General features: G+C 46.4%; 46 protein-coding genes and 1 pseudogene (1 of these 47 cut by a window edge). 36 read left to right on the forward strand and 11 right to left on the reverse strand.

The features are described from left to right. On the reverse strand, positions 1 to 195 hold the 5' portion of the coding sequence (locus M2137_RS01455) for an XRE family transcriptional regulator (protein ID WP_280764680.1). The gene continues 360 nt to the left of window position 1, outside the view; only the first 195 of its 555 coding nucleotides appear in the window; the start codon lies at positions 193 to 195; its stop codon lies beyond the left edge, outside the window. Between the two features lie 481 nt (positions 196 to 676). Between M2137_RS01455 and M2137_RS01460 the strand changes: the two genes are divergently transcribed. From M2137_RS01460 to M2137_RS01475, 4 genes are read left to right on the forward strand one after another with little or no spacing between them, the layout of a single operon-like run. Next, positions 677 to 1390, forward strand: a complete 714-nt coding sequence (locus tag M2137_RS01460; protein ID WP_280764681.1) for a tRNA threonylcarbamoyladenosine dehydratase — start codon at positions 677 to 679, stop codon at positions 1388 to 1390. A gap of 46 nt (positions 1391 to 1436) precedes the next feature. Next, positions 1437 to 2096 (forward strand): ABC transporter ATP-binding protein, encoded by a 660-nt coding sequence (locus tag M2137_RS01465; protein WP_280764682.1) that lies wholly within the window; start codon positions 1437 to 1439, stop codon positions 2094 to 2096. Positions 2097 to 2127: 31 nt separating this feature from the next. Further along, positions 2128 to 3498 carry a sodium-dependent transporter gene (locus tag M2137_RS01470; RefSeq protein WP_280764683.1) on the forward strand — a complete coding sequence of 457 codons (1371 nt, stop codon included), beginning with the start codon at positions 2128 to 2130 and terminating at the stop codon, positions 3496 to 3498. Positions 3499 to 3509: 11 nt separating this feature from the next. Beyond that, positions 3510 to 5765: an inorganic phosphate transporter gene (locus tag M2137_RS01475; RefSeq protein ID WP_280764684.1), complete on the forward strand. Its 2256-nt coding sequence runs from the start codon at positions 3510 to 3512 to the stop codon at positions 5763 to 5765. On the opposite strand, the gene M2137_RS01480 is transcribed toward M2137_RS01475, so the two are convergent. From M2137_RS01480 to dapB, 4 genes are read right to left on the reverse strand one after another with little or no spacing between them, the layout of a single operon-like run. After that, positions 5740 to 6390, reverse strand: coding sequence for a WbqC family protein (locus M2137_RS01480; protein WP_280764685.1), 651 nt, complete (start codon positions 6388 to 6390; stop codon positions 5740 to 5742). The two genes, M2137_RS01475 and M2137_RS01480, sit on opposite strands and share 26 nt — an antisense overlap. Further along, positions 6390 to 7229: a signal peptidase I gene (lepB, locus tag M2137_RS01485; RefSeq protein WP_280764686.1), complete on the reverse strand. Its 840-nt coding sequence runs from the start codon at positions 7227 to 7229 to the stop codon at positions 6390 to 6392. The genes M2137_RS01480 and lepB overlap by 1 nt, the downstream gene beginning before the upstream one ends. An 8-nt stretch (positions 7230 to 7237) precedes the next feature. Then, positions 7238 to 8641 carry a S26 family signal peptidase gene (locus M2137_RS01490; protein ID WP_280764687.1) on the reverse strand — a complete coding sequence of 468 codons (1404 nt, stop codon included), beginning with the start codon at positions 8639 to 8641 and terminating at the stop codon, positions 7238 to 7240. A gap of 18 nt (positions 8642 to 8659) precedes the next feature. After that, a complete protein-coding gene (dapB, locus tag M2137_RS01495) occupies positions 8660 to 9376 on the reverse strand; it encodes a 4-hydroxy-tetrahydrodipicolinate reductase (protein ID WP_280764688.1) in 717 nt (238 codons plus the stop codon). A gap of 112 nt (positions 9377 to 9488) precedes the next feature. Here dapB and M2137_RS01500 point away from each other — a divergent pair, with 112 nt between their 5' ends. Continuing rightward, positions 9489 to 10769: a DUF2851 family protein gene (locus M2137_RS01500; RefSeq protein ID WP_280764690.1), complete on the forward strand. Its 1281-nt coding sequence runs from the start codon at positions 9489 to 9491 to the stop codon at positions 10767 to 10769. Between the two features lie 23 nt (positions 10770 to 10792). Here M2137_RS01500 and M2137_RS01505 read toward each other — a convergent pair whose 3' ends face one another. Next, positions 10793 to 11980, reverse strand: a complete 1188-nt coding sequence (locus M2137_RS01505) for an SAM-dependent methyltransferase (RefSeq protein ID WP_280764691.1) — start codon at positions 11978 to 11980, stop codon at positions 10793 to 10795. Between the two features lie 172 nt (positions 11981 to 12152). Between M2137_RS01505 and M2137_RS01510 the strand changes: the two genes are divergently transcribed. The 13 genes from M2137_RS01510 to M2137_RS01570 all read left to right on the forward strand — a co-directional run bounded on the left by M2137_RS01510 (position 12153) and on the right by M2137_RS01570 (position 30744). After that, a complete protein-coding gene (locus M2137_RS01510) occupies positions 12153 to 12653 on the forward strand; it encodes an RNA polymerase sigma-70 factor (protein WP_280764762.1) in 501 nt (166 codons plus the stop codon). 66 nt (positions 12654 to 12719) lie between these two features. Further along, positions 12720 to 13730: a FecR family protein gene (locus tag M2137_RS01515; protein WP_280764692.1), complete on the forward strand. Its 1011-nt coding sequence runs from the start codon at positions 12720 to 12722 to the stop codon at positions 13728 to 13730. A 184-nt stretch (positions 13731 to 13914) separates the two neighbouring features. Further along, on the forward strand, positions 13915 to 17361 hold the full coding sequence (locus M2137_RS01520) for a TonB-dependent receptor (RefSeq protein ID WP_280764694.1): 3447 nt from the start codon (positions 13915 to 13917) through the stop codon (positions 17359 to 17361). A gap of 18 nt (positions 17362 to 17379) precedes the next feature. Continuing rightward, entirely contained in the window at positions 17380 to 19116 is a 1737-nt protein-coding gene (locus M2137_RS01525) for a RagB/SusD family nutrient uptake outer membrane protein (RefSeq protein ID WP_280764695.1), read from the forward strand. A gap of 23 nt (positions 19117 to 19139) precedes the next feature. Beyond that, on the forward strand, positions 19140 to 19988 hold the full coding sequence (locus M2137_RS01530; RefSeq protein ID WP_280764696.1) for a hypothetical protein: 849 nt from the start codon (positions 19140 to 19142) through the stop codon (positions 19986 to 19988). A gap of 77 nt (positions 19989 to 20065) precedes the next feature. Further along, on the forward strand, positions 20066 to 22564 hold the full coding sequence (locus M2137_RS01535) for a prolyl oligopeptidase family serine peptidase (protein WP_280764697.1): 2499 nt from the start codon (positions 20066 to 20068) through the stop codon (positions 22562 to 22564). Positions 22565 to 22718: 154 nt separating this feature from the next. Next, positions 22719 to 24347, forward strand: a complete 1629-nt coding sequence (locus tag M2137_RS01540) for a tetratricopeptide repeat protein (RefSeq protein WP_280764698.1) — start codon at positions 22719 to 22721, stop codon at positions 24345 to 24347. Positions 24348 to 24476: 129 nt separating this feature from the next. Then, positions 24477 to 25610 (forward strand): hypothetical protein, encoded by a 1134-nt coding sequence (locus M2137_RS01545; RefSeq protein WP_280764699.1) that lies wholly within the window; start codon positions 24477 to 24479, stop codon positions 25608 to 25610. A gap of 42 nt (positions 25611 to 25652) precedes the next feature. Continuing rightward, a complete protein-coding gene (locus M2137_RS01550; protein WP_280764700.1) occupies positions 25653 to 27515 on the forward strand; it encodes a DNA topoisomerase IV subunit B in 1863 nt (620 codons plus the stop codon). Further along, positions 27512 to 27970 carry a pantetheine-phosphate adenylyltransferase gene (gene coaD / locus M2137_RS01555; protein WP_280764701.1) on the forward strand — a complete coding sequence of 153 codons (459 nt, stop codon included), beginning with the start codon at positions 27512 to 27514 and terminating at the stop codon, positions 27968 to 27970. Before M2137_RS01550 ends, coaD begins: the two co-directional genes overlap by 4 nt. A 19-nt stretch (positions 27971 to 27989) precedes the next feature. After that, a complete protein-coding gene (locus M2137_RS01560; RefSeq protein WP_280764702.1) occupies positions 27990 to 29588 on the forward strand; it encodes a S41 family peptidase in 1599 nt (532 codons plus the stop codon). Between the two features lie 60 nt (positions 29589 to 29648). Next, positions 29649 to 30191, forward strand: coding sequence for a chromate transporter (locus M2137_RS01565; protein ID WP_280764763.1), 543 nt, complete (start codon positions 29649 to 29651; stop codon positions 30189 to 30191). 1 nt (position 30192) lies between these two features. Beyond that, a complete protein-coding gene (locus M2137_RS01570; protein WP_280764703.1) occupies positions 30193 to 30744 on the forward strand; it encodes a chromate transporter in 552 nt (183 codons plus the stop codon). Between the two features lie 128 nt (positions 30745 to 30872). On the opposite strand, the gene glmS is transcribed toward M2137_RS01570, so the two are convergent. From glmS to M2137_RS01585, 3 genes are all read right to left on the reverse strand, one after another. Further along, positions 30873 to 32717: a glutamine--fructose-6-phosphate transaminase (isomerizing) gene (glmS, locus tag M2137_RS01575; RefSeq protein WP_280764704.1), complete on the reverse strand. Its 1845-nt coding sequence runs from the start codon at positions 32715 to 32717 to the stop codon at positions 30873 to 30875. Positions 32718 to 32845: 128 nt separating this feature from the next. Then, entirely contained in the window at positions 32846 to 33385 is a 540-nt protein-coding gene (locus tag M2137_RS01580; protein WP_280764705.1) for a DUF4833 domain-containing protein, read from the reverse strand. A gap of 107 nt (positions 33386 to 33492) precedes the next feature. Continuing rightward, complete coding sequence (locus M2137_RS01585) at positions 33493 to 33669, reverse strand: LytTR family transcriptional regulator DNA-binding domain-containing protein (protein WP_280764764.1); 177 nt, start codon at positions 33667 to 33669, stop codon at positions 33493 to 33495. 50 nt (positions 33670 to 33719) lie between these two features. On the opposite strand from M2137_RS01585, the gene M2137_RS14810 reads away from it, so the two are divergent. From M2137_RS14810 to M2137_RS01610, 6 genes and pseudogenes are all read left to right on the forward strand, one after another. Then, positions 33720 to 33884 carry a hypothetical protein gene (locus M2137_RS14810; RefSeq protein WP_348538022.1) on the forward strand — a complete coding sequence of 55 codons (165 nt, stop codon included), beginning with the start codon at positions 33720 to 33722 and terminating at the stop codon, positions 33882 to 33884. A 38-nt stretch (positions 33885 to 33922) separates the two neighbouring features. Next, a pseudogene (locus M2137_RS01590) lies at positions 33923 to 34020 on the forward strand (transposase); the annotation flags it as partial. A 110-nt stretch (positions 34021 to 34130) separates the two neighbouring features. Beyond that, the gene (locus M2137_RS01595; protein ID WP_280764706.1) at positions 34131 to 34877 is read left to right on the forward strand and encodes a NigD-like protein; all 747 of its coding nucleotides are present in this window, start codon (positions 34131 to 34133) and stop codon (positions 34875 to 34877) included. A 196-nt stretch (positions 34878 to 35073) separates the two neighbouring features. Then, positions 35074 to 35610 (forward strand): sigma-70 family RNA polymerase sigma factor, encoded by a 537-nt coding sequence (locus tag M2137_RS01600; protein ID WP_280764707.1) that lies wholly within the window; start codon positions 35074 to 35076, stop codon positions 35608 to 35610. 2 nt (positions 35611 to 35612) lie between these two features. After that, positions 35613 to 36116 (forward strand): hypothetical protein, encoded by a 504-nt coding sequence (locus M2137_RS01605; RefSeq protein ID WP_280764708.1) that lies wholly within the window; start codon positions 35613 to 35615, stop codon positions 36114 to 36116. A gap of 12 nt (positions 36117 to 36128) precedes the next feature. After that, positions 36129 to 37202: a hypothetical protein gene (locus M2137_RS01610; RefSeq protein WP_280764709.1), complete on the forward strand. Its 1074-nt coding sequence runs from the start codon at positions 36129 to 36131 to the stop codon at positions 37200 to 37202. Between the two features lie 82 nt (positions 37203 to 37284). Here the strand turns inward: M2137_RS01610 and M2137_RS01615 are convergent, their stop codons facing one another. Beyond that, positions 37285 to 38109 (reverse strand): DUF1080 domain-containing protein, encoded by an 825-nt coding sequence (locus M2137_RS01615; RefSeq protein WP_280764710.1) that lies wholly within the window; start codon positions 38107 to 38109, stop codon positions 37285 to 37287. Positions 38110 to 38134: 25 nt separating this feature from the next. After that, positions 38135 to 39616 (reverse strand): Gfo/Idh/MocA family oxidoreductase, encoded by a 1482-nt coding sequence (locus tag M2137_RS01620; protein WP_280764711.1) that lies wholly within the window; start codon positions 39614 to 39616, stop codon positions 38135 to 38137. A gap of 319 nt (positions 39617 to 39935) precedes the next feature. Here M2137_RS01620 and M2137_RS01625 point away from each other — a divergent pair, with 319 nt between their 5' ends. From M2137_RS01625 to M2137_RS01680, 12 genes are all read left to right on the forward strand, one after another. Then, on the forward strand, positions 39936 to 40160 hold the full coding sequence (locus tag M2137_RS01625) for a DUF4492 domain-containing protein (protein WP_280764712.1): 225 nt from the start codon (positions 39936 to 39938) through the stop codon (positions 40158 to 40160). An 11-nt stretch (positions 40161 to 40171) separates the two neighbouring features. Then, positions 40172 to 41734 carry a cytochrome ubiquinol oxidase subunit I gene (locus tag M2137_RS01630; RefSeq protein WP_280764713.1) on the forward strand — a complete coding sequence of 521 codons (1563 nt, stop codon included), beginning with the start codon at positions 40172 to 40174 and terminating at the stop codon, positions 41732 to 41734. A gap of 30 nt (positions 41735 to 41764) precedes the next feature. Then, on the forward strand, positions 41765 to 42913 hold the full coding sequence (locus tag M2137_RS01635) for a cytochrome d ubiquinol oxidase subunit II (protein WP_280764714.1): 1149 nt from the start codon (positions 41765 to 41767) through the stop codon (positions 42911 to 42913). Positions 42914 to 43267: 354 nt separating this feature from the next. After that, positions 43268 to 44482, forward strand: coding sequence for a 6-bladed beta-propeller (locus M2137_RS01640; RefSeq protein WP_280764715.1), 1215 nt, complete (start codon positions 43268 to 43270; stop codon positions 44480 to 44482). Between the two features lie 253 nt (positions 44483 to 44735). Then, positions 44736 to 46640, forward strand: coding sequence for a thiol protease/hemagglutinin PrtT (locus M2137_RS01645; RefSeq protein ID WP_280764716.1), 1905 nt, complete (start codon positions 44736 to 44738; stop codon positions 46638 to 46640). 98 nt (positions 46641 to 46738) lie between these two features. Beyond that, positions 46739 to 47104: a BlaI/MecI/CopY family transcriptional regulator gene (locus M2137_RS01650; protein ID WP_280751947.1), complete on the forward strand. Its 366-nt coding sequence runs from the start codon at positions 46739 to 46741 to the stop codon at positions 47102 to 47104. A gap of 20 nt (positions 47105 to 47124) precedes the next feature. Next, positions 47125 to 48744, forward strand: a complete 1620-nt coding sequence (locus M2137_RS01655; protein WP_280764717.1) for a M56 family metallopeptidase — start codon at positions 47125 to 47127, stop codon at positions 48742 to 48744. Between the two features lie 14 nt (positions 48745 to 48758). Then, positions 48759 to 50234: a tetratricopeptide repeat protein gene (locus M2137_RS01660; RefSeq protein WP_280764718.1), complete on the forward strand. Its 1476-nt coding sequence runs from the start codon at positions 48759 to 48761 to the stop codon at positions 50232 to 50234. 145 nt (positions 50235 to 50379) lie between these two features. Further along, positions 50380 to 50955: a sigma-70 family RNA polymerase sigma factor gene (locus M2137_RS01665; protein WP_280764719.1), complete on the forward strand. Its 576-nt coding sequence runs from the start codon at positions 50380 to 50382 to the stop codon at positions 50953 to 50955. 116 nt (positions 50956 to 51071) lie between these two features. After that, positions 51072 to 52286 (forward strand): FecR family protein, encoded by a 1215-nt coding sequence (locus M2137_RS01670; protein WP_280764720.1) that lies wholly within the window; start codon positions 51072 to 51074, stop codon positions 52284 to 52286. 185 nt (positions 52287 to 52471) lie between these two features. Then, entirely contained in the window at positions 52472 to 55795 is a 3324-nt protein-coding gene (locus M2137_RS01675) for a TonB-dependent receptor (RefSeq protein ID WP_280764721.1), read from the forward strand. Positions 55796 to 55807: 12 nt separating this feature from the next. Continuing rightward, positions 55808 to 57658, forward strand: a complete 1851-nt coding sequence (locus M2137_RS01680) for a RagB/SusD family nutrient uptake outer membrane protein (RefSeq protein ID WP_280764722.1) — start codon at positions 55808 to 55810, stop codon at positions 57656 to 57658. The last annotated feature ends 13 nt before the right edge of the window (positions 57659 to 57671 follow it).

Below are 57671 nucleotides of genomic sequence, written 5' to 3' on the forward strand. Positions count from 1 at the left end.
GGTAGTCAACTCAACGCCAAAGGCCTGCGAGATCTGATGCAGTATACTAACGGAAATATCAACCGATCCGCTTTCCAGACGAAGATATTCTTCGACAGAAAGATTGGCGGCATGCGCCATCTCTTCGGGCGTCAGTTCCAATGCCTCCCGAAGCCCGGCCAGACGTTCTGCTATCTGTTTAATCTGTTCATTCATACGTGAAGTGGATTTGTAAAATTAAAATGTAACCGCAAAGATATAAATAAAAACAATGTGTTAGTAATACGGCATGTTTAGGTTACAGTTTTTTTGAAAAAGGGGGAAATTACAAGATTTGTGAACCAATTGTGACTGTTCCATTATGGAACGATTCAACCATTGTACAAATAGTGTAAACAAACGTTAATTTGTCCGTTTCCGTTAGAATCTCCAATTTACGATTTGTAATTTTCGCAGGACTTTGCGCGCAAAAAAGAGGGAGTATTTTGACAAACTCCCGGGAGAAACACTTTTTAACGTATGGATTTGTAAGCAAAATGGCCGTTTTGCTTACAAATAATATTTTAACATTTCGAAAACTGGGGGTGCGATAAAAATCTCCATTTATCTGATTATCCCACAAAAATCCGAGCTAATAGAGGGTAAGATCAAAAAAGAATTCCGGTTTTTTTTGTATGTTTGTCGAGAAATTGACGAGATGGGATATCCCTGGAATAGTAGGACGGAGTTGCTGTTTGGCGCTGAGCGCATGGATCATTTAGCCGGAAGCCACGTATTGGTGGTTGGGCTGGGTGGTGTTGGGGCGTATGCGGCCGAACAGATCTGCCGGGCAGGTGTGGGGCGGATGACGATTGTCGATGCCGACGAGGTGCAGGAGAGCAACCTCAATCGCCAGTTGCCTGCTCTGCACAGCACACTGGGTCGTCCGAAAGCGGAGGTGATGGCCGAGCGGTTGATGGATATCAATCCCCGCCTGAAGTTGACCGTCCTGCATGAATTCCTGCGGGATGAACGTACCGAAGAGCTCTTATTATCGACTCCTTTCGACTATATTGTGGACGCGATCGATTCGTTGAGCCCGAAGGTCTATCTATTGCATTTCGCGGTGAAGCACGATATCCCGGTGGTCTCCTCCATGGGAGCGGGAGCGAAGATGGATCCGGCGCAGGTGAAGTTGGCGGATATCTCCAAGTCGTTTAATTGCACGCTGGCCAAGATGGTACGCAAGCGCTTACACCGGTTGGGCATTCGCCGGGGCATTCCGGTGGTCTTTTCCACTGAGATGGTCGATCCGGAGGCGGTGATCGAGGTCGAAGGCGAGGAATGCAAGAAGACAACCACCGGCACGGTGTCGTATATGCCCGCCATTTTCGGTTGTTATCTGGCGTCGCATGTTATTCGTCATTTGTGATAACTATTTTTTTGTCCCGAATGTTATATAAACAGATTATAAGCGCGTGATACAAACAAAAGGAATTACAAAAAGCTTCGGCTCGCTTCAGGTACTGAAGGGGATCGACCTTTCGATCGAGAAGAGCGAAGTGGTAGCCATTGTGGGGCCGAGCGGAGCCGGAAAAACCACCCTGTTGCAGATTATCGGCACCCTGGATTCGCCCGACGGCGGAGAGCTGATCCTCAATGGGACACGCGTAGAGGGAATGAACGATACGGAACTGTCGGCTTTTCGCAACCGGAATATCGGTTTTGTATTTCAGTTTCATCAATTATTACCCGAATTTACGGCATTGGAGAATGTGATGATCCCTGCCCTGATTGCCCGCGAGAAGCAGGGACAGGCGGAGAAGCGCGCGAAAGAACTACTCGATTTTATGGGGTTGGCCGAACGCATGACACATAAACCGGCGGAATTGTCGGGAGGTGAGAAGCAACGCGTGGCCGTGGCGCGTGCCTTAGTGAATAACCCGGCCGTGATCCTGGCCGACGAGCCGTCGGGCAGCTTAGACACGAAGAATAAAGAGGAACTGCATGCCCTCTTTTTCGAGTTGCGCGATAAGATGAAGCAGACCTTTGTATTAGTCACCCACGACGAACAACTGGCGGCGGATACCGACCGCGTCATTCACATACGCGATGGCATCATTGTTCCGACATCATAAAAAACAAAAAGACAACAAGGAGGACTGACCCATGATTAGTAATGAAAGAGCAACTTTCGGAAGTAAATTAGGCGTTATTTTGGCTACGGTCGGTAGCGCGGTTGGCTTAGGTAATATCTGGAGATTCCCCTATATGTTAGGCGAGAACGGAGGCGCAGCCTTCCTACTCGTCTATTTTGTTTGTATCGTAATCCTGGGGCTTCCGGTGATGATCACCGAGATGTTTATCGGTCGGCATACCCATCGCAATGCAGCGGGCGCCTTCAAGGCCATGGCACCGGGCACGAAATGGAGTCTGATCGGTTACAACGGCGTACTGGCCGCCTTTCTGATCCTTGGTTTCTACTGTGTGATTGCCGGATGGACCTTTGAATATATCCTCCAATCGCTGACCAGCTCGCTCTCCGGAAAGACGGTCGATGTGTTCGAAGCGGAATTTAAGTTGTTCTCTTCCGGTATCTTCCGCCCGATATTTTGGACGGTTGCTTTTATTGCAGTCACTCATTTCATTATTGTGTCGGGCGTGAAAAACGGTATTGAACGGGCTTCGAAGATTATGATGCCTTTGTTGTTTCTGATGTTGTTTATCCTCTGTATCCGCTCGGTTACGCTGCCCAATGCCAGTGCGGGACTCTCTTTTCTCTTTAAACCCGACTTCAGTAAGATCGATTCTTCGGTAATGCTGAGCGGCATGGGACAGGCTTTCTTCTCATTAAGCATTGGTATGGGCTGTCTGATCACCTATTCCTCCTACTTCAGTCAGAAAACAAACATACAAGCGACTGCCGTTCAGGTGACCCTGTTGGATACCTTAGTGGCTGTATTGGCGGGGTTGATGATATTTCCGGCGGTGTTTAGCTTTGGCATCGAACCGACGGCAGGGCCTGAGTTGGTGTTTATCACATTGCCTAATGTGTTTGCCAAGATGGCGATGGGCAATCTCTGGTCAGTCATATTCTTTGTGTTATTGGCCATCGCGGCGCTCACCTCGACCATTTCGCTGCATGAGGTAGCGACTGCCTACGTGCATGAAGAGATGAATATGTCGCGCAAGAAGGCGGCTCTGTTGGTTTCCGCCGGTGTATTGATCCTGGGGGTGATCAGTTCGCTCTCCTTCGGCGTATTAAAAGACTTTACGATCTTCGGACTCACCTTCTTCAACCTATTGGATTATGTAACGGCTAAGATCATGCTTCCGTTGGGCGGGATGATGATCTGTGTCTTTGTCGGCACGCGTGTCGACCGGAAAATTCTGAAAGCGGAATTGACCAACGAAGGCACGATCCCGTTCTATTTCTTCCGAACCTATGCCTTCTTCATGAAATGGGTGGCTCCGGTATTGATCGGATTGGTATTCTTAAACGAACTCGGTGTGTTAAAACTGATACAAAACTTATTCTAACATAACTTTTTATGGAGACTTTCTATTTATTCCTTGTCATTTTTATTTTCATCTTAGCCATCTTCGACCTTAACGTAGGGGTAAGTAATGATGCTTCGAACTTCCTGAATTCTGCCATCGGCTCGAAAGCGGCCTCCTTCCGCACCTCCATGATTGTGGCGGCCATCGGTATTTTTGTCGGGGCGGCCTTGTCGAACGGCATGATGGATGTGGCGCGGCACGGTATATTCCAGCCGCAGTTTTTCTACTTCGAAGAGATCATGTTTATCCTGTTGGCGGTGATGCTGACGGATGTGGTCCTGTTGGATGTGTTCAATTCGTTGGGGATGCCGACATCGACCACCGTCTCTTTGGTGTTTGAACTATTGGGGGCCACGGTAGCGGTCTCCATGATGAAGGTCTATCACTCGGCGGGAGAGCTGAACTTTGTCGATCTCCTGAATACCGATAAGGCGTTTACCATGATCTTAGCCATCTTCATGTCGGTGGCGATCGCCTTTTTCTTTGGCGCGCTGGTGCAATACATCTCCCGTCTGATCTTTACCTTTAACTACCGGAAACCGCTGAAATACTTCGGAGGCATATTCGGAGGTATCGCGACGACCTCTATTATCTATTTCATGTTGATCAAAGGATTGAAAGGGAGCTCGTTTATGACACCGGAGCTGAAAGCGTTGATCGACAACTATACAGGCATGTTACTGTTGACCAGCTTTGTCTTTTTTAGCATTGTCATGCAAATACTCACCTGGCTGAAGGTGAATGTATTGAAGGTGGTGGTATTGCTCGGTACCTTTGCGTTGGCCTTGGCATTTGCCGGTAATGACCTGGTGAACTTCCTCGGTGTGCCGCTGGTAGGCTACTCTTCCCTGATCGATATGAAGGCAGCGGGAGGATCGCCCGACACCTTCCTGATGAGTTCCCTGTTGGAATCGGCCAAAACGCCCTGGTATTTCTTAGTCGGAGCCGGTGCCATCATGGTGACTGCCCTGTTTACCTCCAAAAAGGCACACAATGTGATTAAGACATCGGTCGACCTGGCCAGCCAGGGGCAGGGCAATGAGAACTTCGGCACATCGCCTGTCGCCCGTATTCTGGTGCGTAGGGCAAGCAATATGTCTTCCTTCCTGTTGAGTGTGACGCCGGTATCTGTCAAGAACTGGATCGATAGTCGCTTCAATTCAAACGAAATTATTCTGGAAAACAAAGCCAGCTTCGACCTGGTGCGCGCCTCGGTGAATGTGGTGCTTTCCGGTTTATTGATAGCGATCGGTACCTCTTTCAAACTGCCTCTTTCAACTACCTACGTGGCTTTTATGGTGGCTATGGGTAGTTCGCTGGCCGACCGTGCTTGGGGACGTGAGAGTGCAGTTTATCGCATTACCGGGGTCTTGTCGGTGATCGGTGGTTGGTTTATCACGGCGGGGGCAGCATTTACCATTGCTTTTGTGGTGGCTCTGTTGATTTATTGGGGAGGTATACCGGCGATGGTGGCGATGATCGCCTTGGCGGCCTATTCGTTGATCCGTAGCCAGATGGCCTATCGCAAGCGCATGAAGAAAGAGGCGTTGAAAGAAGAGGTAAACGAAACGGTAGCCAAATTGAGCCAAACGACCAACTCGCGCGAAGCGCTTGCTCTTTTCCGCAAACATAGCCGGGAAGAGAATCAGGCATTATTGCGTTTTGCAGCCGATATGCTGAATAAATCGATCGGAGGCATTACCGAATGGAACCTCAAGGAGTTGCGCACAGCCATCACCGAATTGGAAGAGAAAAAGACCCATTTGAAGCAGATCAAGCGGGTGGGCAACCTGGGTGTGACGCAGATTGAAAATGATATTGCCGTGGATAAAGGATTATATTACTACCAGGGGAACGACTTTGCCAGCGAGGTCGTCTACAGTATCCTCCGCTTTACCCGACCTTCCAAAGAACATATCGACAATAACTTCAATCCGTTAAGCGAAGAGGAGGCTCAAGACTTGCATGAATTCCTGCCGCATATCGTCTCTTTCCTGCATAAAGGGGCCAATATGATCCACGACAGGGAGTATTTCAACCTGACAAGCCTTGTTTCGGAAGCCAATACATTAGACAATCAGTTGACGCAATACAAGCGGGGCGAGTTGAAACGCATTCAGCAGGAGGGCAACACAACCAGCACCAAGACCAGTCTGCTCTACCTCAATATCCTGCATGAGTTGCAGAATGTCTTGATGTTTACGAAGAACTTACTGAAGGTTAGCCGGAAATTCCAGATGGAGTAAGGCCGGCTACCGAATCTCTTAAGACCAAGAGTCCTTCCGGTCCCATATTGAACAATAGGTCTACGATGCTCAAATTGGGCAGGAAACCATGTTTTTCCTGAAAGACCTGCCAATAGGGTGTTGGCCGGAAGGCGGCGTCTTCGGCGGGATGTTTCGGGCGAATCACCTCCCGGAAGTCATGGTTCAGGTTGGGTTGATACTCCTCCGTATAGACAATGTCGGGCTGGATATCCAATAAATGGCAGATCAATGCCCGCAATTCCTCGTTGAAGTCGAAGAGAAACGCATACCTCTTCTCGTAGAAAGGGGCAAAATCGTCTTCATAATAGTCGAAGAAAGGGCTCATCCGGTAGGCGGAAACGAGGGCGTTCCAGTGCAGATGGCGCCAGTTGCCATGATCCGACAGGCGGATATCCCGGGTAAGGCATTTGATTGCTTCCGTCTTTTCGATGGGGATAGAGAGCGAAAGCGGCCCGTTGGCTCCGGCAATCGTACACCGGTTGCGGTAGGTTTGCTTCAGGTAGTTTTCTTTTGTTTCGATGAAAACGCGGTCGTAAGCAATCATTTTGGTGTATTGCTGCACAGGCCCCAGGTAGGCGGTCGATAGATAAACGGCGGTTTCCATTAATGTACCGGTTTGAATATACGTGAACGATCTTTACTATACCAACACCATCCGGCCACTCCCTGGATATGGTCTTCGGAGACAAAGCCCAGGTGACGCGAATCGACTGCCTCTTCGGGGTTGTCGGATATCATCCAGTAGTAATCTTTTTTGAACGCGAAAGCGCTGACCTCCCGGCCGTCTAAGTAGAGCTTTCCTTCCCGGAACTGCGCTTTTCCGTTCGTCTCCTGCCGGATAGCCTCCTCGCATAATAACAAGGATTGCTCGTCCAGTGGGTAGGTATGTCCCTTTCGGGGCAGGATCAGGCGATAGGGCGCCGCTTCGCCATAGCGTTGCAAGGCCTCTTTTTCACCCATCTCTTCCATCACCTGCCAGGCCTCAAAGGAGGTAAGGCGCAGGCTATAGCCCTTTTCCCGCCGGGCCCATTCCCGGAGGTCGATACGCAGTCGCTGCAAAGCGTCTAAGCAACTGTTCTTCCGGTGATCCGCGACCAGCCAGGTGTGTAGGGATTGCGGGGCGTAAGGTGTCATATTTCCGTTGATCAGAAAGCCGTCGGGCATCACAAACAGGGTATCGCCCGGCAGACCCAGGCAACGGCTGATCAACAGCGCAGGCTTGACGCCCTCCTGGCGGAGCGGGCTGGTGAATAATACCACCTGATTGCGTCCGGGTTGTTTCTTTCCTTTATATACCAATAGATAATCACCTTCCTGCAGGGTGTTCTCCATCGAAGGCGTGGAAATAGAGTAGGAGGCCACCACCCATTGCCTCAAAGCAAGGATAACGGCAAAGGCAATCGCCAGGGCGATGATCCATTTCCATACAACAGATAAAGTCATTCCTTTTCTTAGTGAACCGTGCGGAAGAGCCTGTTCCAGCGAATACCTCCATCAAACAGTTTACGATCTTTATCCAACGACAGCCAGATCAGGATCGGCTTGCCTACGATATGGTCTTCCGGCACGAAGCCCCACGAGCGACTGTCGGCACTCTTATGGCGGTTATCGCCCATCATCCAGTAATAATCGTATTGGAAGGTATAGGTGGTTTCCGGCTTTCCATTGATATAAATCGTGCCATCTTTCACCTCCAGGGTGTTGTTCTCGTAGTTCTGAATGCAACGGCGGTACATGGCCAGGTTCATTTCATTCAACTCAACGGTTGCCCCCTTCTTCGGGATCCAGATAGGCCCGTAATTGTCGCGACTCCAACCGGTTTCATAGCCCAACGGATAATAGGGCGACCGCTGATAGATCTCTTCCCGGTCGACCACTATTTTCACCACATTCGGCAACTTTTCCGCGATAGCCAATGCCTTTTTGGTCAACGGATAACAATAAAGAGGATTGTATTGTCCCGCCGCATTCTTCGTGAAGCCCAGGTATTCATGCAAAGGCGATTGGCTGGCAGCGTCCGACACCTTATTATTCACGCGATCCTCCTTGCTGATATTCAACAACCGGTATTGCGCTTCCGTAAAGGGCGATCCGTTGGTTTCCACGATATAGTTAAGCTGCATATTCTCCGGATTCTCCGCGGCAATGCCATTCACATACACCTGATTGTCGCGAATCTCTAAGCTATCGCCGGGCATACCGATACAGCGTTTCACATAGTTCTCCCGTTTGTCTACCGGACGATAGATCACATCGCCGTAGATCTGCTTGTTCAGGTGGATAGCTTCCCGTCCGTACATCGCCACCGAGGTGTGATAATCCGGATTCTGTACTTTCAGGGCCACCGTGTCGCCCGCCGGGAAATTAAACACGACAATGTCGTTGCGCTTCACCTCGCCCAGTCCTTTCACCCGTTTATACTCCCAATGTGGCCAATCGAAATAGGATTTCGTGTTCACGATAGGCAAGGTGTTCTGCACCAACGGGAAAGAGAGTGGTGTATTGGGCACGCGTGGCCCGTAGCTTAGTTTGCTCACAAAAAGATAATCGCCTACCAACAGCGATTTCTCTAACGAAGAACTCGGTATCTGGTAGTTCTGAAACACAAACAGATTGATCATATAGACGGCGATCAGGGCAAAAATAATATCGTCTACCCATTCGAGCATATTGCGCAATTTCGGGTTTTTTGTCTTCTTCCAGCCTCCCCAGGGGATATATTTGGTCAGGAATATATCGACCAAGACAATCAACCCCAGCAATAGCCAAAGATTCTGCATCCAGATAGCGAAGAGCGTATATAATGTTCCCCAAATGGCGAACCTGATCCATTGCGCTTTTGAAAATTTCTTCATGTGATTTGCTTTTTATAATTAAAATGTCAACAGGTCCTGCATGGTCAGGAAACCTTTCTTTCCGGCGGCAAACTCAGCCGCAATCACCGCACCAAGTGCAAAGCCTTCGCGACTTTTCGCATCGTGTTCAATGCGGATCGTATCGACGCTTGATTCATAGATGATCTCATGACGACCCGGCACTTCGCCTTCGCGCAGAGCCTGAATCATCAGGTCGGCAGGGTTCTCGGCCTTATCGAGGCTCCAGGCTGTTTTGCGGTCGAGCTCTTTCATCATCTCTTCCGCCAGGGTGATGGCCGTGCCGCTGGGTGCATCTAATTTATGGATATGATGTGTCTCCGTCATACGCACATCGTAGGCCGGGAAGTTATTCATAATCTTGGCTAAGTAGCGATTGAGTGCGAAGAAAATATTTACACCGATGCTGAAGTTCGACGCATAGAAGAGGGTCTTCCCTTCGTTGGCACATATCGCTTTGATCTCGTCCAGGCGGTCGAGCCAGCCCGTTGTGCCGGAAACCACCGGTACGCCGGCCGCAAAGCATTTCATATAATTATCGTAAGCCGTCGCGGGAATGGTAAATTCAATCGCCGCGTCCGCGCTTTTAAATGCCTCCGAGGCAAAGTCTTCCTGGTTGTTGATATCTATAATAGAAACTATCTCATGTCCCCGTTCCCGGGCAATGCGCTCGATGATCTTCCCCATCTTGCCGTAACCTATCAATGCAATCTTCATCTTTCCTGTGTTCTAAGTATAAATAATTCAGCCGAATAAACGGCTATAAGGCTACAAATATACGGAAAAAGGAATTATATTTGTGATAATCAATCTTAACTATGAAAGAATTATGGAACGACTCTTGCATTATATCTGGAAATATAGATTGTACGATCCCTCTTCGCTCACGACGACCGATGGCACTCCTTTACACATAATAGACGTAGGTATGCATAATAAGGATGCAGGTCCCGACTTTTTTAACGCAAAAATAAAAGTCCGCGACACGGTATGGGCAGGTTGTGTGGAGATCCACGACAAAGCCTCCGACTGGCTGCAGCATGGCCACCAGGAGGACAGGGCCTACGACGCGGTGATCCTGCACGTCACAGGCCGAAACGATGCCGAGATCTTCCGCACCAATGGCGAGGCGGTGCCTCAACTGGTATTGATGGTGCCGGAGTCGGTGCGTGAGAATATCGACTGGCTACTGCATCAGGACAGGAAAGCCATCGCCTGCCTTGCTTTCCTTCCGGAGGTCGACCGGGCCTTGCTCGCATCCTGGATGGCAGCCTTGCTGGAAGAGCGGCTGGAACGGAAGACGGAGGATATATTTCAATGGCTGGAACAATACAATAACGACTGGAACGAGGTGTTCTACATCTCCCTCACCCGTAGCTTCGGATTTGGCATCAACGGTGATGCCTTTGAATGGCTGGCGAAAAGCCTTCCTTTTCAGTATATACGCAAGCAGCGCAACAGCCATTCGCAGGTGGAGGCGCTCCTGTTCGGACAGGCTGGCATGCTCGACGCGCCCGGCGACTGTGCCTACTACCGGTTGTTGCAACGCGAATACCGTTTTTTTCAAAAGAAGTACGGGCTTCGCCCCTTAGACGGCTCATTGTTTAAGAACCTGCGTGTGCGTCCCGGCAATTTCCCCTACGAACGGTTGGCGCAACTGGCAGCCCTTTGGGTGCGCTACGACACGCTTTTCTCCAACCTCTTAGAGGCCGGTACGCCCCGTGCCCTCAAAGATCATTTCCGCATCGCCCCTTCCGACTATTGGAAAACACATTACCATTTCCGCTACGCCTCCCCAGAGAAAGAGAAACGCATCGGCGAGAACTCGCTGAATATCCTCTTGATCAACACCGTCGTCCCCATGTTTTTTGCCTATGGCGAGCAGCATCATCTACCCCAATACAACGAACGTGCCCTGCGTCTGTTAGAAATCCTGCCTCCTGAGAAAAATAACATCGTGCAAACCTTCCAGCAGGCAGGCGTTCCCGTCCACCATGCCGGCGACACCCAGGCGCTTATCCAACTCAAACGAGCCTACTGCGAACCAAAGAAATGTCTCTACTGCCGCATCGGCTACTGTTTCCTAAAACGAGGGAATGATAAAATGTAAAATACTCTAATACTCTCGGTATTTCACCCTACTTTCCGACAGGCAATAATCACCTTCTCGCTGTTTGCAAGGAGAGTGGCGAACAGGTAGATGTCGCCCCCTTCCTGTATGCGAAGGCGGGCGCGGAGTTCTTTGACGGAGAGGGGGAAATTGCGGACGGTGATATGTGCCTGCGGGATGGTTTTTGAGAGTGCGCGGCTTGCCTGCTTATTGAAAGGATAGACCGCCTGTACCTCAAAGCTTCGTCCGGGGAAACCGAGCACCAATTCCGAAGAGGTGTAAAGGTGGCTGTTGACCGCCAGTTTCTCCACGCCGTATCGCTTGGCTACGGTTTTAAAGGCGCCGGCTTTCAGGATCGAAGCATTCGGTTCGTACAGATACTGCCCGATGGTGTCGGCCTGCTTTGCGGGGCAGTCTTTTTCTTCATCCAGCGGGAAATGGAAACGATCGTACTCCTCCGGCGAGGTGAAGTTGACCGCATGTACTTCCGGTGAATGAACAGACGACTGGCGGCCGATCACAAACAACAGTTCTTTGCAATCATTCTTAACCGAGAGCACATGAATTTCTTCTGTTCCCGGAAGCAGTTCGAGGGTTTGCCGCAGATCGGCCATAGGGGAGAGTTTGGCAATCACCCGCGGCGCCGCTGACAGGAGTTTGGGTAGCGCCTCTGTCAGGTCGGGTTCGCAGTCGGCAAGTGCGAACACACGGCTATTGCCTGTTCCGCGTCGTGCCGGATCAATATAAAACAGATCGATCTCTTCCAGGGAGGCATAGAGCGCCATGCCATCGCCTTCGATCACTTCTATATTGGTTGCGCCTAAGCGGTCGAAATTATAGCGTGCCACTTCACAATAAAACGGAAAGCGTTCGACATAATAGAGCTTTTCCGCCCGTTGGGAAAGATAATAACTGTCGACACCCAGCCCGCCGGTCAGGTCACACACCCTCAAGCCGGACCGCATCAGCTGCTGCTTGTAGCGGGCGGTTGATTCGGAAGAACACTGCTCGCCCGAAATACGCGAAGGGAAAAGCGTCTCATGCGCCACCCACTCGGGCAGCTTTTCGCGCACATGGCGCCGGGCAACGATCTGATCGACAACAAACGGTACATCGATATCCGGATAACGCGCCGCGCTCAACAAAAGACGATTGGGGTCGTCGTCGGCGTGGGCTCGAATAAACTCCTTCGTATGCAGATCGATTTTCATACCGCGAAGATAGGAAGAAATGAGATGCTTCGTTCAAACTAAGATTTGCATTTTAATCACTATTCCCTGAAATTATCCTATTTTTATCGCTCAACATTTTATCTATTTACGCTTGATTGAAAAAGACGCTATAAAAAGTCTCCAAAAGGGTTCAGCCGAAGGCTTTGAGTTTTTGTACAACTTGTATCACGGCAAGCGGTACAATTATATATTGAAGTTAACCAACGGAAATGCCGATAGCTCAGCAGAAATCGTGCAATGTGTCTTTATCAAATTGTGGGATATGCGTGCTACTATAGACGAAGAGAAAAACCTTTTCAATTTCTTATATACGATAGCAAAGAATACCCTACTCAATAATTACTCTCACCTCCTGATCAAGGAGGCCTACAATACATACATTCTGGAGTTGGAACAACCCGATACACATTTCACCGAGTTGGAGGTCGACCGGAATCTACTCGATCAACTTATCGCGGAGCTGACCAATCAGTTACCCCCTGTCAGGAAAAAGATATTCATCATGAGCCGGCGAGAGGGGAAAAGCCACAAGGAAATCGCGCAACAACTGAGCATATCGGAAAAGACGGTAGAGCATCAGATCGGAAAGGCGTTGAGTTTCTTACGTGTTTGTTTACAAAAATATTACGGCAATGATTTCTTTTATAAATAGGGGACTTGCACGTCTGAGTTGTATATAATTAGGAGTATTAATTAGACAATATGATAAAAGTTAGATATGGCGAATAGCGAATACATAAAATATCTCAAAGAATATATGAGCAATCGTTTGTCGGCTGCGGACAAAAAGAAGTTGCTATCCCATATTGCAAACGATAAAAACCTGGATGAACAACGGAAGGCGGAGATGCAACACATGCCGGATGATATCGATCGTGATGTCAGCCTGGAAATGTGGCGCAATATTAATAAACAAATTCAATCCCCCAAAAGAACATTCAACCCCCGAATCTCATTCCTTCTCCGGGCGGCAGCCATCCTTATACTGCCGATATTGGCTTCCTGGCTGACCTATACCTTTGTTAGAAGCGATATGTCTGTCGTAACCGAAATACCACCTGCCGTTCTCCATGTGCCTAATGGGCAGATGGTAAGTATGGTATTGCCCGATTCCACTCTTGTATGGATCAACTCGGCATCCACCCTTACCTACCATAATAAATTCGGGCTCTCCGACAGAACGGTAGAACTCTCCGGCGAGGCTTATTTCGAAGTGGCCAAAAACAAAAAATTACCCTTTGTTGTCAAAACATCGGAATTCGATATAAAAGTAACGGGCACCTCTTTTAATGTCAAAGCTTACCCGGGCGACAACCTGAATACGGTCACCCTTATCAGCGGAAGTATCGATTTGATAACCATAGAAGAGACCTTTAGCCTGCAAGCCAATCAGCAATTGGTCTATAACAAAAAAGAAAAGAGAGTGAACAACCGGGAGATCCCGAGAGCCGAGCTCTTCTCTGATTGGAAGAGTAATTCTATACGCTATGAAAACGAACAGATGGAACATGTGGGCAAGGATATCGAAAGGTTGTTTAACGTGAAAATCACATATAACAATGAGAGAATCAAATATTACCTGTTTACGGGTACCATTCATAATGTAAGTTTAGTCGATTTCCTCGAAACCATCTGTCGGGTAGCGCCTTTCCGATACGAGATTTCCCAGGGAAATATCATCATCCATGAAGATCAGACAAGGGCAGAATACTATATCGATGTGCCATAAAACCGCGCTTGGAGAGATCAACCTACCAATCGATTTTCAATACAAATAATACTATTTCATCAAGCCTATCCGAAAAAAAGTTTTTTTCGGATAGGGGGAAGTGCCCGGCACGATTGTATACAAGTGAAGCAGCATTCGGATATGTCTGTTAAACTTAAATTCTAATTTAAAACACACACGTTTTATGAGCTTACAACATTCCACATCGAAGCGAAAACTTCTCAAGCGTTATTTCGTGGTAGTTTTGTTCTCATTGATGCCTCTGATCTCTTTTGCTCAGATCACAATGCAAGGCAACAAAATACCATTAAGCAAGGCATTCAGCCTGATCGAACAATCCTCTGAGTACCGTTTTTTCTACAGCAACAACCTGCGGGGAGTAGACAAAGAGGTTACGTTTAACTTTTCGAATGCCTCTATCGGGGAGGCGATGAATAAGCTTCTGAAAAGCTCGAACCTCTCCTATCAGGTGGGTAATGACAAGGTGGTGACGGTGACGGAGAAACTACCTCAACAGTCGGTGGCAGAGATCAAAGGAACGGTGGTCGATGAAGAGGGGGAACCTTTGATCGGCGCCAATGTGTTTGTGCCGGGCACAACGATCGGTGTCATTACCGAAGTAGACGGCTCGTTTGTGCTACGCAATGTGCCGGCTTCACAAAAAACCTTGACCTTCTCCTATATCGGAATGGAAGAGCTGACGGTGAATATTAAACCGACCATGCATGTGGTGTTGCGCACCGATTCCAAACTGCTCGACGAGGTGGTGGTCGTTGCCTTCGGGGAACAAAAGAAAGCCGCCTTTACCGGTTCGGCCGGGGTGATACGATCGGATATGATTTCTAAAAGACAAACATCCAATGCCATGGATGCGCTCAATGGACAGATCGCCGGGGTACAGTTGACCTCTGCTTCCGGAGCACCCAATGCTACGCCCAGTATTCGCGTGCGTGGTTTTAGTTCGATCAACGCGGAAAACAATCCGTTGATCATCCTGGACGGTATGCCTTACGAAGGAGGAATCAATAACATCAACCCGTCGGATATCGAATCGATCACCGTGCAAAAAGACGCCGCTTCGAATGCGCTCTACGGAGCACGCGGCGCCAACGGGGTGATTATGATTACCACCAAAAAGGCATCGATCAACGAAACAGTAGTCACCTTTGATGCTAAATTGGGTATCAACGAAAGAGTGAACAACCTATATGAGTATATTACTGATCCCGGTGAATACTATGAGACACATTATCGGGGTTTATACAATTACTACCGCAATGTCGGAGGAAACAGCATAGCCGAAGCTTACAAAAGAGCGAATGAAACACTCGGTTCCCCCATCGGAGCGGGTGGCTTAGGATATATGGTGTATAATGTGCCGGTTGGGCAGTATCTAATCGGGCAGAACGGCAAACTGAATCCCAATGCTACCTTAGGCAATAAGGTTACGTATGATGGTCAAGAGTATCTGTTGACTCCCGATGACTGGGTGGATGAAGCCTTTCGCACCAGCTTACGGCAGGAATATAATGTAAATGTGAATGGAGGAAATTCCAAAACGCAGTTTTACGGATCGTTTGGGTACCTCAACGACGAAGGCATTGTGTATGCTTCTGACTATACGCGTTATACCGCCCGCCTGCGAGCCTCTCATCAGGCGAAATCCTGGTTGCGCTTCGGGGGAAATATCAGCTATTCACATTACAAAAGCAACGGGGTCGCATCAGGTGATGGCACTTCCGTTTTCGACCATGCGGTTAGTGTGGCACCTATCTATCCTCTCTACGTAAGAGATGGCAACGGCAATATCATGACCGACAAGAATGGTAAGATTTACGATTACGGAAAAGGCAATAATGCCGGATTGAGCCGGGCGGTGTTACCCAACACCAATCCACTGCAAACCAACCTGCTCAATCGGAGTATGTCGAATGGAAACACCACCAATGCCCAAGGTTTTGCGGAAGTAAGATTCCTGAAAGATTTTAAGTTCACCTTTAATGCCGGTATATCGAACAATGAATACCGTTCGGTATCCACATCAAATCCCTATTATGGCTTTAGTGCGAACCTGGATGGCAAATCAACCATATCGCATTACCGTACCTTCACCTACAACCTGCAACAACTGCTCAATTACTCTAAGTCATTGGGGGATCATACGATCTCTGCCTTGTTGGGACATGAAAACTACGTATATAACTATAGTATGCTATCAGGATCACGTACGCAGATGGCCTACTATGATGGCATATACGAACTGGGCAGTGCCATCACCAAAGATGATCAGAACTCCTCATCAACCGATTACAATACGGAGGGTTATTTCACCCAGCTACAATATGATTATAAAATGAAATACTTCGGGTCTATTTCTTACCGCCGTGATGCTTCGTCGCGCTTCCATTCAGACAACTGGTGGGGTAACTTCTGGTCGGTCGGAGGTGCTTGGATTCTATCGGAAGAAGACTGGTTTACGACCTCTTGGGTGGATATGCTGAAGGTTAAGTTATCGTATGGTTCGCAAGGGAATGACAATATCGGTAACTTCCGATACACAGATACCTATACTCCCAAAGACTCCAATGGAAACCTGGGCTTTGCTTTCTCCTCCAAAGGGAACAAAGATATCACCTGGGAGACGAATGCAAATTTGAATATCGGCGTTGAATTCTCCCTCTTCAAAGATAGGCTATCAGGAAATGTGGATGTGTTCCGTCGGAAAACCACCGATATGCTCTTCTCGCTTCCTACCCCGCTCTCTTTGGGCTACAGCAGCTATTACTCCAATGTAGGGGATATGATCAACCAAGGTGTTGAATTAGATCTTCGCGGTAAAATCATCAAACAGCGCAACTTCAGCTGGGAGATTAATTTCAATACCACACATTACAAGAACGAAGTGACGATGCTTTCCGATATCCGTGCCACGGAAATGGTAGACGGATACAAAGGATATACCAGCGGTAACTACTATCTGGGCGAAGGCCTGTCGATGTACACCTGGAGAATCAAGAAGTTTGCAGGTATCAACGAAGAGGGTTTACCGACATGGTATCAGACAGACGAAGAAACAGGCGAACGCACGACAACCGCGGCCTACGCAGCGGCGACCTACTACTTGGCTGACAATGCTATTCCCGACCTATACGGGGGCTTTGGCACCACGCTGTCGGCCTATGGCTTCGACCTGAGCGCCAACTTCTCTTATCAGATTGGCGGGCAATACTATGATGGCGGGTATGCCGGCGCGATGGCTGTTCCGGGACTTTCCGGAGGTGGTTACAATATCCACAAAGACATATTGAAGGCCTGGACACCGGAAAATCCTTCTTCCACCATCCCACGCTGGCAGATTGCCGACACCAATATCAATGCCCGATCGGATCTATATCTTACGGATGCCAGCTGGCTGAACCTGCAGAATGTAACCTTGGGGTATACCGTGCCCAGAACATGGTTGCGGAAAGCTCACCTTAAATCGCTCCGTATCTATGTAACAGCTGACAACCTCTTCTTCGTAAGTAAACGTAAAGGGTTCGATCCTCGTTCGAGCTTCAGTGGAAGCACCTCTTCCACCGGATATTCGCAAAGACGTACTATCTCAACAGGTATCAACCTCCAGTTTTAATTCTTAAAATCCTACATCATGAAAAAGTATATATTTATCATTTTTACACAGTTGCTGCTATTGACGCTCAATACCAGTTGCATAGAAGAGGTGTATCCCACGACGGTACTCACGATAGAGCAGATTTCAGAATCGGAAACAGCCGTGGAAGCGTTGCTCGATGGCGCCATCGCTTATATGGATGCCTATTATTACAATAGTCAACTCTCCGGGCTTGGTTATCCCATGATGCTGATCTTTCGCGATGTGGCGACTCATGATTTTCCTATAAGTAGAATCTCATACGACTACTTCAATAATCCGTTTGGATCAACCGGCGGATTGGGGAATTCAGCTCAAATGCAAACGATATGGATGTATTATTATTACTTGATAAATAATGTGCATAATGTAATCAGCGCGGCCAATGTGGAGAATGCCAGCCCCGCGATGAAAAACTATCTGGGCGTAGCCTATGTTTTCCGTTCCCTGGCCTATTTTGATATGGCCAGATCGTACGAATATTTCCCCACCGGCGTGCCGGCATTGGATAATCAGGCTTTAGAAAATGAGGTGGCGGGTCTTACCGTTCCGATTGTAACGGAGACTATCACCGAGAATGAAGCGCGTAATAATCCGCGGGCTCCATTCTATCACATGTACCGGTTTATTCTAAACGACCTGAATGATGCGGAAACACTTTTGGAAGGGTACATACGACCGGCCAAAAACTACCCGGATGAAAGCGTTGTATTTGGTATGAAAGCGCGTTTCTGGTTGGAAATGGGTACACGGTTTGAGAAATCGCCCGCCGATCTGAATACCTTCCTGGCACACGAAAATGACGAAAACCTGGCTCATTTGGATAAATTGGGCGTTACCTCCGCCTTAGAATGTTACCAGAAATCGGCAGAATACGCTCGCAAAGCGATTGACAAGAGTGGCTGCACCCCGTTGACTCAAGAGCAATGGTATGATACGACCAAAGGTTTTAATAATGTCAATTCGCAGAACTCATGGATGTTTTCCATTATGATTAACTCGGATGCCCTGGGATCGGCCACCTATGTGAATTGGATAGCCAATATGTCACCCGAGACCACCTTTGGGACAATTAACCAACGTTATACTACCTTCCGGATGATTGGTAAAAACCTGTACGATCAGATACCGGATAGCGACTGGCGGAAACAGACCTGGGTTGACCCCAGTGATGCCGGCAAAAACCCCACCCCGGAAAAGTATAAAACGCTTTTGAGTGCGGCAGACTGGGCGAAGTCTGTGGCATATACCGAATTCAAGTTCAGACCCGGCGAAGGAAATATGACCAATCATAAGGTGGGAGCCGCTGTTGATATCCCGCTGATGCGTATGGAAGAGATGCTTCTTATCGAAGCGGAAGCCCTGGCTCATACCCAAGGATTGGCCGTTGGTATCTCCAAACTGGAAGATTTTGTCAACACCTATCGCTATACCGACAAAAGTTATTCCTGTGATGCCCTTGATATGGATAATTTCATCTCACATGTGGTTTTGCAAAAACGCATCGAACTATGGGGAGAAGGAATCGTATTCTTCGATTACAAGCGCCTGAAGATGCAGGTATTACGTGGCTACTCTGGCACAAACTACATTGTAGGGCAGCGATTCAACTCCATACCCGGCTATGTAGCCCCCTGGATGAATTATTATATCACCGATTACGAATTCACGCGTAACCTGGGAATAAAACCCAATCCCGATGCGTCGAAAGCAATTGATGAGTGGCAACAATAAGAATTAGAATAAAGAATAAAACCATGAGAAGATTCATATATTTATCGCTTCTGGCTGTCGTTGCAACGACGCTATTCTGTGCATGCTCCGATGATGACAACTACTCACCCGGAGAGCAAAATGATCCCAACACAATGGCCGTGTTCTTTCCTACGAATAACCGAAATGTGATTGTTCTGTCGAACCAGGACGAATATAAGATAGATATCCTGGTAAGCCGCTTGAAAAGCGATCAGGCGGCAACTGTTCCGGTGAAGGTAATCAAGAAAGACGAGGTATTTGTAGTGCCTGAATCGGTTGTATTCCAGCCAGGGCAGGCGGAGAGTACAATAACCGTCACCTTCCCGTCGGCAGAGACCGCCTCCTATTCATTCATCCTGGGTATCGAAGGGAAAGAATATGTAGACCAGTACAGCATTGTAGATGGACATTCGCAATATGACTGTACGATACATATCGAAAAATGGGAAGTAGCTATTTCTCAGGCTACGTTTGGCTTTGCCTCTCTTTTCGAACCGGAGAAGGTAGACATACTGAAACAGGATGGACTAAACCGATACAAAATCGTCAATTATCTCCGCTCAGGCTTGGATTTTGTCTTCTCTATCGATGAGAATATGAATATCGTACCGGAAGGAGGTCATAAGCCCAATGCAAACAACTGGTATTTCTCTGCGGGTAATACGGCTGCCTATCCGGTGCCCAAAGCAGGTAGTGAGGGCTTGACAATAACCAATTTCTATGTGTATGTGAGTGTGAGCGGCACCCATTCATTTGTTGATTTCACCAACAAGAAAGGCTCTGTCTACCATAATAACACATACAATAACGGTACCGCCGGTTGGAACAGGAACAATTTCACGTGGCAATAAACTAAACGCTATAACTATATCTAATGCCAGATGTCTCCTTTATGGATGTCATCTGGCATTTTAAAAATGTAAACACCATGAAAGCAAAGGATATGCGTACTTTTATAATCATTCTTTTTTTTATCTTTTTATGGCAGAATGGGGTAGCCCAGTCTATTGTTGTGGATGAATATATCCATTACGGATCGTTCGGTATTAGAACTCCACTCATGAATGATCCGGTTGATCTGAACAAGAAACCGTTCGATTTCAAATCTTTGATGAACCAATCCTTGCCGGTTGCGGTATACGCAGGCAAGGGAGAGATCGTAAAAACGGATAACGAGGGTCGAATCACTATCCGCTCTTCGGATGAATCTCATCGGATCGGCCTACTGACCTTCTATATGGATGCTCCTGTCTATTGTACGCCGGAGCTGCAATTCGAAGGGCTGCCGGAGGTAGCCGAACTTTATCTGAACGGAAAGATACAAGCCCTGCAGAAAGGCTCTGCCAAACTTACGCTGGAGCCCATACGACATGAACTGGTTATTAAGTATATCGCGGAGCCGTGCAAAGCGTATACTATCCGCACCACCATACAAGATAGTGTAGGATTATCGCCTCAGGCAACAACAAACCCTTCGAAAAGATATTCCATTTACGAGGTGGTCAACGGCAGACGCATACAATCGGCCCGCATCTCCCCCGATGGGAAATACTATTTTGTGAGATACTACCATGTATTTCCCGATGGAAAGAGAGAGGAATATGCCGAACTGATCGAAGCGAAGAGCCACAAACAGGTACGAACAAAAAACACCAGCTTGAAATGGATGCCCGCCAGCAACCTGTTGTATTATGTGGAAGAGGGTGCCAAAGGCATCGACCTGATCACGGTCGACCCCGCCACATGGCAAGAGAGAACCGTTGCTTCGGGATTGCCCACGAAAAGCTTTACTCTTTCTCCGACCGAAGATTTTATTATCTACTCAAAAACAGATAATGGATCGGCTGAAAAAAACGCTGTCAAACAGGTATTGCATCCGGATGATCGTAGCCGCGGATGGCGCAATCGCTCCTTTTTATACAAATACGACCTTCAAACCGGCGTGATCGAACGGCTTACCTTTGGCCGTACATCCACCAGCCTGCAGGATATATCGCCCGATGGTCGCTACCTATTGTTCAGCAGTTGGAACTCGGACTACACCGAAACCCCTTTTATTTGCTCCACCTTCTGCCTGTTTGACCTTCAGAAGATGAAGGCCGATACCCTGTTATACAACGACAGACACGTGAGCCGAATGGCCTTTTCGCCGGACGGTAAGAAGCTGAGCGTATTGGCCTCGGCGGATGCTTTCGACGGATTAGGGCGCAACCTGCCAGATGGACAGATTATCAATAGCTACGACAAACAGCTCTACCTCTATGATATAGCGACAGGCCAGGCGGAGGCGCTGACTAAGGAGTTTGATCCTTCGGTGAAATCGGTGGCATGGAATCGTTACGACAACCTATTGTATATGACAGCCGAAGAGGGCGACAAGGTGTTGCTCTACACCATCCATCCGGAGAAAAAACAGATCACCCCCATCAAGACCACCGAAGAGATGGTGTCTGAGATATCCTTTAGTTCAAACAGCCCGGATCTGATCTACTATGGGGTCGGGCTGTCGAACACACAGCGTTTATACAGTCTCGACCTAAAAAAACGACAAGAAAAGCTATTGCATGATGTATCGGCCGAAATACTGGAGAACGTGCGGCTCGGAGAAGCCGGCGATTGGAGCTTTATCAGTAGCCGGGGCGATAGCATTCCGGGACGTTATTATCTGCCTGTCGATTTTGACGCCACGAAAAAGTATCCGATGATCACCTATTATTACGGAGGAACAAACCCCACCACCCGACGTCTGGAGGGGCATTATGCGCCCCATGTATTTGCCGGAATGAGCTTCGTTGTCTATGTGGTACAGCCCCGTGGCTCTACCGGGTATGGGCAGGAGCTTTCTGCGCGACATGTAAACGACTGGGGAAAGAAAAACGCGGATGAAATCATTGAAGGAGTATTGAAATTCTGCGAAGAGCATCCGTTTGTCGACAAGACGAAACTCGGTTGCGTCGGTGCCTCCTATGGTGGATTTATGACCATGTATTTACAAACAGTCACCGATATTTTTGCGGCAGCCGTGTCGCATGCCGGCATCAGTAATATATCGGCCTATTGGGGCGAAGGGCTTTCGGGACATAGCTACAGCGCCATTGCCAGTGCCGGCAACTATCCTTGGAACGCTGAAGAGCTGTATGCCGGTCAAAGTCCACTTTACAGAGCCGATAAGATCAATACCCCCCTGTTACTGCTTCACGGAACAGCCGACACGAACGTGCCTACCGGCCAAAGCTACGAGATGTTTATGGCACTCAAAATGCTTGGCAAAGAGACCGCATTGGTTGTAGTAGATGGCGAAAATCATGGCATCACCAATCATGCCAACCGCATACGTTGGAGCCAGACCATGTATGCCTGGTTCAACAAATGGCTGAAAGACAGACCCGAATGGTGGGAAGCACTTTATCCGGAAAAGGATCTGTAAAAAAGCATTATTTTATTTTTCTCACCGGCGTGAGAAAACTTTCTCATGCCGGTGAGAAAAATAAAATTCGCATTAGTCTGTCTTGTTTTTCAAAAGAAAAAAAGAGGGAAAAACAGAAAGAATACCTATCTTAGCCCTGTTAACCCATACTATTATGAATAGTTTGAGTCTGAAATGCGCCTTGATCTTATTCTTTTGTTGTATCCCTTTCGCTCTGTCCGGGCAAAACGGGGATGCGGAACAGCATATTGAAGAATTGATCACAAAAGCGGAGGAGATGCTGAAAGCTGATCCGTCGAGAGCTATCTATTATTCCAATTCGGCCATTGTCGAGGCACAAAAGATAAACGATCAACGGCATATTGCCATGGCACAGGCTACACTCGGTGAAGCCTACATGAACCAGGGTGACTTCGATATGGGATTCGAATCGTTGACCAATGCCATCGAGACCTGCCCCCCCGATAGTGCCAAACTGCAAGCCTATATCTACCTCCGTCTGTCGGGAGCCTATCTGAAGCTGAAAGACCTGAATCAGGCCTCTAACTATGTCGATAAAGCCTCGGAGATATACAAAGCATTGAATGACTCCCTCGATCTGGCACGTTGCTACAACTCCAAAGGACTGGTTTATATCCAGATTCCCGATAATGCGAAAGCCGAAGAAAATTTCAAGGCGGCATTGGAGATCAACCGTAAGCTCGGCGAGATCAATTCCATTGCTTCCAACCTCAACAACCTCTGCCTTTACGAAGGAAACACACCAGAGAAGATCGACATGCTCTACGAAGCGATTGCCATCAATAGTTCCTTAGGCAAGGTGTGGTCGCTGGGAGAGAACTATAACAACCTGGGCACACAATATTATTATGCGCGTGACTACGACAAAGCGCTTGCCGTATTGGATACCGCCATGCGCTATGCCCGGCAGATCAATGCCAAGGAGCTTATTTGCGACAATCACCGCTACGTCTCTTGGGTCTATGCCGCGAAAAAAGATTTTGCTAAAGCATACGAATTCCTGAACCTATTGTATGAAACGGAGCAGGATCTACTCACCATGAACGAGATGCGGCAGGTGGAGCTGAATGTGATCCAGAAGAGACTCCGGGATAAGGAGCAGCAAATGATTATGCAGGAGCAAGCCTTCGAGATTCACAACCTACGTCATTCGATATTTATTGCTATACTCATTGCTGTTGTCTTGTTTTTTGCTCTTTCCTATCTGTTTTATCGCTACCGCCACAAGAAAAAGGTCGAGTATCTCGAACAAGCGCAGAAGTATGAAGCCCAGGAGACGGAGCTTATCCGATTAAAGCTGCAACAGGCCGAGAATGAAGCGCGGGCGGCTCAGCAAGCACTGGAACACAATAAAAACGAATTGATAAACTTTTCCTTTTTTGTCCGTAGCCGCAATGATATACTGGCCAATATTCAATCGATGATCAAGGAGGGATATAAACTCACCGGGCAGGAAAGCGAACAACATCTTCGTCGTATCAATGCGCATATTGCCCAGTTTCAGGCAAAAAACACAGAGACCGAAATCATTATCGACAAAGTAAACGCGGAGTTTATCCAAAAGCTCTCCCTATTGCATCCCGATCTTTCCAAAAATGAAATACAACTGGCCTCTCTATTGCGCATCGGATTATCTACCAAAGAGATCGCCTCCATTATCGACTCGACTCCCAAAACCGTCAATATGGCTCGCTACCGACTTCGCAAACACCTGAACCTGGATACCGACGAGAGCCTGACCGAATATATGCAAGGGATTTAATCTATCAAACCCTCATAATTCTATTGTCGATGCACATGGACAATAGAATTATGTAAGACACTATAAAAAACCGCCACAACTTCCGAGTACCGAATAATTTATATAAATTTGCCGTTAAAATAAAAGTCAATGAATATAGAGGTTAAAGAAGTCACTACAAGGAAGGAACTAAAAGACTTTGTGAAATTTAATATCGATTTGTATAGGGGTAATGCGTATGCTGTGCCCGAATTGATATCGGATGAAATGGAGACTCTTGACAAAGAGAAGAATCCGGCATTTGAAGTATGTGATGCTATATTTTTTCTGGCCTATAAAGAGGGCAAAATCGTTGGGCGAATCGCGGGCATCATCAACCATCCCAGCAACGAAATCTGGAAAGAAAAAAACGCGCGTTTCGGTTTTGTTGATTTTATCGATGATCCGGAAGTATCCAAGGCGCTGTTTGCCGCTGTCGAAGAATGGGCGCTATCGAAAGGCATGGAGGCTTTGCATGGTCCGTTGGGATTCACCGATATGGACAACGAAGGTATGTTGGTGGAGGGTTTCGATCAACTGGGCACCATGGCAACCTTGTATAACTACCCCTACTACCCCGAACACGTCGAACGCTTGGGTTTTGTGAAAGACCAGGACTGGCATGAGTTCAAAATCTATATCCCGGAGGAGGTACCTGAAAAACATCTGCGTATCGGGGAACTGGTGAAAAAGAAATATGGGCTTCAGGTAAAGAAATTCAAGAATGCCAAAGAGGTGATGCCTTATGCGCAAAAGATATTCAAAGCATTGAATGCTGCCTTTGCACCGCTCTACGGCTTCGCACCGCTGACCCAGAAGCAAATCGATTATTATGTAGCTAAATATATACCCCTGCTTCGTTTTGAGTTGGTCACGGTTATTCTCCGTGAAGAGGACGATGAGGTAGTAGGGTTCGGCATTTCGCTGCCAAGCATGTCGAAGGCATTGCAAAAAGCGAATGGGCGCATGCTGCCGTTTGGGTGGTTCTATCTGCTGAAATCGTTGATGTCGAAACCCAAGCTGGTCGACCTGTATCTGGCCGGTGTATTGCCCGAATACCAGAACAAAGGGGTGAATGCTTTGTTATTCAATGACCTGATCCCGATCTACAAACGCTTGGGCGTACCATACGCCGAAAGTAATCCGGAACTGGAAACCAACAGCGCGGTGCAGGCACAATGGGATTATTTCCGCAAAGAGCACCATAAGACGCGGCGGGCGTATATAAAGAGAATTGATAATTGATAATTGATAATTGACAATTGATAGGTAAGAAGAGAGCTGTTTATGAACGAACTGAATGACATCTTGCAGAACGAAACTGCGTACAATGATGAAGATATAAAAACCTTAGACTGGATGGAGCATATCCGCCGGCGCCCCGGTATGTATATCGGAAAGCTGGGCGACGGTAGTTATGCGGACGATGGCATCTATGTTCTGTTGAAAGAGGTGCTCGATAATTCCATCGACGAATACATGATGGGGTATGGAAAGACGATCGAGGTGACCATAGAAGAGGGAACCGTTGCCGTGCGCGACTATGGGCGCGGCGTGCCCTTGGGCAAGGTGATCGACGTATCCAGCAAAATGAATACAGGCGCCAAATACGACAGCAAAGCATTTAAGAAATCGGTCGGTCTGAACGGGGTGGGTATCAAGGCGGTCAACGCGTTGAGCAGCTATTTCCAGATCACCAGCTACCGCGATGGCGAAGGGAAGCAGGCGGAGTTCAGCCGGGCGATCCTGACCGAAGAAAAAGATATCGCGCATACCGAGGAGAACAACGGCACGATGACCTACTTCGTGCCCGACAAAGAGATCTTCCGCGACTACCAATACAAAGAGGAATTCATTGAGAATCTATTGAAAAACTATGTGTTCCTCAATTCCGGCCTGACGATCCTGTTCAACGGGAAGAAGTTTTATTCGCGCAACGGGTTGGTTGACCTATTGAACGAGAATATGACCACCGATGCCTTGTACCCGATCATTCACCTGAAAGGGGAAGACATCGAGGTGGTGATCACGCATAGTAACCAGTATGGGGAAGAGTATTATTCGTTTGTCAACGGGCAACATACCACGCAGGGCGGGACACACCTTTCGGCCTTCCGTGAGTCGTTGGGGCGCGTTATCAAGGAGTATTACACCAAAAACTTTGAATATTCGGATATCCGCGCGGGTATCGTGGCGGCTATCAGCGTAAAAGTGGAAGAGCCGGTATTCGAAAGCCAGACAAAGACCAAACTGGGATCCAAAGATATGGGGCCGGGAGGCGTGACGGTGGCTAAGTTTATCGGCGACTTCATCAAAAAGGAGCTCGACAACTACCTGCATAAAAACCCGGATACGTCGGAAGCGATGCTCAAAAAGATTATGGAATCGGAGAAAGAGCGTAAAGCCATTGCCGGCGTCACCAAACTGGCGCGTGAACGAGCCAAGAAGGCGAACCTGCACAACAGGAAGCTGCGCGATTGCCGTTTGCACCTGAACGATGCCAAGGGAGACAAGAAAGAAGAAACCTGTATCTTTATCACCGAGGGGGACTCGGCCAGCGGATCGATCACTAAAAGCCGCGATCCGAACCTGCAGGCGGTGTTTAGCTTGCGTGGAAAGCCGCTCAACAGCTTCGGGCTGACCAAGAAGATTGTTTACGAAAACGAAGAGTTCAACCTATTGCAGGCAGCGCTCAATATCGAAGACGGCCTGGAAGGGCTGCGCTACAATAAGGTGATCATCGCCACCGATGCCGATGTAGACGGGATGCATATCCGTTTATTATTGATTACCTTCTTCCTGCAATTCTTCCCCGACCTGATCAAAGGGGGGCATGTGTATATCTTGCAGACACCTCTGTTCCGCGTGCGCAACCGCCAGAAAACCTGGTACTGCTATTCGGAAGAGGAACGTCTGGCGGCGATCAAGGCAGCGGGCAAGAATCCGGAGATCACCCGATTCAAAGGATTGGGCGAGATATCACCGGATGAGTTCCGTAACTTTATCGGAGCGGATATGCGCCTCGACCCCGTTACGATGAAGAAAGAGGACTCCGTAAAAGATATGCTTGAGTTCTATATGGGCAAAAACACCATGGAACGTCAGGTGTTTATCATCGATAACTTAGTTGTAGAAGAAGATATCGCATGAAACGTATCGCGCTTTTCCCCGGCACATTCGACCCGTTCACCGTTGGGCATCAGTCCTTGGTGAGGCGAGGGCTGGAACTGGTGGATGAGATCATCATCGCCATCGGTATCAATGAGAAGAAGCAGACCTACTTTCCGCTGGAAAAACGGTTGGAGGGTATCGAAAAACTATACCGGGAGGAACCGCGCGTCCGGGTGATGTCGTATGATTCGTTGACGGTAGACTTTGCCGAACAGGTAGGTGCCCGCTTTATTTTGCGTGGCATACGAACGGTAAACGATTTTGAATACGAAGAAAGCATAGCCGACGTGAACCGGAAACTCAGCGGGATCGAGACATTCCTGCTTTTCACCGAACCGGAACATACCCATATCAGTTCGAGTATCGTGCGCGAATTATTGCGTTACGGAAAAGACATATCCATGTTTGTCCCGAAAGAGACAGAACTATATTGACCATTTAGGAGTAGAAAAAATGAAGAGAATCGTATGTATGTGCCTGCTGGGCGCCATTGCTTTTTCGGCCTTGGCCCAGAATCAGAATAATATGGAAGCGCGTAAGCTGCAAATGGCTTTGTACGCTATTTCCAATCTATACGTCGACCCGGCGGATGAGAAGAAGCTGGTAGAGGATGCCATCATTGGTATGCTGGAGAAACTGGATCCCCATTCCAACTATATGGATCCGGAAGAGACCAAAGAGATGACCGAACCTTTGCAGGGAAATTTCGATGGTATCGGTATTCAGTTCAATATGTTGACCGATACCTTATATGTGATACAGGTGATTCCCGGCGGACCGTCGGAGAAGGTAGGTCTGATGGCGGGCGACCGCATCATCATGGTCAACGACACATTGGTGGCCGGTGTGAAGATGAAAACCAATGATATCATGAAGCGTCTGCGGGGAAAGAAAGGGACGGAGGTGACGGTCGACGTACAACGTGGCAAAAGTTCCGAGTTGATAAAGTTTCATATTATCCGCGATAAGATACCGGTGTACAGCTTAGATGCCGCTTATATGGTTGATAAGACCACCGGTTATATCAAATTGAACCGCTTTGCTCTCTCATCGATGGAAGAATACCAAGAGGCTTTCGCCAAATTGCAGAAGAAAGGCATGAAGGATCTCATCCTGGACTTGCAGGGCAATGGCGGGGGATACCTGAATGTGGCGATCGATCTGGCCGATGAATACTTAGACAAAGGCAAGCTGATTGTCTACACCGAAGGCAACCAGCAGCCCCGTGAGGAGGGGAAAGCGACCCCTCGCGGCGACTTTGAGCAAGGGAAGCTGGTGGTTCTGGTCGACGAAGGATCGGCATCCGCCAGCGAAATCGTAGCCGGAGCTATCCAGGATTGGGATCGTGGTGTGATCGTGGGACGCCGTACGTTCGGCAAAGGATTGGTGCAAAAGCCTATCCCGCTGCCCGATGGTTCGATGATACGCCTGACTGTTTCACGCTATTTCACGCCGGCCGGCCGTTCGATTCAGAAGCCCTATGAGAATGGAAAGGGCGAAGACTATGCCCACGACCTGATTGACCGCTATAACCGGGGCGAACTCATGAGCGCCGATAGCATTCATTTCCCCGACTCTATGAAGTTCACCACATTGGTGACCGACCGTGTTGTGTATGGCGGTGGTGGCATTATGCCCGATATCTTCGTGCCAGTCGATACCACCAGGTCGTCACTCTACCACCGCAAGGTGGTTGCTGCCGGCCTTGTCAACCGGGTGGCTATGAACTACCTGGATGAGAACCGCAAGGAGATGACGCGTAAATACAAATATTTCAATGTCTATAAAGATGAATTTGTCGTGCCGCAAAGTATGCTCGACGAACTGATCCGGCTGGCAACAGAAGCGGATATCGAGTATGACGAGGAGCAGTTCCTTCTGGCCAAAGAGCTGATCACGCTTCAGCTGAAAGCCTTAGTTGCCCGCGATATGTATGAGATGAATGAATATTTCCAGATCATCAACGACGAAAACGATAGTCTCCAGGCCGCCCTCCGGCTTATTCATGAGGAGGGGGCTTATGAGAAGGCGCTGAAACAAATTGGTAATTGATAATAGATAATTGATATTTTTTCATCCTCTCCATTATCCATTATCCATTATCCATTATCCATCATGTTCACTCTCTTCCTCTCTTTCGCCAAAATTGGCCTGTTTACTATCGGTGGAGGCTACGCGATGCTTCCATTGATCGAACGTGAGGTGGTGCGCCGCGGGTGGATCACGCAGGAGGAGTTTATTGATCTTTTCTCGGTTGCTCAGTCACTCCCGGGCGTTTTTGCCGTCAATATATCCATCTTCGTAGGGTATAAGATACGGAAACTCCCGGGAGCTATGGTCTGCGCCCTGGGTACCATCCTGCCTTCTTTCCTGATAATTCTGTTGATCGCGCTCTTCTTTACACGCGTGGCCGATAATGAGATCGTCGAGAGAGTGTTTAAAGGCATACGTCCGGCGGTTGTGGCATTGATTGCCGTTCCGGTGATTACCACGGCTCGTACGCTTCGCCTGAAGGGGTGGATCCTTCTTATTCCGCTGATTACTGCGTTACTGATCTGGTTGGCTGGCTTCTCGCCTGTCTGGATCATTCTGGCTGCCATACTGGGTGGTTTGGGTTACACCTTCCTCATCGGGGAGAAAATAAAGAAACACTGATATGATCTGGCTGGAACTCCTATATGTCTATCTGAAGATCGGCCTCTTTGGTTTTGGCGGGGGCTATGCGATGCTTTCGCTTATCCAGGCGGAGGTGGTCGATAAATATGGCTGGATCACCCTGCAGGAGTTTACCGATATTGTCGCCATCTCCCAGATGACCCCCGGCCCGATCGGCATCAACAGCGCCACCTATATCGGCTATACGGCCATCCATAACGCGGGTTATTCTATGTCGATCAGCGTTCTGGGCTCGGTATTGGCCACCTTTGCCGTATGCCTCCCCTCGTTTATCCTTGTGTTGGCTATCTCCTATTCGTTTGCACGCGTGAAGAAAAACAAATATGTGGAAGCGGCTTTCGTCGGATTGCGTCCGGCGACGGTTGGCCTGATAGCGGCTGCCGCCCTGATGCTGATGAATCACGAGAACTTTATCGACTACAAAAGCTATATCATCTTCGCTGTTGCCTTCGGAATGACCTGGAAGTTTAAGATCCATCCGATCCTGATGATCCTATTGGCCGGGGTGGCGGGGCTAATGCTTTATAATTAAGAATTAAGAATGAGGAATGAAGAATGAAGAATGAAGAATTGGTTGTTCGCAATTGCTTTGCATTTTGTTCCAATTCTTCATTGCTTTACGCTTCGCTAAGCGATCTTCGATTCTTTATTCATCATTCTTCATTCCACCGTTACCGACTTCGCCAGATTGCGTGGTTGATCCACATTTTTCCCTTTGCAAACGGCGATATGGTAGGCTAAGAGTTGCAAGGGAATGGAAGCAATCAGCGGCTCAAGGCATTCTAATGTGGGAGGGAGCGTGATGCAATAATCCGCCAAACGGGTTACTTCCGTATCTCCTTCCGTGACAAGGGCAATGATCTTTCCCTGTCGCGCTTTGATTTCCTGTATATTGCTGAGCACCTTCTCGTACAATCCATCGCGCACGGCAATCACCACCACCGGCATTTCGGCATCGATCAACGCAATAGGGCCATGTTTCATCTCGGCTGCCGGATAGCCTTCGGCATGGATATAGGAGATCTCTTTCAGCTTCAGCGCGCCTTCAAGGGCGACCGGATAGCTGTAGCCCCTGCCCAAGTAGATGAAATTGCGAGCGTATGTAAAGATAGGCGCCAGGGCGGCTATCGATTCGTTCAGCGTTAGTAGTTGCTTCATCTTTCCGGGAATAAGCGACAGTTCCCGAATAATCTTTTCGAACAGCTGGTCATCCATGGTCTTTTTCTCGCGGGAAAGCGTCAGTGCCAACAGGGTCAACACCGTGACCTGTCCGGTAAATGCCTTCGTGGAGGCAACCCCCACCTCCGGTCCTACATGGATATAGGAGCCGGTATGTGTCGCCCGTGCAATGGATGAGCCGACATTGTTGCATATACCATAGATAAACGCCCCCTGCCGTTTCGCCTGTTCCACGGCCGCCAGCGTATCGGCCGTCTCGCCCGATTGGGAGATGGCAATGACCACATCCTCCGCACCGATCACCGGCTCTGCATAACGAAACTCCGAAGCATAGGCCACCTCCACCGGGATACGGCAAAAATGTTCGATCAGTTGCTTCCCGATCAAGGCCGCATGCCAGGAGGTGCCACAGGCAATGATCACATAGCGGCGCGCCTGCAACAGCCGCTCTTTATGTTCTTCTACCGCCGACAGAAACACACGCATCTCCGCCGGTTGAATTCTTCCCCGCATGCAGTCACTGATGCAATCGGGCTGATCGAATATCTCTTTGAGCATGAAATGAGGGAAACCGCCTTTCTCCAGCTGAGTCAGATCCATCTCTACCTCCTGGATTTCAGGGGTTGTCTGTATATTATGCAGGTCAACGATCCGAAGTTCCTTTCCACGTTGCAGAACAGCCACCTCCTCATCTTTCAGGTAAACCATTTTCTTGGTGTATTCCACCAGCGGAGTAGCATCCGAAGCGAGGAAAAACTCCTCCTCGCCTATCCCCACCACCAGTGGACTACTCTTACGCGCCGCAACAATCATATCGGGATGCTCGCGATCGATCACTGCGATCGCATAGGCGCCCACCACCACACGCAACGCCAGTTGCACGGCAGTCAATAGATCCGTATGCTCTTTTTGTTGAATATATTCAATCAGGTAAACGAGCACTTCGGTATCGGTCGAGCTACGGAAGGCATAGCCTTTTGCCTGTAATTTGTTTTTCAGCGTCGCGTAATTCTCTATAATGCCATTATGCACCAAGGCCAGGCGTCCGCTGGGCGAAGCATGCGGGTGGGCATTCTCCGTGCAGGGTTCTCCGTGCGTCGCCCACCGGGTATGGGCGATCCCATTCGAACCGGACATATCCTGGCCGTTCACGAAACTTTCCAGTCCGGCCACTTTACCTTTTGTCTTGTAAATTGACAATTCTCCCCGGGGGTTAAGCAAAGCCATTCCGGCACTATCGTACCCCCTGTATTCCAATCTCTTTAAACCTTTAAGTAACACCGGATAAGCCTCCCGCTCTCCCAGATAGCCTACTATTCCACACATATCAACTTGCTTCTTTTTATTCTGTTATACAATCTATTTGCCATAATAAATACGAAAAACGAAACAAAATATTGTAATAACAACCAATAAAATGACATAATGTTTTTCAATAGGAGAGAAAAAAAGTACTAAGGCGTCACCTGTTCGGTAAGCAATTCCCCTGTTTCCATGTCTTTTCCGCGCAGCTCAACATACTCCACACTTAGAGAATCTTTGGGTTTCGCCTGTACATATAAAGAATGCAAGATGGCAGGACGGTTATTGATCTGAATCACGCAAACATATTTCCCGTTAAGCTTCCGGATTCTCAACACACGCCCGGAGTAGGCCGTAAGGGTGATCTGGGCGCTGTCCTCTCCCGAGGCAACCAGTTTATAGCCATAGGCCATACGTCGCTGAATGGCCGTCAGCCCTTTCCGTTTACCCGGTGCCTCTTCCCGGTCGATCCAATAGACATCCAACGGCTTTTTGCTGTCCAATTTTCCCTCCGTCAGATGTGCGTCATAGCATACCAGATTCCGGTTCTTACTGCGCTCTATATGGAAGAGACGGTTCTCCGTCGGATAAAATACCTCCTGTGCCCATAGGTTCAGCGGCAATACACAGCACAGCCAAACGGGAAACAACCTCCGGAACAATGCGAATCGAATGTTTCTTTTTCTCTCCATAATATCCATTCTTTCTGTTTTGTAAATATAACAGTCCAAACCGGACAAAGGATTATAAGAGAAGAAAAATTTGAAAGACAATGCCAACTAAGGGATAGATATTTGCCTTATAGCCTTTTGTGTATAAACTTGTCGAAAAAGGCTTCCTGATAAATATTTCCTATGGCTACGGCATGATTTTTAATGTATACATCGTTGTTGTCGAACGAATCGATGTGTTGCAAATTGACAATGTATGACTTATTGATCCGGAAGAATTGTTTTCTGAGTAGCTTCTCATGAATGTTTTTTAGGTTTTAAGCTACATATAATCATCAATGGTAAAGGCGAGATCATAAACTTTGTCATCATTCAAGGCAATGTAGATGATAGGAAACTTTTGTCCATGGATAGTTTCATAGAAAAGGCATCCGGCAAACTTTATGCTGATAGGGAATGTATTCCCAGAAACTCAAAGAGATCTTATTCGTCGATGGCATCCACTTTGTTTATAAAATGAGAAACTATATGAAAGGAGGAGAAATTCCATTAGCCAACCGAATCCTGCTTCGTGAGCGGGAGTGATTGAATCTGTTAATGATGAATTGAAAAACATATACCAGATTGAGCACACCAGACACCACTCTTTTACTAATTTCACATAGAACTCGAGTTGATTAACATTTTTTATAGTTTTTGTTTGCAGCCTTTTGCTTAAAGGCTTCATCTACATATGTGTAAGCAGAAAAGAAATAATATTATGTTGATGAAAAGTATGGAAAAGTTGAAGTTAATATTAATAGCTGGGATTATCAGTGCATCCCTGCTATTTCAATCCTGTTCGAATGACGACGGCTACTCGCTGGGCGATTACTGGTTAAGCGTAGCAACAGTTGAATCTCTGGATGGAGGAAGTCATTATTTTAAAATGGATAATGGTACGACCCTTTGGCCGGCAGCGGGTTATTATCTGGGACATAATTTGGCAGTAGGTCAGCGAACCTGGTTGAATTTCACTATTTTGAGTGATAAGAAAGACGGTTTCGACCATTACGTAAAAGTAAATGGTGTTGATCCGATTCTGACCAAAGAGATTGCAGAAGACAAAGGAGAGGAGAATGACTCGTATTATGGCACCGATCCGGTAGCTGTCAAGGACATATGGGTCGGAGGCGGATATTTGAATGTGATTTTCAAATTCAACTACGGTGGTATGCAAAAGCATTTTATCAATTTGTTGCCCGTAACGGATAGTGAGAATCCGTATGAAGTGGAATTCCGCCATCATGCCTATAAGGATCCTGCAGAAGCAGCTGTTGCCGGGATCGTTTGTTTCGACCTTTCTTCCCTACCGAAAACGGAGGGTGAAACGGTAAAGCTGAAGGTTCACTTTAAAACGTTCAATGGAGAAAAGACGTTTGAACTGGAGTACAATTCGGACAAAGAGACTGTTACGGAAGAAAAATCCGGAAACACGTCCCTAAATATAAATTTTTTTGAGACAATTAACTAGAAACCTTCCCACATAACTTTTATTTTTATCATTTAGTTCAGGGAGAGAGGCGTCGCGATGATGCCTCTTTTTTTTGTTTGCACCGTTTGTACGACTGCGCTTTAACTGCCTCATCTGCGTGCAGTCATACTATAAAAAGAAGTTTTATCCTATCTTTATGCAACATTCTCCGATCGACCATCGTATATAGAAATGAATGGATAAGGAAGTCTTACACTGGATCAAAGGTTGCCGGCGCCAGGAGCGAAACGCGCAACTGAACCTCTATCGCCGCTTTGCGCGCCTATTGTATGTCGCCTGCCTGCGCATCACCGGGAATGCAGAAGAAGCGGAAGAGGCGATGCAGGACAGCTTCCTGAAAGTGTTTAGCCGCATCGATCAATACCAGGAGGGACATAGTTTCGAAGCCTGGATACACCAGATCGCCGTACACACGGCCATCGATTATGTGCGGCGGCAACACATACCGACCGAGGAGCTGACACCCACCATGGCCATGGAAGCGGAAGCGGAGGAGGATGAACAGGAAGAGGCGATCATGGCTTCGGTCGAACAGGTCAAAGAGGCGGCCTTGCGCCTGCCAACAGGCTTCCGGGTGGTATTAACGCTCTATCTCTTCGAAGGCTATGACATGGAAGAGATCGCATCGATTCTCAACCTGCAGCCATCGAGTGTCCGCAGCCAGTATCTGCGGGCGAAACGCAAATTAGTAGAAATGATTCAACGAAATTAGTCATGGATAAATTAAAAGAATTCGTAGACAAGAACCGGGAAGCATTCGACCAGGTGGAGTTGCCGGAAGGACATCTGGAACGCTTCGAACGGAAACTACCACCTCGGCGGAAGCGCTCCGCTTCGATTTATTATATCTATGGAGCTGTGGCTGCCGCCTGTATTGCCCTGTTGATTTTCTTACGTCCTGCGATCGATTCCTTTACAAATGAGGAGCCTGTGGACAATCTGTGCGAGATAGAAGAGGTGCAACTGTTTTACACCATGCGGATGAACAACCTAATGGCAAAGATGGAGGACTATCACAAGGCTGCTCCCACGCCGGGAAGCGCTCAATTATTGGAGGCAAGCCAGGAAGTATTATCGGATTGCCGAACATTTGAAGAGGAGATACTACCCACTCTTCCCTGCTCGGAAGAGGCGATGCTGGTGATGAATCAGCAATATGAAAACAGCTTGTCGAGCCTTCAGTTTATGCTGAATCAAATGGATAACTACAAACAATAAAAAATAAAGAAGATGGAAACAATGAGTAAAGTACGCAACACATTACTGATCCTGTTATTCCTTGTGATCGGATCGAACTGCGCTTCGGGGAAAGACTATGTACAGGACAAAAGCAACCGGCGTGAATATGCGAAAACATATAAGGTAAACTCTTCGGACAAAGTGGATATCGACAACAAATACGGGGATATAACCATCACGCATTGGACCAAGAATGAAGTAGAGATACGCGTTGTGGTGGAGGCAAGCGCCCGCAATGAGGCACGCGTAAAAGAGTTGTTGAATTATGTCAGTATCGACTTCGACCAAAAAGGAGGCACGGTATATGGCAAAACAAACCTGAAAACCTTTGGAGGCAACCGCAACAACGAGCGGATAAAGATCGACTACCACATATCGATGCCATCTACGCTTGCCTCCAACCTGAAAGTGCGCTACGGAAATATCCATATGCCCACGCAGAATAAAGGCAACACCTCCATAGATATTGCTTACGGAAACATTCATGGAGGTCATTTCACCGGTCGGTTCGATGTGGTACAGAAATATGGTAACCTGAAGGTTGTCAATCTGAAAAATGCTGTATTAGATATGTCGTATAGCGGTGATATCACGATCGGAGAGGCAGAAGATATCCATTGCATAAGCAAATATTCCAATCTAAAACTGGGGGATATCGTAGATCTCGTGGTAGACAATAGTTATGGGAATATCGATATAAACTCGATTGTTCGCATTGATTTACGACTCAAGTATGGAAATATCGACATCAAACACCTGAAGGAGTCATTCGATGCCTCTCAATTCAGCTACAGCAACCTGAAAATCAAAAAAATAGACAGTCGTCTTTCCCGATTCAACCTGGAAGGAAGCTATTCGAATGCGACCCTTTACCTTGAGAAGGCTGCCAAGTTCAATGTGGAAGCAAATCAGATGAAATATGGAAAATTCCAGACCAACGGGCTGAATGTGCAAACCGAAAAAGTGGGAGACAATTACAAAGTGAAGATAAACAACGGCGACAGCCGGCGTGTGATCCGGTTTAACGGAAAGAATTATAGCAACCTGACTCTGCAGGGATTGTAATCGTTCACTCATAAAACAAAGAAGGTCTTTAAGGATAAAACCTTAAAGACCTTCTTTGTTTATAGTAGAAAGGAACCTTTTCTTAATCAAGGATCTTCACTTTGATATTACGGAACCATACATCATCGTCATGATCCTGGAAGCCAATCACACCTTCCCGGTTAGGGCCACCACAATTGATCAACAGATCATATGCTTCGGGATGAGCTCCTCCTTGCTTGAATTTACTGTTATCGATCATGCTTTTCCAATGATCGGTCCACAAATGATACTCAACCACTGCTTCACCATTCTGGAAATGCACCACCGTTCCTTTGAAACAAAGGATAGCGCCTGTATTCCATTCGTCGAAAGGCTTCGCATTTTGCGGTACAGCCGGGATCATATCATACAGAGAAGCCGACTTGCGGTTGCCGTCTTTTCCCAACCGGGCATCCGGGTGATTGTCATTGTCCAAAATCTGGTATTCAGGAGAAGAGTAGTAGATTGGCAACCCTTCTATCTCCTGGGCAAGAATGAAAATACCGGAGTTTGATCCTTTCGCCACCATCCAGTCGAACGAAAGTTCAAAGTTTTTGAATTTATAATCAAAGATAAGATCTCCTCCATCGGCATCTTGTGCTTCACCAGCTCCCGTTCCATTGAATTTGATCGCACCATCATCAATAGTCCATTTCTTGGGAACAGACTCTTGGTTGTAACCTCTCCAGCCGTTAAAGTCCCTACCATTGAATATAGTGATCCAACCATCCGCATCTTTCGGGAAAGAGAAATCACCCAATTGCACCATTTCTACCTCGGCCTTCGTGGAAGCTGCTTCGGCTCCTGCCGGTTTATTCTTGCTATTACAGCCGGAAAGACCTCCGATAATAACAACGATTCCTATTATATAAAATAACTTTTTCATGATAACTTTTATCTGTTTTAGTTCATTATCTCGGCATATCCGTCAGGTTCCATCCCTGGCGATAGTTATGTTTGATCAACTCTTCGGCAAAGGCTTTGGCATTGATCGGATCCGTTTTTTCCTTATTGAAAGAGGGGTGACCGTCTTTGATCGTAAAGCCGTCTTTGATAACAATTCTGAGTTCGTCGGTATCCGCAATGTTGGTAAAGCGCATATTCGGACCATCCCAATGCAATTCCTTATGCAATTCCTGCAAACGAACAGCCAATACACCCATCACAACCATTTCATTGAACGGGCCTGCTTCCGAGAAGTCTGATTTAGGCTTCACGCGATTAGAGGCACTCTCCTTACAAGCACGCACCCAGTCTTGCTGGTGTCCGCCATTCATAGCATCCTTCACACGACGGCATACCTTCGGAGCATCGGGCACACGGCCTGACAACAACCAGGGGCTTTTGCCATAACAACCACAGATCAACGTATCTTTTGTTCCGTGGAAGATCACACCACCTCCGGAGTCATCCATATTACGTCCGGCAGGCCATCCTTCCGGCATATTCGGACGCAAGCCACCGTCATACCAATGCACCTCCAGACCCGGCATAGCCACCTTCGGCATATTGTCGCGGGCAGGGAATATCAGGCGCACATATTGTGCTTGCGGCGCGCAGTCTCTCAACAATAAAGTGGAAGATCCCTGTACCTTCGTCGGGTATCCCAGTTTCAATCCTTTAAACACCGGATGAAGAATATGGCAAGCCATATCGCCCAAGGCTCCTGTTCCATACGCCCACCAGCCACGCCAGTTCCACGGATGATAGATATTACTGAACGGACGCAATTCTGCCGGTCCTGTAAACAGATCCCAGTTGAGCGTAGAGGGCACCTTGTCGGCCTTTTCCGGAGTCGGCAATCCTTGCGGCCAGATAGGACGGTCGGTAAATGCTTCCACCTTGGTCACCTCCCCGATCTCACCATTCCAGATCCATTCGCACACCAGATCCACGCCTTCGTCGGAAGAGCCCTGGTTACCCATCTGCGTAGCCACCTGATGTTTGGCCGCCAGTTTCGTTAAAAGACGAGATTCGTAAACAGAGTGGGTCAACGGCTTTTCACAATAGATATGCTTGCCCATCGTCATAGCTTCCGAAGCAATAATCGCATGGGTATGGTCGGCCGTCGCAATCATAACAGCGTCGATCGACTGCCCCATCTCATCATACAGTTTGCGGTAATCCCAATATTTCTTTGCCGTAGCATATTTCTCAAAAACCGGTTTGGAATACTTCCAGTCCACATCACATAAAGCAATGATGTTTTCGGTTTCCAACCCACGCAACACACCTGCGCCACGCCCGCCAATACCAATACCGACAATGTTCAGCTTATCTGTCGGTGCCGTATAGCCATGACTCTTACCAAGAATCGCACTGGGGGCAATTGTAAACGCCGCAGCAGCGGCAGTCCCTCTTTGCAGAAAGGATCGTCTTGAGATGTTTGACATAATAATATTATTTTTAAAAGTTAATACTACATATAATTCTTTTGGCTGCTGTCATTCTTCTTCTCCCAATCAGCCAAATGCAAATATAAAGAAAGCAATGAGTGTGCCAAGTTTCTTCTTGTCTATTTCACCTGCAAAATAAACTTTTTTAACAATAAATCTGTTTATTAATATGAAAGGGGAGACATACTGTTCGATGGCATTTATAAGTCTATCGATAAAATCTATTTATAAAAGAAGACTGGCAGAAGCCATTTTATCTACATTTGACATCTATATCTTAAGCGACTTTGTAACTGTGAATTAAACTCCGAAAATCATGAATAAACAATCTATTCCTTTGCGTATCTTTCACTTTTATCGGGAAGGTTTCCGGGAGATGACCCTGGGGAAAACATTGTGGGCCATTATTTTAATTAAGCTGTTCATAATGTTTGTAATTCTTAAAATTTTCTTTTTTCCCAGATACCTCAACCGGTTTGACACCAAAGAGGCCAAGCAGGAATATGTCTCGAGTGAATTAATTGAACGGGCAACACCTTAAAGCTTACACATATGTTAGAAACAATTGACACTTCTCTCATTGATTGGTCACGGGCGCAATTTGCGCTGACCGCCATGTATCACTGGCTGTTCGTACCATTAACCTTAGGCCTTGGAGTCGTCCAGGCGGTTATGGAAACGATCTACTACAAAACAGGCGATGTCTTCTGGAAAAAGACGGCACAGTTTTGGATGAAACTCTTTGGAATCAACTTTGCCATTGGCGTAGCTACCGGGCTTATCCTTGAATTTGAATTCGGCACAAACTGGTCGAACTACAGCTGGTTTGTCGGTGACATCTTCGGTGCCCCCCTGGCTATCGAAGGGATCCTCGCCTTCTTTATGGAAGCCACCTTTATCGCTGTCATGTTTTTTGGCTGGAATAAGGTAAGCAAGAAATTCCACCTGGCATCGACCTGGCTGACCATCCTGGGGGCTACTATCTCGGCCTATTGGATCCTCGTGGCAAACGCCTGGATGCAATATCCCGTGGGAATGGAGTTCAATCCCGACACAGTGCGCAACGAGATGATGGACTTCTTTGCCGTCGCCTTCTCGCCGTTTGCTATCAACAAATTCTTCCACTCTGTCCTCTCCGGCTGGGTATTGGGTGCCATCTTTGTGATGGGTGTCAGCAGCTGGTATCTTTTGAAAAAGCGAAGTACCCGGTTTGCCTTGGCCAGCATTAAGATCGGAGCCATCTTCGGTTTGGTGGCCTCTTTATTGATCCTGTGGACCGGCGACGGTTCGGCCTACAACGTGGCTCAGAAACAGCCTATGAAGCTGGCGGCCATGGAGGGTCTCTACGAGGGAGAGAAAGGAGCCGGGCTCAGTGTCATCGGTATGCTTAACCCGTCTAAAAAGACCTACGACGACGGAAAAAATCCCTTCATTTTCAACATCCAGATGCCCAAATTGCTCTCTTTCCTTGCTGAGCGCGATCTAAAGGCCTTTGTGCCGGGCATCACCGACCTGATCGAAGGAGGTTACACAGCACACAATGGAGAGGTAGCGCTTTCCGCCCAGGAGAAAATCCACAGAGGACAGACGGCTATCAAAGCCCTGGCCGACTACAAAACAGCTAAAAAAGAGAAAAACGAGGTCAAAGCCAGCCAGGCATTGACTACGCTTAACGCCAATTTCGACTATTTCGGGTATGGCTACATACGCGATGTGAACGAACTGGTGCCCAATGTCGCCCTTACCTTCTATTCTTTCCGTGTCATGGTATTATTGGGCGGATTCTTTATCCTGCTCTTCATCATCGCGCTTGTGTGGGAAAGAAAGGGCAGGTTTGAACAGGCCAAATGGCTGCAATATGTCAGTCTGTGGACTATTCCATTGGGGTATATTGCCGGACAGGCCGGATGGATCGTAGCCGAAGTGGGACGTCAACCCTGGGCCATCCAGGATATTCTGCCCGTCGGCGCCTCTATATCCAAACTGGCAACAAGCTCGGTGCAGCTCACCTTCTTCCTGTTTCTCGCCCTCTTCACCATCCTACTTATCGCCGAAATAGGCATTATGCTGAAAGCGATTCGGAAAGGACCGGAGGAAACAATTGAGAATTCATAATTCATAATTGATAATTCATAATTAGAAAACATGGACACATATCATATATTACAATATTACTGGTGGTTCCTGATCTCATTGTTGGGAGCCCTGTTGGTCTTTCTCCTGTTCGTACAGGGAGGACAATCGCTGATCACCACCCTGGGAACGAGTGAACTCAAACAAAAGATGCTATTGAACTCCACCGGACGCAAATGGGAATTCACCTTCACCACCCTCGTCACTTTCGGCGGAGCCTTCTTTGCCTCTTTCCCCCTCTTCTATTCCACCAGCTTTGGTGGCGCCTACTGGGTATGGATACTCATACTACTTTGCTTTGTTATTCAGGCGGTATCGTATGAATACCAGGCCAAGAAGGGCAACCTGCTCGGCAAAAAAACCTACCAGGCCTTTCTGATGATCAATGGCATTGGCGCACCTATCCTGTTGGGAACAGCCGTCGGAACCTTCTTCAACGGAGCGGAATTCTTGGTTAATAAAGAGCAACTGACCGACATTGCCATGCCTGTGATCTCCACCTGGGCCAATCCGTGGCACGGTCTGGAGGCGGTCTTGGTGATATGGAATGTATGTCTCGGCGTAGCCCTCTTCTTCCTGGCACGCGTTTTGGCTTTGCTCTATTTCATCAACAACATCGACGACGAAGAGATCTATACCCTGAGTCGCAAACGCCTATTGCCGGAAACCATTCTCTTCCTGGTGTTTTTCCTGGCTTTCCTTATCCATACACTGTTATCTGAAGGATTCGCTGTCAACCCGGAGACGAAAGAGGTGTTTATGCAGCCTTACAAATACTTTATCAACCTGATCGAGATGCCGGCTGTACTGGCAGTCTTATTGATTGGTGTCGTGGCAGTTCTTTTCGGGATTGGAAAAACAATCTATACGAAAGGCTGGAAAAAGGGAATCTGGTTTACGGGCATCGGAACCGTACTGACCGTATTGGCTCTGCTCTTATGCGCCGGTTGGAACAATACGGCCTACTATCCATCGGTTGTCGACCTGCAAAGCTCGCTGACAATCGAAAACAGTTCATCCAGCCTGTTCACATTGAAAACCATGAGCTATGTATCGATCCTCATCCCCTTTGTATTGGCTTATATCTTTTATGCATGGCGTTCGCTCGACCTGCGTAAGATCGATAGCCAGGAGATGGAAAACAACGAGCATACCTATTGATCCAGCTATATGTAAAAATACACCCCCTATGTGATATCCAATTCTCTTAACATACGTTAATTACACCCCCTCCCGCCGAATATGTCAACTTACGATTTGAAATTTCGGCGGGACTTTTTTGCCAAAATACCGGGACTTCGGAGACAAACTCCCGGGAGAAACATTTTTTAACGTATGGATTTGTAAGCAAAACGGCCATTTTGCTTACAATCGCGATTTTAACATTTCGAAAAAAGCTGATCCCTCGGAGGGGCAGTGGCAAAATGGTCTTTTATTTAAAAAAAATATATACATTGCAACAAAATATGTGTCAGTATATTTGCAAATTATATATTTTATTTAACTTAATACAAAATGAAAAGAATAATTCATGACATTAGGAATAAAAGAATAGGTTTTCTTTTACCGATTATAGCTTGTCTCTTTTTCTTTTCCGCCTGTTTATCTCCTCAAAAGCAAGGCGATATTATCGAGATCGATATCAGCCAGGATTATCCAGAGAAAGAGCTTAACCTGAAGGATATTGCTGATATTTCGTATGTAAAACTTGATGCGGCAGATGATAAATACTTGGTTCAGGGTTCCGTTGTCGGCGTTACGGATAAAACCATTGTGATCGGAAACTGGAGAGCAAGCGAGTTTTTATTTTTTACATTAGATGGAAAACCAAAATCAAAAGTTAGTCGGCGTGGAAATGGCCCGGAAGAATATGTTTCAATAACAGCATCCTTATATGATGAAGAGAATGATGAACTTTTTGTTAATGACACAAGACAGCATAAACTTTTGGTGTATTCGTCAACAGGAGAATATAAACGAACACTTTCATTACCAAAAGGCTCAATCGTTGAAAGACCTTATAACTTTGACAAAAACTCCCTGTTATTCTACGATTTAGCGAGAAGTGCTGGCCAAATCGAAGGGGATTTATATGAACATCCTTTTGTTCGTATATCGAAAAAAGACGGACAGGTACTGGAGTATCCGTTAATTCCTGAAGACACCAATATAATCCTTGGAATAAAACCGGAGCCGGGCGCTCCCAGCCCTTTGGGTGGTTTTATTCTTGGAAGAAAAACTCATATTATCAATTACCGAGATGGATTTCTCCTTTATAATCAGGAAACAGATACGATGTTTTACTACCAAAAAAACCAATCTCTTACCCCTGTTTTTGTACGAACTCCTCCGATCAAAGAGATGAAACAGATCACCTATATGAACACATTGTTCGAAGTCGGTAATTATGAGTTTATTCAGACCATGACGTTGGTTAAGGCTACACCGGGACCGTTGAAAACAACTTATTTGGTGAGAGATAAACGAGATGGTTCCCTGTTTACACAGAAGATTGTGTTTGATGATTTTAAGGATGCCAACATTACGTTAGATCCCATCAATAATGTAAACCCGACAAACAATGTCAAAGTGGGTGTCTTGCAGTATGAAGTCGGGGTGCTGAAAGAAGCTTTGGAAAAAGGCAAACTTAGTGGAGAGCTAAAGAAGATCGTTAGCGAGATGGGTGAAGAAGATAACGACTTGCTGATTTTGTTGCACTTTAAAAACTAAAACAGGACTATAAGGTCTTAATTTTTAAAAGAAATTAAACGGAGTTATAAAGTCAATGTGCGTATACGCCGGTATTTGGAAAAAGTTTTTAATCCTGATATACCGTTTATGATTCAAGCGATTTGATGTGTCTTTTTATTGAGAATCAAACCAAGTCCCTCCCGGGCTCTAAGTGGCACGATTTATTGTTATGTGCGCAAATACTTCTATATTTGCACTTCCTACGATTGCTATAACAGTAAATATCAAAACGATGCAAGCTAAAAAAACGCTTATCCATATAGGGCTTACCTTCACATTTCTATTTACCGTTCTCTTCGCGTATGCGGCTCCCGTTAGTGAAAACACAGCCCGGGGAATTGCTTCCCGGTTTGCCGCCTCTTTCTCTTCGCTGAGAAGCACCTCGCCGTTGACGCTTGTCTATACCGGCGAAGTGAATGAAGGCTTGCGCGCAGGCAGGGATCCTTTGTTTTATGTCTACAATGTGGCCTCCGACAGAGGCTTTGTGATTGTCTCCGGCGACGATGCAACCTACCCTGTTTTAGGCTATGCGACATCGGGCAGCTTCAAGACCGAAAATATGCCTGATAACCTGGCCTACTGGCTGGATTTCTATAAACAGGAGATATTGTATTCGATCGAACAAAACATTACGCCCTCCCCTGAAATCAAGGAGGAGTGGCAAAATCTGTCGTATGAAACAAAAGCAGATGTTATAACACCCGGACTTGAATTGCCCACGGCCAAATGGGATCAACTGGAGCCCTATTATAACCTATGCCCATTAGATGACGGGGTGCTTTCCGTAGCGGGATGTGTAGCCACCTCTATGGCCATTGTGATGCATTATCACCAATGGCCCGAGAGGGGAACAGGCAGTATAGAATACACCACCAGAAAAAAAGGAATGACGGTCTCTGCCTCTTTTGACACGGAATACGATTGGGACAATATGCTTTTCGAATACCTCAAGGTAGAGAATGCGCCTACATGGAATGAACAAGAAGCGGAAGCGGTAGCCGAATTAATGTTTCATTGCGGTGCCGCCGTGGAGATGGATTATAAATCGACCAGCAGCGGAGCCTATGCCCAGTATATTATTCCTGCCCTCTGCGAGCATTTCGGATACGATAATGGCAGTGTTTTACGCCTGCGTGGCCTCTACTCAACGGCAGAATGGGAAGAGATGATCAAAAAGGAGTTGGATGAAAACCGCCCTGTTATCTACGGAGGATCCACCTATCTCAATCAAGGACATCAGTTTGTCATCGACGGATACGATCAGACAGCCCAATATTTTCACCTCAATTGGGGCTGGAGCGGATCGTGCGACGGCTATTACCGCCTCTCAAACCTGCGCCCTGCCCAGGGAGGAACGGGTGGTGTCGGAGCCGGTCTGGGATATAACTACTACCAGGACGCCATCCTCGGTTTGCAAAAAGCGCAAGAGGGTTCCCGGATCAATAACGAAATCTATTTCATCGATTATATTCCTGCCGACATAACAACCAATAAACCCAAGAACACCTTCGGCCTGTATACAAACGTAGAACACATTGTCAAAGACGAACCCTTCCTGTTTTATTTCAGCTTTATATATGATTATAGTATGCGCGACTTTTCGGGAGAGATGGCTCTCTTCCTGGAAGATAGAAATGGCAATCGGAAGCAAAAGCTTGTCGCTATGGATATGACTGAAGAGGGAGAGCAGGGTATCTTTGAGGCAGGTCATGTCGTATGGGAAGAAGAGGGGTGGGAATTAACCATTACCGACGAGATCGAAGAGGGGGATATGATTCGTATGTATTACAAACCGGAAGGGTATGAGTGGCGCGCGATCCGCGGAGAATCGAGGGTGACACAAGCGCTTCCTGTTTATGCCGAATCACCAGTGTCTAACGAAGCGATCCGGCTCGAAGAGGCCATTCAGGTATTCCCGACCCGTGTGCAAACAGGACTGACCATATCTGTGCCTGAAACCATCATAATACAAAGTGTTTCACTTTATGATCTGTCCGGCCGCTTAGTGAAACAGGAAGTGATTCGCAGTAGCGATTCAAAACAATATGTTTCCCTGTCCGGACAACAGCCGGGTATTTATATTCTCTCCATACAAACATCCCAGGGAACCAGCCGCCACAAAATCATAAAGGAATAAGGATATCCGGTTAATTTAATACTATTTAACTCCTTTCCTTTTGATTCTTTACGATCGAATCGTAGATTTGTAAGATCGTACTATAAAAATATATCATAATGGAAAAATTAACCATACAGGAAGAGGATGTTATGCGTCGCGTCTGGCGTACCGAGCCTTGCTTCGTGAAAGATGTGTTAGCCACTTTCGAGGAAGAGGAAAAACCGCCTTACACTACGTTGGCGTCGGTCATTAAGAACCTGGAACGCAAGAAGTACGTGAAGGCTCGTCGTTGTGGCAATACCTATCAATATTATTCTTTAATTGCAAAAAGCGAATACAAACGAACGTTCATGAGCGGTGTTGTGACAAATTATTTCGCCGATTCTTACAAAGAAATGGTTTCTTTCTTTGCCAAAGAGCAAAAGATCTCGTCTGACGATCTGAAAGAGATCATCCATATGATTGAAAAAGGAAAAGAATAACCCATCAATTCTTTCTGCCTATGAGTCCTGAATTTGCCTACTTTCTGAAGGTAAATGTTGCTTTTGCACTCTTTTATGCCTTCTACCGGCTTTTTTTCTATAAAGATACCTTCTTTAAACTGCGCCGTACCATCCTGTTAGCCTTCTTTGCTCTGGCATTGATTTATCCCCTGTTTAATATTCAGGATTGGCTAAAGGCACAGGAACCAATGGCAGAAGTCATCTTGATTTATTCCTCGATGATTACTCCGGCAGCGACGCCGGCATCGGGGGAGGTTGTTACTGCATTTGCCTGGAAAGACCTATTGCACATCGGTTTATGGTTTGCCTACGGAGCCCTGGCGTTGTTCTTTATTGTCCGTTTTACCACTCAGTTGATAAGCATTCTGTGGTTGGCTCACAAGAGCAAAAAAGAGCTGTTGCAGGGAACACCGGTTCATCGGCTTCGCAAACCGGCCGGGCCATTCTCTTTTTTCAAGCTGATATTTATTCATCCGGAAAGCCATACAGAACCGGAACTGGACGAAATTCTTACGCATGAAAAGACGCATGTCGGTCAATGGCATTCATTGGATGTTATATTTAGCGAACTGGTAGCAATCGTTTGTTGGTTTAATCCTTTTGTATGGCTATTGAAAAGAGAGGTGCGCCATAACCTGGAATATTTAGCCGACAACCGGGTACTGGAGTCGGGCTATGACAGCCGCAGCTATCAATACCACCTATTAGGGTTGGCTCATCATAGCCATAGTGCCCATCTGTATAACAGCTTCAATGTATTGCACTTGAAGAACCGTATCGGTATGATGAATAAAAAGCGAAGCAAAGGCATAAACCGAACGAAATACCTGACTTTTATCCCTCTATTGGGAGCGTTAATGGTATTAAGCAATATAGAGGCCTTGGCTCGGATCGCCCAGGATGTAGGACACGCCTTGCCTCCTTCCGCTCCTTTAGTGGTCGAAGAAGCGACAGCCGAAGAACAGATAAATGAACAAATATTCGCCGTGGTAGAGCAAATGCCTCAGTTTCCACAAGGCGACGCGGCATTGGTTACTTTCATCAACAACAATTTACATTACCCCAAAGATGCAGTAGAGAAAGAGGTAGACGGTAGGGTCATGGTCTCTTTTATTGTTGGCAGTGATGGAATGGTGCGCAATCCGGAAGTAGTTTCAGGGATTTTCCCCTCTTTGGATGCTGAGGCTATTCGTGTTGTCAGCGAAATGCCCAAATGGGAACCGGGCAGGCAACGAGGAAAGGCTGTCAACGTAAAATATACCATACCGATTCAGTTCCGTCTCGCGGAAAAAGAGAGAGGAGAAGCTGTATTTACCGTAGTGGAAAAGATGCCCCACTATCCGGCGGGCGATGCAGCACTTCTGAAGTTTATAGGCAATAGCATTAAATATCCTATTATCGCACAGGAGAATGGGATTCAGGGACGTGTTGTCGTCTCATTCGTTGTAGAGAAAGATGGCTCGATCGTAGACGCAGAGGTCGTTCGCGGGCAAGATCCTTCTTTAGATAGAGAGGCTTTGCGTGTGGTCACTTCGATGCCCAAATGGGTACCGGGCGAACAAAGAGGCAAACCTGTTCGGGTAAAATATACTATGCCTATACAATTCAGGCTTCAATAGAAAAAAATAAACATATGAAAAAGTTACTTTTACTATTCTGCTGCTTCACTCTCACCGGAGCGGCCCAGGAGATCTCGTTGCAAGAATTAGTAGGTCAGCGCAAATATAAGGAGGTGTTGGCGCATGCGGAGACGTTGTCGGAAGCCGATTCCACCTATACCAACCTGTATGCGATCGGACAGGCTTATGAAGGACTGTTGCGTTATCCACAGGCCTATCAGCATTATATGCTATGTCTGAAAATGGACAGCACCAATGTGGATATATTGAATACCTTAGGTCGTATGGCGGTTAATATGGGGCGAGCTAAAGATGCCGAACATTACTTCAGTACGGTATTGCAAACCGACAGCACCAATTTCTATGCTAACTACCAGATTGCCCGCCTGCATCAACAGTTGGGGAACTACGAAACGGCTGTGGAATGGTATGAAAAATTACGTGTAGAAGACGAGGATAATCCGGTATTGCTGCGAAATATAGGCGATTGTTTTACCCGGATGGAGATTCCTATGTCTGCTGTCTTCTATTATTTCTTAGCGTACAGTGCAAACCGCGAAAACGTTTCGTTGGCCAGCAGCCTTATCAACACGATGCTGCGGTTGGGCGGCGATTATATAGAAGAGGCAATAGCGATCTGTGATACGGCTGTCTACTATAATCCGGACAACCGGCTGCTCCAGCAAAACCGGGGGATGGCGCTCTTCTTAGGAAAGCTTTATGCCGAGGCCGACACCACCTATTCCAATCTGATGGCCGCAGGCGATTCCACCTATCTCACGATAAAATATGCCGGTGCTTCGCGCTATTACGCCGGGCAGTTCATGAATTCCATAGAACCTTTGGAATATGCCTATGAAATGGATTCGACCTCGGTAGAGGTTTGCCTGTTGTTAGGCTCGGCTTTAGGGAAAACATACGACCGGAAAAGAGCCTATGAACTCCTTGATAAAGCAGAACAAAACATGAAGCCCAATCCTGTTTTCACCCGTCAGTTATTGCGTTTCCGGGCGGAAACCTACCGCAAAGACGGCAAGTACGATATGGCCGACAAACTCTATTACAAGGCGTGGCAGGAAGATCCTCAGAATACGGATCTGTTGAGTTTCATTTCCGGGGTGAATGTATCCCGTATTGAGAATTATAGTGATGAGACTGCCCGGCAAAAGGGCTTGTTCATTCGACTACTCTATGTAAAGGAGGCACTGAAAATAAAAAGAAGATACGAGCCCTCTTTCTTCCATTACCACCGTTATTTCTTTGAATCACTCTACAACGATATGTTTTTCCGTTCCGTATCGGAAGAGCCGATGCTGTCACCTGATGGGAAAAAGAGCGTGTTGCACCTGATCGATCTGCGGCAACTGATCAACGAACTACCCGAAGTACCCGAGAAAGAGAAAGAGACAATGGACAAAAACTTCGAACGTTTCCAGGAAGCACGAAAGGAACAGGAAAAAATCCTAAAGAAAAACTCAACCGGGAAATAAAGGCTAAAGTAAATCGTTGAGCAAACACTGTTTTGCTTAACGAACGGAGTGTGAAAATTGACCATAAGTGAATTTATATTGCGTCACTTTCCCGAATTTTGAGATAAAAAAGTATCTTTGGAGGAGAGAACATGATCTATAAGGCATGAGAAAAGAGGACTCCGACAAAATATTACATGCTTGGGAACAACTAAGGAAAAGTGATCGTGATGCGCTGGCTCTTTTTTTTAGATTAACATCCGATCTGCTCTATCGGTACGGAATGAAGTTGTGCGTCGATGAAGAACTGGTCAAGGATTGCATGCAGGATTTATATGTTAAGCTGTTCCAGACTGCAGAGTCTCTCCCTGCTTTGGAAAACCCGCTTTTCTACCTGTTCAAAGGTTTGAAAAACAGACTACTTAATGCTATTGAACAAAAAGAAAAAATCACCTATTATTCCCCACAAGAGATACAGTTCCAGGCAGATTTTTATTACGAAGCCGAGGGGGAAAATGACTCGATAGACGATGAGATGAGAGAAAAATTTGAAAAATTATACCGATGCCTCTCGGATCGTCAGAAAGAAGCTATCTATCTTCGATTTCAAATGGACATGACCTACGAAGAGATATCCCAGCTATTAGGAATCAATTACCAATCTGCCCGAAATTTAGTGTATCGTACGTTGGAAAAAATCCGTACCGAATTTGCCTCCTTCTATATCTACCTGTTTTTCTAAAATTACTATAAGAACAATCGATTTTATTACTTTTTTCTGCAAATAGGTAAAAAAAACACTTTTTGTGAGTACAAAAAGGTCTTGTTGATTGTGTTATTATAAAAACAATCAACATAATGGCCTCAAAAACACCTTCAGATATTGAAAACAAAATAAAAAAACTGCTGGAAGATGAGCTCTTGATCCATTGGATACTATCTCCTACGGCAGAATCCGACAAGTATTGGAATGATAAAATTCACGAAGAACCTGAACTGGAAGCAATCCTTGAAGAGATAAAGATATTGGTAAACAGAACCAAAGTACGTGAGAAGGAATTTTCTGCACAACATCAAAACAACTTATGGAGAAAGATTGAACAAGCTACAGAACCGCAGAAGAAATCCAAAAAGCTATTTCTACCCGTCTTGCTGCGCTATGCCGCCGTGGTATGCTTACTCCTGGGAATTGGCTTTTACTGGCAGATGAAAGAACAGAAAGGAGAAGAAACAGACTATCAGTCTATCCTTTCAAAAGTAATGGATGAAGAAGAGTTGTCCGAAAAAATATTGATCGTATTGGGCGAAAATGACAAAATTGAAGTAGAAGAAAAAGATGTAGAGGTGGCTCATGATACGGAAGGGAATATAAGCATTCGTTCTGAAAACGAAAAAATAGAGAAAAAACAGACAGCAGAAACGCAATTGAATCGCTTGTATGTCCCTTATGGGAAAAAAATGACACTAACGTTTAACGATGGCACAAAAGCCTGGATAAACTCAGGAACCCGTGTGGTATATCCTTCTGTCTTTGCTGAAAACAGCCGTGAAATATTTGTGGATGGAGAGATTTATCTGGAGGTTACCCCCGACAAGAAAAAGCCATTCTTAGTGAAAACCGACCAGTTAGAAATAAATGTCTTGGGAACCTCATTTAATATATCGGCGTATAAAAATGATATGGCCTATTCTGTCGTATTGGTTTCCGGTGCTGTCGATGTAAAAAAAGTAGGGGAAAAGCAACATACACTTATCCAGCCTGATCAAAAATATACCTATGAGAAAACAACAGGAGATACGTATTTGCAACAGGTAGACGTGCATGATTATATCTGTTGGAAAGAGGGTATTCTTCGTTTAAAGAAAGAACAACTCAGCAACATATTCAAGCGGTTGGAGCGCTATTACAATATTCCTTTAGCTTACAATTCACAGATAGCCGATCAGATAACAATAAGTGGAAAGCTGGATCTGAAAGAAAGTATCCAGGAGACTTTCCGGATCTTGTCGACCACTACCCCCATCGAGTACAAGATAAATGAAAATGAAATAGAAATTAATGTTAAACCCTAAAAAAACAAAGTATGGAAACATGAACAAGAAAAAACTACAAAACCGGGAAGTAGTACCAGTACTCCCCGGTTAGCCAGATTAAAAAAACAATTACATTTTCTTAACCTATAAACATATACAAATGTATGAAAATAAATCGAATACACCGTTATTCTTTTCTTGAATTACGGAAAGCATGGCGCATTATGAGGCTTACACTTTTTTTACTCTTAGTCACTACATCCATCTCTTTTGCTACAGGTTTATATGCTCAAAACACACAGATAAATCTCAAAGCGGGAGTTAAAACACTACAAGAGTTATTCTCGGAAATTGAGGATAACAGTGAGTTTATCTTTATCTATAAAGATAATACGATCAATCTATCGAAAACGGTAGAAATCTCGGAAGACACCTATTCTATCACAGAAATCCTGGAACGAACGCTAAAAAACACTTCCACTCAATATAAGATCATAGATCGCCAGGTAATCTTTTATCAAACCAATCCCCTCCCTATCACCCCTCAGGACAAAAGAACAGAAATAAGAGGGCGTGTGACCGACGCTAAAACAGGTGAAATAATAATCGGTGCTTCTGTCGTTTTAAAAGGAACCACTATCGGTAGTACAACAGATGTCGATGGGAACTATTCTTTCGAATATCCCGGAGGCAGGCAAACGGTCGTGGCCTCTTATTTGGGATATACCCCCAAGGAGGTAACGATTTCTTCTCCACAAATTCTTGATTTTAAGCTGGATGAAGATGCTTTTGAATTGGAAGAAGCCGTAGTTGTCGGATATGGTTCACAAAGGAAAGTGAGTGTAATCGGGGCTATTACCACCATTGATGTAGATCGATTGAAAGTTCCTACCGGAAAGATCAGTAATAGTCTGGCCGGCCGCCTGGCAGGGGTTATCGCAGTACAACGGAGTGGAGAGCCCGGGCAAAGTTCCAATTTCTGGGTTAGAGGGATCAGTACCTTCGGTGAGAACAAGAACCCGTTGATTCTGGTGGATGGCGTTGAACGAAGCTTAGACTTGTTAGACCCGGAAGACATTGAGTCTTTTTCGATACTGAAAGACGCTACGGCAACAGCCGTTTACGGGGTGCGTGGTGCCAATGGAGTTATCGTTGTCAATACACGACGTGGGAAAGAAGGAAAACCGGATGTAAATGTGAAAATACAAAGTGGTATACTGGCTCCGACCAAGCTGCCTAAATTAGCCAATTCAGCCACCTGGGCTAATATGTATAATATAGCGCGGACATCTCATGGCTATGCTCCTTTATACACAGAAACCGAAATAGAAAAATACCGAAACCAGTCGGATCCTTATCTATATCCTTCGATTGACTGGGTAGATGAATTAATGAAGGATTACACCACCAGCCAGCGTGTAAACCTGAATGTAACGGGCGGTGGTCCCATTGCACGTTATTATGTGTCGGGGGCATTCTATAATGAAAATGGTTTATTCATCAAAGATCCTTCGCATGAATGGGACTCTGAAATCAATTATAAACGATTCAATTTTGTTTCCAATGTCGACGTTAATTTACACCGCACTACGGTCTTAAAGCTGAATATCAACGGCGTATTGGAAATGAAACATCAACCGTATGAAAGCATCAGCACTATTTTTAACCAGGCGGTGAGTGTTTCGCCCAATGTGGTGCCGTTGTATTACCCCGACTTAGATGAATTTGGGAATCGTCGTTATTCGGAAGCGACCGGCGGAAATATTCCAAACCCATACAATACGCTCACACAAAGAGGGTATAACGACAACTGGTGGACGAAAATCAATGCTATAATGGCTTTGGAACAAGACTTCTCGGAGCTGATTACGCCCGGATTGAAAGCAACCGTAAAGTTTTCTTACGACTCAAACAGCTGGAATCAGATTCTGCGCGAAGGATCACCACACACCTGGTATGCAAAAAATCGCGATGAAAGCGGAAATTTAATCTATGAAGAGAATTCACTGGGCTCTAATACGCTTGGATATACTTCATACGCAAACGGTGAACGTGCGTTGTATCTGGAAGGAAATATAACATATAACCAAACATTTGGCGAGAAACATAATGTGGGCGGATTATTGCTGTATAATCAAAGGGAATACCAAATTGCCGCATCCTCTTCCATTGGGGCATTGCCATACCGGAATCAAGGATTAGCAGGACGTCTGACCTATTCGTATGACGATCGCTATTTTATTGAAGGGAACTTTGGATATAACGGATCGGAAAACTTTGCCCGTGGCCATCGTTTCGGCTTCTTCCCGGCAGGAGCTATCGGCTGGGTTGTTTCTAATGAAAAGTTTTTACAGGGAAAATATGAGGCATTGGATATTCTAAAACTAAAAGTCTCTTTAGGACAATCGGGGAATGATAAGATTGGTGGAGGTCGTCGTTTCGTCTATCTTCCTACTATCAATAGTGCTAATGGTACTAACTGGGGAACATCCAATACTTGGGTTGGCGGGATCACCGTAGGCGAATATGCCAATAATAATGTTTCCTGGGAAACCTCTACCAAGTTAAATATCGGACTGGAGAGTCAATGGTTTAACGGATTACGTTTCCAAATAGACTACTTCCAGGAGAAACGTGATGGCATTTTTGTACAACGCAAATCCATTCCTGACTACGTAGGGGTTACTACTATGCCTTGGTCGAATGTAGGTAAAATGAAAAACCGGGGAGTTGATGCCACGTTAGAATTTGACAAGCAACTGGGAGATGTTTTCCTTTCTGCACGAGGCACATTTACTTTTGCCCGTAACAAACAAATCAGCGATGACCAACCCGATTATATAGATAAATACAGAAACCGGAACGGACAACGATATAACCAGCAATATGGCTTGGTAGCCTTGGGATTGTTTGAGTCTGAAGAGGAAATAGAAAACAGTCCGACGCAATATGGTGTCTCTTACCTAAAACCCGGTGACATCAAATACAAGGATATAAACGGAGACGGTGTTGTCGATACAAGCGACGAGGTGCCTATCGGGTATTCCAATGTGCCGGAAATAGTGTATGGAATCGGTGTTAGTGCCAGTTATAAAGGTTTCGACCTCTCTCTATTCTTCCAGGGAATTGCCAATACGACCTTCTTCTTGGGAGGTGCTTATTTCCCGTTCAATTATCCTAACATTGGACAAACCTCTTTCCTGGCTGACCTGGAAGGTAAATACTTCGATCCGGCAAAACAGAATTTTGATGCCGAATTACCTTTGTTGTATAGCGACGGATGGCACGGAAGTAATTACGTGAACTCCACTTGGTGGCAGCGTAGTGGCGCTTTTCTGCGTCTGAAAAATGCGGAAATAGGCTATTCTTTACCTAAGCCTATTGCAAACAAGCTTTTATTAAAATCTGTTCGCTTCTTCCTGACCGGCGAGAATCTACTCACTTTTGCCCCCGACGTAAAATTATGGGATCCGGAAACCGGCTCTCAGGATGGTCGTGGCTATCCCCTGATGAAAACAGTCAATCTGGGTTTAAGTATTAATTTCTAATAAAGACAATCTATGAAATCGAAAATAGTAATCATCATAAGTTTCTGCTTTACGCTGTTTTCCTGTGATAGCTATCTGGACAAACAACCGGATGATATGCAGACATTGGAAGGTGTTTTTGAAAAACGCTCTTCTACTGAACAATATTTGGCTAATGTTTTGAATTATTTGCCTCATCAATGGGACAACGTATGTACATTGAATGGAAGTTCCTATGGTTGGCCATTCACCCCCGCCAGCGACGAAGCAGAGTGGGGAGCTGTTCGAGTATATGCACAAATGCAAAACGGAACACATTCCGCTGCCTCCCCAGCCATGAATTTCTGGAGCCCTTTATATCGGGGAATACGTGAAAGCAATATCTTTTTACAAAATGTAGGAAGATGTACAGAGTTAAAGAACAATGAGTTGGAGTTATGGACAGCAGAAGCCCGTTATGCCAATATCATGTGCCACTATTGGTTGGCTATATTATATGGTCCTATCGTACTGGTAAAAGACGAAGTGGTCGATGTGAACGAAACCATTTATCGTGAACGCGATACTTGGGAAGAGTGTGTCACCTGGATTACGGAAAGCCTAAAAGAGGTAGCCGAGAAGTTGCCTGCGCGCCAGGAAGATATTTATGTAGGCAAACCGACTAAAACAGCGGCATTAGCCTATCGGTCACGTTTATTATTGTATTCGGCAAGTGAACTGATGAACGGAAATTCTTTTTTCAGTTCCACTACGAAAGAAGATGGAACCCCATTGTTCCCGAAACAGGTAGACACCAATAAATGGAGAATCGCAGCGAATGCGGCAAAAGAGATTATCGATATGTGTGAATCCGGCATATTGCCTTACGGATTGTATACCAGTGATTCCGAAGAACAAAACAAAAAAGGGATAACCTACAAGAAAGTATTTACCGAAAACTGGAATAAAGAGCTCTTAGATGCCAAAGATATGGGCGATGATGTCTACCATATGGATCTGACTCCGGCTCCTAACGGAGAGCGTTTCAAAGGGCATGCCACAGCCTGTGTAACTCAGCAACAAGTAGATGCGTATGCTATGAATAATGGGAAATATCCAATTACCGGATATACTTCAGCCGGAAGACCACTTATCGATGAGAGTTCAGGATATTCGGAAGAGGGCTTTTCAACCTTCACCGTGCCGACATTCGATAGCAGTAATAGTGGATATACCGGAGAAGCTTTTAATATGTATAAAGGCAGAGAACCCCGTTTTTACGCCAGCGTCGGATATAACGAAGGTGTATGGCCCAACACCTCTACCGACAAACCTATCTACCTGAACAAATATGGCACAGAAGGCCCATCCAGTTCCGATTATAACCGTACAGGCTATTTGGTGACAAAATTCACACATCCGGCTTCTACCATCAATCCATATGCTTTGCAATGGCGCCGTTGCTGGCCAAATTTCCGTTATGCTGAAATATTGTTGAACTATGTGGAAGCAAAAATAGAACTGGGTGAAACACGCGACGCGCTGCCTTACTGGAATATGGTGCGCAAAAGAGCCGGAGTTCCTGATATTGATGTGGTCTATCCAAGTGTCGCTTCCGACAAAGAACTTGCCACCTTCCTTATCAGACGGGAGCGTCAGGTTGAATTTGCTTTCGAAAACGTACGTTGGTTTGATGCTAATCGCTGGAAGATATCAACAAAAACAAATCATGGAAAGGCGTATGGTATGAACATAAATATCTCTTCCCTGAATAGTATGCGGGATGAGTATTATGTCCGCACGGCATTTGAAACCCGCGTATTCAAAGAAGCGCAGTATCTGCAGCCTATACCTCAATCCTCTATTGTAAAGAATCCGAAATTAGTACAAAACCCCGGTTGGTAATCATCAAAATTTG

The sequence above is a fragment of the Parabacteroides sp. PFB2-10 genome, from assembly GCF_029893085.1.
Taxonomy (GTDB): Bacteria; Bacteroidota; Bacteroidia; order Bacteroidales; family Tannerellaceae; genus QVMG01.

Bases quoted from the DNA above. Each gene is read 5' to 3' on its own strand.
- M2137_RS01460 (WP_280764681.1), top strand. From the start codon at position 677: ATGGGATATCCCTGGAATAGTAGGACGGAGTTGCTGTTTGGCGCTGAG.
- M2137_RS01470 (WP_280764683.1), top strand. From the start codon at position 2,128: ATGATTAGTAATGAAAGAGCAACTTTCGGAAGTAAATTAGGCGTTATT.
- M2137_RS01475 (WP_280764684.1), top strand. From the start codon at position 3,510: ATGGAGACTTTCTATTTATTCCTTGTCATTTTTATTTTCATCTTAGCC.
- M2137_RS01480 (WP_280764685.1), bottom strand. From the start codon at position 6,390: ATGGAAACCGCCGTTTATCTATCGACCGCCTACCTGGGGCCTGTGCAG.
- lepB (WP_280764686.1), bottom strand. From the start codon at position 7,229: ATGACTTTATCTGTTGTATGGAAATGGATCATCGCCCTGGCGATTGCC.
- M2137_RS01490 (WP_280764687.1), bottom strand. From the start codon at position 8,641: ATGAAGAAATTTTCAAAAGCGCAATGGATCAGGTTCGCCATTTGGGGA.
- dapB (WP_280764688.1), bottom strand. From the start codon at position 9,376: ATGAAGATTGCATTGATAGGTTACGGCAAGATGGGGAAGATCATCGAG.
- M2137_RS01500 (WP_280764690.1), top strand. From the start codon at position 9,489: ATGGAACGACTCTTGCATTATATCTGGAAATATAGATTGTACGATCCC.
- M2137_RS01505 (WP_280764691.1), bottom strand. From the start codon at position 11,980: ATGAAAATCGATCTGCATACGAAGGAGTTTATTCGAGCCCACGCCGAC.
- M2137_RS01515 (WP_280764692.1), top strand. From the start codon at position 12,720: ATGGCGAATAGCGAATACATAAAATATCTCAAAGAATATATGAGCAAT.
- M2137_RS01520 (WP_280764694.1), top strand. From the start codon at position 13,915: ATGAGCTTACAACATTCCACATCGAAGCGAAAACTTCTCAAGCGTTAT.
- M2137_RS01525 (WP_280764695.1), top strand. From the start codon at position 17,380: ATGAAAAAGTATATATTTATCATTTTTACACAGTTGCTGCTATTGACG.
- M2137_RS01530 (WP_280764696.1), top strand. From the start codon at position 19,140: ATGAGAAGATTCATATATTTATCGCTTCTGGCTGTCGTTGCAACGACG.
- M2137_RS01535 (WP_280764697.1), top strand. From the start codon at position 20,066: ATGAAAGCAAAGGATATGCGTACTTTTATAATCATTCTTTTTTTTATC.
- M2137_RS01540 (WP_280764698.1), top strand. From the start codon at position 22,719: ATGAATAGTTTGAGTCTGAAATGCGCCTTGATCTTATTCTTTTGTTGT.
- M2137_RS01545 (WP_280764699.1), top strand. From the start codon at position 24,477: ATGAATATAGAGGTTAAAGAAGTCACTACAAGGAAGGAACTAAAAGAC.
- M2137_RS01550 (WP_280764700.1), top strand. From the start codon at position 25,653: ATGAACGAACTGAATGACATCTTGCAGAACGAAACTGCGTACAATGAT.
- coaD (WP_280764701.1), top strand. From the start codon at position 27,512: ATGAAACGTATCGCGCTTTTCCCCGGCACATTCGACCCGTTCACCGTT.
- M2137_RS01560 (WP_280764702.1), top strand. From the start codon at position 27,990: ATGAAGAGAATCGTATGTATGTGCCTGCTGGGCGCCATTGCTTTTTCG.
- M2137_RS01570 (WP_280764703.1), top strand. From the start codon at position 30,193: ATGATCTGGCTGGAACTCCTATATGTCTATCTGAAGATCGGCCTCTTT.
- glmS (WP_280764704.1), bottom strand. From the start codon at position 32,717: ATGTGTGGAATAGTAGGCTATCTGGGAGAGCGGGAGGCTTATCCGGTG.
- M2137_RS01580 (WP_280764705.1), bottom strand. From the start codon at position 33,385: ATGGAGAGAAAAAGAAACATTCGATTCGCATTGTTCCGGAGGTTGTTT.
- M2137_RS01595 (WP_280764706.1), top strand. From the start codon at position 34,131: ATGAAAAGTATGGAAAAGTTGAAGTTAATATTAATAGCTGGGATTATC.
- M2137_RS01600 (WP_280764707.1), top strand. From the start codon at position 35,074: ATGGATAAGGAAGTCTTACACTGGATCAAAGGTTGCCGGCGCCAGGAG.
- M2137_RS01605 (WP_280764708.1), top strand. From the start codon at position 35,613: ATGGATAAATTAAAAGAATTCGTAGACAAGAACCGGGAAGCATTCGAC.
- M2137_RS01610 (WP_280764709.1), top strand. From the start codon at position 36,129: ATGGAAACAATGAGTAAAGTACGCAACACATTACTGATCCTGTTATTC.
- M2137_RS01615 (WP_280764710.1), bottom strand. From the start codon at position 38,109: ATGAAAAAGTTATTTTATATAATAGGAATCGTTGTTATTATCGGAGGT.
- M2137_RS01620 (WP_280764711.1), bottom strand. From the start codon at position 39,616: ATGTCAAACATCTCAAGACGATCCTTTCTGCAAAGAGGGACTGCCGCT.
- M2137_RS01625 (WP_280764712.1), top strand. From the start codon at position 39,936: ATGAATAAACAATCTATTCCTTTGCGTATCTTTCACTTTTATCGGGAA.
- M2137_RS01630 (WP_280764713.1), top strand. From the start codon at position 40,172: ATGTTAGAAACAATTGACACTTCTCTCATTGATTGGTCACGGGCGCAA.
- M2137_RS01635 (WP_280764714.1), top strand. From the start codon at position 41,765: ATGGACACATATCATATATTACAATATTACTGGTGGTTCCTGATCTCA.
- M2137_RS01640 (WP_280764715.1), top strand. From the start codon at position 43,268: ATGAAAAGAATAATTCATGACATTAGGAATAAAAGAATAGGTTTTCTT.
- M2137_RS01645 (WP_280764716.1), top strand. From the start codon at position 44,736: ATGCAAGCTAAAAAAACGCTTATCCATATAGGGCTTACCTTCACATTT.
- M2137_RS01650 (WP_280751947.1), top strand. From the start codon at position 46,739: ATGGAAAAATTAACCATACAGGAAGAGGATGTTATGCGTCGCGTCTGG.
- M2137_RS01655 (WP_280764717.1), top strand. From the start codon at position 47,125: ATGAGTCCTGAATTTGCCTACTTTCTGAAGGTAAATGTTGCTTTTGCA.
- M2137_RS01660 (WP_280764718.1), top strand. From the start codon at position 48,759: ATGAAAAAGTTACTTTTACTATTCTGCTGCTTCACTCTCACCGGAGCG.
- M2137_RS01665 (WP_280764719.1), top strand. From the start codon at position 50,380: ATGAGAAAAGAGGACTCCGACAAAATATTACATGCTTGGGAACAACTA.
- M2137_RS01670 (WP_280764720.1), top strand. From the start codon at position 51,072: ATGGCCTCAAAAACACCTTCAGATATTGAAAACAAAATAAAAAAACTG.
- M2137_RS01675 (WP_280764721.1), top strand. From the start codon at position 52,472: ATGAGGCTTACACTTTTTTTACTCTTAGTCACTACATCCATCTCTTTT.
- M2137_RS01680 (WP_280764722.1), top strand. From the start codon at position 55,808: ATGAAATCGAAAATAGTAATCATCATAAGTTTCTGCTTTACGCTGTTT.